This is a genomic window from Acinetobacter sp. CIP 53.82 (assembly GCF_000369465.1).
Lineage (GTDB): Bacteria > Pseudomonadota > Gammaproteobacteria > Pseudomonadales > Moraxellaceae > Acinetobacter > Acinetobacter indicus.
In genome coordinates, this window is record NZ_KB850045.1 from 57,672 (window position 1) to 98,762 (window position 41,091).

Annotated in this window: 47 protein-coding genes (1 of these 47 cut by a window edge); 36 read left to right on the plus strand and 11 right to left on the minus strand. The window is 46.5% G+C overall.

Features of this window, described 5'->3' with window-relative positions:
• The 14 genes from acnD to F905_RS00800 all read left to right on the plus strand — a co-directional run.
• On the plus strand, nucleotides 1-124 hold the 3' portion of the coding sequence (gene acnD / locus F905_RS00740) for a Fe/S-dependent 2-methylisocitrate dehydratase AcnD (protein WP_005175861.1). The gene continues 2,483 nt to the left of window position 1, outside the view; only the last 124 of its 2,607 coding nucleotides appear in the window; the start codon falls outside the window, past its left edge; it ends in the stop codon at nucleotides 122-124.
• A gap of 477 nt (nucleotides 125-601) precedes the next feature.
• Nucleotides 602-943, plus strand: coding sequence for a hypothetical protein (locus tag F905_RS00745; RefSeq protein WP_034597578.1), 342 nt, complete (start codon nucleotides 602-604; stop codon nucleotides 941-943).
• Nucleotides 944-1,298: 355 nt separating this feature from the next.
• Nucleotides 1,299-1,442 carry a zinc ribbon-containing protein gene (locus F905_RS15030; protein WP_075167893.1) on the plus strand — a complete coding sequence of 48 codons (144 nt, stop codon included), beginning with the start codon at nucleotides 1,299-1,301 and terminating at the stop codon, nucleotides 1,440-1,442.
• 284 nt (nucleotides 1,443-1,726) lie between these two features.
• Nucleotides 1,727-1,948 carry a hypothetical protein gene (locus tag F905_RS00750; protein ID WP_005175863.1) on the plus strand — a complete coding sequence of 74 codons (222 nt, stop codon included), beginning with the start codon at nucleotides 1,727-1,729 and terminating at the stop codon, nucleotides 1,946-1,948.
• 99 nt (nucleotides 1,949-2,047) lie between these two features.
• A complete protein-coding gene (locus F905_RS00755) occupies nucleotides 2,048-2,308 on the plus strand; it encodes a hypothetical protein (RefSeq protein ID WP_005175864.1) in 261 nt (86 codons plus the stop codon).
• A gap of 575 nt (nucleotides 2,309-2,883) precedes the next feature.
• Entirely contained in the window at nucleotides 2,884-3,282 is a 399-nt protein-coding gene (locus F905_RS00760; RefSeq protein WP_005175866.1) for a VOC family protein, read from the plus strand.
• Nucleotides 3,283-3,816: 534 nt separating this feature from the next.
• Nucleotides 3,817-4,482 carry a pseudouridine synthase gene (locus F905_RS00765; protein ID WP_005175867.1) on the plus strand — a complete coding sequence of 222 codons (666 nt, stop codon included), beginning with the start codon at nucleotides 3,817-3,819 and terminating at the stop codon, nucleotides 4,480-4,482.
• Nucleotides 4,483-4,647: 165 nt separating this feature from the next.
• Nucleotides 4,648-5,028, plus strand: a complete 381-nt coding sequence (locus F905_RS00770; protein WP_005175869.1) for a ribonuclease E inhibitor RraB — start codon at nucleotides 4,648-4,650, stop codon at nucleotides 5,026-5,028.
• A gap of 133 nt (nucleotides 5,029-5,161) precedes the next feature.
• On the plus strand, nucleotides 5,162-5,608 hold the full coding sequence (locus F905_RS00775) for an SRPBCC family protein (protein ID WP_005175872.1): 447 nt from the start codon (nucleotides 5,162-5,164) through the stop codon (nucleotides 5,606-5,608).
• Nucleotides 5,609-5,612: 4 nt separating this feature from the next.
• On the plus strand, nucleotides 5,613-5,969 hold the full coding sequence (locus F905_RS00780; RefSeq protein WP_005175875.1) for a DUF488 domain-containing protein: 357 nt from the start codon (nucleotides 5,613-5,615) through the stop codon (nucleotides 5,967-5,969).
• 110 nt (nucleotides 5,970-6,079) lie between these two features.
• Complete coding sequence (locus F905_RS00785) at nucleotides 6,080-6,424, plus strand: zinc ribbon domain-containing protein YjdM (protein WP_005175878.1); 345 nt, start codon at nucleotides 6,080-6,082, stop codon at nucleotides 6,422-6,424.
• Between the two features lie 93 nt (nucleotides 6,425-6,517).
• Nucleotides 6,518-6,883, plus strand: a complete 366-nt coding sequence (locus F905_RS00790; RefSeq protein WP_005175881.1) for a 5-carboxymethyl-2-hydroxymuconate Delta-isomerase — start codon at nucleotides 6,518-6,520, stop codon at nucleotides 6,881-6,883.
• A gap of 181 nt (nucleotides 6,884-7,064) precedes the next feature.
• The gene (locus F905_RS00795; RefSeq protein ID WP_005175884.1) at nucleotides 7,065-9,530 is read left to right on the plus strand and encodes an AI-2E family transporter; all 2,466 of its coding nucleotides are present in this window, start codon (nucleotides 7,065-7,067) and stop codon (nucleotides 9,528-9,530) included.
• A gap of 78 nt (nucleotides 9,531-9,608) precedes the next feature.
• A complete protein-coding gene (locus tag F905_RS00800) occupies nucleotides 9,609-10,013 on the plus strand; it encodes an NUDIX hydrolase (RefSeq protein WP_005175886.1) in 405 nt (134 codons plus the stop codon).
• Between the two features lie 82 nt (nucleotides 10,014-10,095).
• Here the strand turns inward: F905_RS00800 and F905_RS00805 are convergent, their stop codons facing one another.
• A complete protein-coding gene (locus tag F905_RS00805) occupies nucleotides 10,096-11,040 on the minus strand; it encodes a tRNA dihydrouridine synthase (protein WP_180749046.1) in 945 nt (314 codons plus the stop codon).
• 219 nt (nucleotides 11,041-11,259) lie between these two features.
• Here F905_RS00805 and F905_RS00810 point away from each other — a divergent pair, with 219 nt between their 5' ends.
• Complete coding sequence (locus F905_RS00810) at nucleotides 11,260-11,688, plus strand: organic hydroperoxide resistance protein (RefSeq protein ID WP_005175891.1); 429 nt, start codon at nucleotides 11,260-11,262, stop codon at nucleotides 11,686-11,688.
• Between the two features lie 6 nt (nucleotides 11,689-11,694).
• Nucleotides 11,695-12,126 (plus strand): MarR family winged helix-turn-helix transcriptional regulator, encoded by a 432-nt coding sequence (locus F905_RS00815; RefSeq protein WP_000042163.1) that lies wholly within the window; start codon nucleotides 11,695-11,697, stop codon nucleotides 12,124-12,126.
• A 206-nt stretch (nucleotides 12,127-12,332) separates the two neighbouring features.
• On the opposite strand, the gene F905_RS00820 is transcribed toward F905_RS00815, so the two are convergent.
• Nucleotides 12,333-12,704: a hypothetical protein gene (locus F905_RS00820; RefSeq protein ID WP_004726814.1), complete on the minus strand. Its 372-nt coding sequence runs from the start codon at nucleotides 12,702-12,704 to the stop codon at nucleotides 12,333-12,335.
• A gap of 263 nt (nucleotides 12,705-12,967) precedes the next feature.
• Nucleotides 12,968-13,777 carry a cytochrome C assembly family protein gene (locus F905_RS00825; protein ID WP_005175899.1) on the minus strand — a complete coding sequence of 270 codons (810 nt, stop codon included), beginning with the start codon at nucleotides 13,775-13,777 and terminating at the stop codon, nucleotides 12,968-12,970.
• Nucleotides 13,778-13,915: 138 nt separating this feature from the next.
• Between F905_RS00825 and ffh the strand changes: the two genes are divergently transcribed.
• Both ffh and F905_RS00835 read left to right on the plus strand, forming a co-directional pair.
• On the plus strand, nucleotides 13,916-15,325 hold the full coding sequence (gene ffh, locus F905_RS00830) for a signal recognition particle protein (protein ID WP_005175901.1): 1,410 nt from the start codon (nucleotides 13,916-13,918) through the stop codon (nucleotides 15,323-15,325).
• 171 nt (nucleotides 15,326-15,496) lie between these two features.
• A complete protein-coding gene (locus F905_RS00835) occupies nucleotides 15,497-16,063 on the plus strand; it encodes an RBBP9/YdeN family alpha/beta hydrolase (RefSeq protein WP_005175903.1) in 567 nt (188 codons plus the stop codon).
• Here the strand turns inward: F905_RS00835 and F905_RS00840 are convergent.
• A complete protein-coding gene (locus F905_RS00840) occupies nucleotides 16,050-16,808 on the minus strand; it encodes a type III pantothenate kinase (protein WP_005175909.1) in 759 nt (252 codons plus the stop codon). The two genes, F905_RS00835 and F905_RS00840, sit on opposite strands and share 14 nt — an antisense overlap.
• A gap of 9 nt (nucleotides 16,809-16,817) precedes the next feature.
• On the minus strand, nucleotides 16,818-17,576 hold the full coding sequence (locus F905_RS00845; RefSeq protein ID WP_005175916.1) for a biotin--[acetyl-CoA-carboxylase] ligase: 759 nt from the start codon (nucleotides 17,574-17,576) through the stop codon (nucleotides 16,818-16,820).
• 29 nt (nucleotides 17,577-17,605) lie between these two features.
• Here F905_RS00845 and F905_RS00850 point away from each other — a divergent pair, with 29 nt between their 5' ends.
• The 11 genes from F905_RS00850 (at nucleotide 17,606) to bioD (ending at nucleotide 31,554) form a co-directional block, all read left to right on the plus strand.
• The gene (locus tag F905_RS00850) at nucleotides 17,606-18,415 is read left to right on the plus strand and encodes a sulfite exporter TauE/SafE family protein (protein ID WP_005175920.1); all 810 of its coding nucleotides are present in this window, start codon (nucleotides 17,606-17,608) and stop codon (nucleotides 18,413-18,415) included.
• A 148-nt stretch (nucleotides 18,416-18,563) separates the two neighbouring features.
• A complete protein-coding gene (locus F905_RS00855) occupies nucleotides 18,564-19,259 on the plus strand; it encodes a GntR family transcriptional regulator (protein WP_005175922.1) in 696 nt (231 codons plus the stop codon).
• A 10-nt stretch (nucleotides 19,260-19,269) separates the two neighbouring features.
• Nucleotides 19,270-22,722, plus strand: a complete 3,453-nt coding sequence (gene smc, locus F905_RS00860) for a chromosome segregation protein SMC (RefSeq protein WP_005175926.1) — start codon at nucleotides 19,270-19,272, stop codon at nucleotides 22,720-22,722.
• 1 nt (nucleotide 22,723) lies between these two features.
• Nucleotides 22,724-23,809, plus strand: a complete 1,086-nt coding sequence (locus F905_RS00865) for a cell division protein ZipA C-terminal FtsZ-binding domain-containing protein (protein WP_005175929.1) — start codon at nucleotides 22,724-22,726, stop codon at nucleotides 23,807-23,809.
• A gap of 93 nt (nucleotides 23,810-23,902) precedes the next feature.
• Entirely contained in the window at nucleotides 23,903-25,942 is a 2,040-nt protein-coding gene (gene ligA / locus F905_RS00870; protein ID WP_005175932.1) for an NAD-dependent DNA ligase LigA, read from the plus strand.
• 346 nt (nucleotides 25,943-26,288) lie between these two features.
• Nucleotides 26,289-26,753 carry a heteropolymeric bacterioferritin subunit Ftn gene (gene ftn, locus F905_RS00875; RefSeq protein WP_005175934.1) on the plus strand — a complete coding sequence of 155 codons (465 nt, stop codon included), beginning with the start codon at nucleotides 26,289-26,291 and terminating at the stop codon, nucleotides 26,751-26,753.
• 123 nt (nucleotides 26,754-26,876) lie between these two features.
• The gene (locus F905_RS00880) at nucleotides 26,877-27,596 is read left to right on the plus strand and encodes an alpha/beta fold hydrolase (RefSeq protein ID WP_005175937.1); all 720 of its coding nucleotides are present in this window, start codon (nucleotides 26,877-26,879) and stop codon (nucleotides 27,594-27,596) included.
• A 97-nt stretch (nucleotides 27,597-27,693) separates the two neighbouring features.
• Nucleotides 27,694-28,977: an adenosylmethionine--8-amino-7-oxononanoate transaminase gene (bioA, locus tag F905_RS00885; protein ID WP_005175943.1), complete on the plus strand. Its 1,284-nt coding sequence runs from the start codon at nucleotides 27,694-27,696 to the stop codon at nucleotides 28,975-28,977.
• Complete coding sequence (locus F905_RS00890; protein WP_005175944.1) at nucleotides 28,974-30,128, plus strand: 8-amino-7-oxononanoate synthase; 1,155 nt, start codon at nucleotides 28,974-28,976, stop codon at nucleotides 30,126-30,128. Before bioA ends, F905_RS00890 begins: the two co-directional genes overlap by 4 nt.
• Nucleotides 30,129-30,142: 14 nt before the next feature.
• Complete coding sequence (bioC, locus tag F905_RS00895; RefSeq protein WP_228127884.1) at nucleotides 30,143-30,913, plus strand: malonyl-ACP O-methyltransferase BioC; 771 nt, start codon at nucleotides 30,143-30,145, stop codon at nucleotides 30,911-30,913.
• Nucleotides 30,913-31,554 carry a dethiobiotin synthase gene (gene bioD, locus F905_RS00900; protein WP_005175948.1) on the plus strand — a complete coding sequence of 214 codons (642 nt, stop codon included), beginning with the start codon at nucleotides 30,913-30,915 and terminating at the stop codon, nucleotides 31,552-31,554. The genes bioC and bioD overlap by 1 nt, the downstream gene beginning before the upstream one ends.
• Nucleotides 31,555-31,603: 49 nt before the next feature.
• Here the strand turns inward: bioD and rluB are convergent, their stop codons facing one another.
• The 6 genes from rluB to F905_RS00930 all read right to left on the minus strand — a co-directional run bounded on the left by rluB (nucleotide 31,604) and on the right by F905_RS00930 (nucleotide 36,009).
• Nucleotides 31,604-32,644 carry a 23S rRNA pseudouridine(2605) synthase RluB gene (gene rluB, locus F905_RS00905; RefSeq protein ID WP_005175954.1) on the minus strand — a complete coding sequence of 347 codons (1,041 nt, stop codon included), beginning with the start codon at nucleotides 32,642-32,644 and terminating at the stop codon, nucleotides 31,604-31,606.
• A 41-nt stretch (nucleotides 32,645-32,685) separates the two neighbouring features.
• Nucleotides 32,686-33,252 carry an SMC-Scp complex subunit ScpB gene (gene scpB / locus F905_RS00910; protein ID WP_370459243.1) on the minus strand — a complete coding sequence of 189 codons (567 nt, stop codon included), beginning with the start codon at nucleotides 33,250-33,252 and terminating at the stop codon, nucleotides 32,686-32,688.
• 20 nt (nucleotides 33,253-33,272) lie between these two features.
• Nucleotides 33,273-34,067, minus strand: coding sequence for a segregation and condensation protein A (locus F905_RS00915; RefSeq protein WP_005175962.1), 795 nt, complete (start codon nucleotides 34,065-34,067; stop codon nucleotides 33,273-33,275).
• A gap of 263 nt (nucleotides 34,068-34,330) precedes the next feature.
• On the minus strand, nucleotides 34,331-34,612 hold the full coding sequence (locus F905_RS00920) for a hypothetical protein (protein WP_005175965.1): 282 nt from the start codon (nucleotides 34,610-34,612) through the stop codon (nucleotides 34,331-34,333).
• 32 nt (nucleotides 34,613-34,644) lie between these two features.
• Entirely contained in the window at nucleotides 34,645-35,262 is a 618-nt protein-coding gene (locus F905_RS00925) for an L-threonylcarbamoyladenylate synthase (protein WP_005175967.1), read from the minus strand.
• Nucleotides 35,263-35,346: 84 nt separating this feature from the next.
• Nucleotides 35,347-36,009, minus strand: a complete 663-nt coding sequence (locus F905_RS00930; protein ID WP_005175973.1) for an elongation factor P hydroxylase — start codon at nucleotides 36,007-36,009, stop codon at nucleotides 35,347-35,349.
• 97 nt (nucleotides 36,010-36,106) lie between these two features.
• On the opposite strand from F905_RS00930, the gene F905_RS00935 reads away from it, so the two are divergent.
• The 7 genes from F905_RS00935 to F905_RS14930 all read left to right on the plus strand — a co-directional run.
• A complete protein-coding gene (locus F905_RS00935; RefSeq protein WP_005175975.1) occupies nucleotides 36,107-36,664 on the plus strand; it encodes a YceD family protein in 558 nt (185 codons plus the stop codon).
• A 76-nt stretch (nucleotides 36,665-36,740) separates the two neighbouring features.
• Nucleotides 36,741-36,926, plus strand: a complete 186-nt coding sequence (rpmF, locus tag F905_RS00940) for a 50S ribosomal protein L32 (RefSeq protein ID WP_005175977.1) — start codon at nucleotides 36,741-36,743, stop codon at nucleotides 36,924-36,926.
• A gap of 192 nt (nucleotides 36,927-37,118) precedes the next feature.
• A complete protein-coding gene (fabD, locus tag F905_RS00945) occupies nucleotides 37,119-38,096 on the plus strand; it encodes an ACP S-malonyltransferase (protein ID WP_005175982.1) in 978 nt (325 codons plus the stop codon).
• Complete coding sequence (gene fabG, locus F905_RS00950; RefSeq protein WP_005175986.1) at nucleotides 38,093-38,827, plus strand: 3-oxoacyl-ACP reductase FabG; 735 nt, start codon at nucleotides 38,093-38,095, stop codon at nucleotides 38,825-38,827. The genes fabD and fabG overlap by 4 nt, the downstream gene beginning before the upstream one ends.
• Before the next feature lie 83 nt (nucleotides 38,828-38,910).
• Nucleotides 38,911-39,147 (plus strand): acyl carrier protein, encoded by a 237-nt coding sequence (gene acpP, locus F905_RS00955; protein ID WP_001279871.1) that lies wholly within the window; start codon nucleotides 38,911-38,913, stop codon nucleotides 39,145-39,147.
• A 197-nt stretch (nucleotides 39,148-39,344) separates the two neighbouring features.
• Entirely contained in the window at nucleotides 39,345-39,821 is a 477-nt protein-coding gene (gene lysM / locus F905_RS00960; RefSeq protein WP_005175989.1) for a peptidoglycan-binding protein LysM, read from the plus strand.
• A 440-nt stretch (nucleotides 39,822-40,261) separates the two neighbouring features.
• Nucleotides 40,262-41,091, plus strand: an 830-nt coding sequence (locus tag F905_RS14930) for a BapA/Bap/LapF family prefix-like domain-containing protein (RefSeq protein WP_005175992.1), incomplete at its 3' end; no start/stop codon positions are given.

Genomic DNA, 41,091 nt, shown 5'->3' on the forward strand with positions numbered 1-41,091 from the left:
GAACCAGATTGTTGAAGTGCCGGTGACCTGTCGTCTAGATACCGAAGAGGAAGTGTCTGTGTATGAAGCGGGCGGTGTATTGCAACGCTTTGCGCAGGATTTCTTGGAAGGGAATGTGGCTTAATTATTAAATGAATCCTCCCCAACCCTCCTTTAAGAAAGGAGGGAGTTTCTCTTTTTTTCTTATGCCATGTATGGCTCAGGGTTAGGGGGAGATTAAAGTTATTGAAATTGTTTAAAAACGCTCTAATGTACATTGGGGCGTTTTTTATTGGTGCTTACAGAGAAGATTCGAAGGAGGTTTTAAGATTGAATTAAAAAGTGGACTTCTGTCATACGTCCAGTGGTCGATATTAAGGCTGATTCCCTATTCATTATTTAAAATATATTAAAGGTTGAATGCGATTTAGAATTTATTAGAAATATATAAAACTAAATTTAAAATAATTAAAAAAATAAATAAATTCAATAAATTAATTGAATTTTTTAATTGAAAAGAGTAGTTTGTTTTCTTTTTTGTAATTTGCAATAGCGTTTTTGTAAAAATGCAATTGATGAGGGGGTTATGGGAAAATTAACTGCTGTAATTTTAGCGAGTGTTATGTTGTTTATGACAGGCTGTGCCACGATGTTTAATGGTTCAACACAGACTGTAAATATTCGTAGTAATGATGAATTAGCCAAGCTATATGTAAATGAAGAGTATATGGGCCAGCGTAGTGCTGTTTATACTTTTAAGAAGAAAGAAAATTATGTAATTAAGGCAGAAAAACCAGGCTGCCAAACCACGAGCATCACACCTCAAAAGACATTTGACCCAACCACCTTATTAGGCATTCTGGTCGACTGGGGCATTATCTCAATTCTTGTTGTTGATGGTGCTGCGACAGGGGCATGGCAGAAATTCAGTCAAACCAATTTTGTTATCGATCCTAATTGCTAAATTGGTTTAAAAAATATCCCATTTTTGAATGGGATATTTTTTTATAGAAGACAGATTTGCAGACTTATAGGTATTACGGGAGATAAATAAGCGTTTATAGAATTAGAAATATATTTTAAAAATTAAATAAGAATAAAAAATCTTTTCCTGATTGCGGGATTTAATACCAAATTAATTAGCATCTACAACTCAAATTGGAAAAATTTCTTATTAAATTTCTATAAAGCCAGCTTAATTTTCTATCAAAATTATCCTTAGCCCAAATGCCATCATCACTCGTCGAAATGGACAATAGACAATCATCACAGATTGGTTATACTGAATAGACCATTTCTAAATCATACGGAGAACAAAGATGGTAACTGCAGGCGACAAGCCAGGAACAGGCTTCTATTTTTGTGTCCAATGCGGACATCGCGTTTACTTAGAAATTGGTACAGACCGTTTACCCCCGTGTACCAAATGCCAAGGCAATCAATTTAACAATAAGAATGCCTAAGCAACAGCACTCAAACAGTTACCCTCTGTTTTGAATGAAAGCCCTATCACATGATAGGGCTTTTTAATGGGATCAATCAAAAATGCTGAATTTTCGCGGTGTTAGAACAGTTGAAGCCCTACAAAAAGAAAGCACAAAATCAAGATAAAATTGAGTAGGTTTAAGGCTGTATCTTAGTGAAAATGAATAATAAAAATTTGGGTGTTTATTACTTAAATCTGTTTAAAAAATAGCCATTAATCCCCATATTGAATAAGACATATAGCATATTTCAGGTGCAGTCTTTGCAACATTATCTTGATCTTAACCATGACTCTGGTGTGGCCAATTATGAAATTGGTCAAGAGTTTATTCGGGTTCAGTTCCGTAAAAATAGCAGGGTCTATACTTATAGCTATGCCAGCGCCGGTGTGCAGCATGTCGAGAATATGAAACAGCTGGCCCAATATGGCGATGGGCTGAATGCCTATATCAACCGTTATACTCGCTGGCTGTATTTAAAATAAATAACTGGCCTGTTTTTTGCTTCATGATGCTTCCTAGGAGCGCCACATCCACTTTCGGGTGGATGCTGGTTTTAAAGAAAAATCATCAGGAGCAAAGCCATGTCAAACTCTCAAGCTGCCGATTCTTATACTCAATTGCCGGTCAAGGCGCATCTGCTGGCGGGTTGGCCGTTACTGCTGGTGCTGTTTGGTGGTGCCATTGGGGTGGTTTATGCCGTGCTGGCTTACATGCTGAATATCAAAATTTATCAATCGACCTTATCTAAACTGAATAAAGTCTTGGCCAATTTGCTCTGTTGCATGTCAGCCTTAAGTGGCTGGTGGTTTAGCGCCCAGCTCATTCAAGGGCAGTTATTTTAAACAGCTCACCTCTCAAGATTAAAGATCTGTGATGTCATGAACCGGGCAGAATAATCTATGCCTGAATATTCCAGAAAAATACAGAATCATGAAAAAGAATCATGATTATGACAGCCTGAAAATAAAAAATTCTATTTAAGCCGTTTGATGTGAGAAAAAATATCAAAAAGATGAAAAAACATCGAAGCTTAGGAAAACAATCCCATCCGCTTTTGACTATTCTATTGCTCAAGGGTGAAAGGGGATCGAAAAGAGTAGATTGCTACCAGTAACGTATCACGTGCGTGTAGTACTTACCCACAAGGTCTCGATTCGGCTTAGGACGCTATAGATCAGAAGTTTATAGGCAAAAAGTTAGAACTTACCAAGTTTTAATAGTTGAAGTATTTCCCGCTCCCTTAAAAATAAAAATTTCAACATCTCTATTCTTCTTTATCTTTTTGTTATTCCTATTTCACTATATTCGTTTAAATCACCTTCATTTTCCTTTCAGTTATCGCAACCTTATTTGCCAGAATCCTACAGGGTACTGAAAGCAGCTATGCTATAAAAAATAAAAACTACCGAGCAGAACAATGAAAATTTATGTCACCAGTCTTATGCTCGATGATCAGGAAAAAGCCTTGCAGTTTTATACTCAGATACTTGGTTTTCGGCTAAAACAGGATGTCCCGGTGGGTGAATATCGCTGGTTGACGCTGGTTTCTCCCGAGCAGCCAGATGGTGTTGAGCTGCTACTAGAACCAGATGTGCATCCCGCAGCGAAAGCCTTTAAAGCCGCGATTAAGGCAGATGGTATTGCTTATACCTCATTTCAGGTCAACGATCTTGAGGCAGAATATCAGCGTTTACTCGCGCTAGGTGTGGTTTTTACTCAAGCACCGATGCTGGCTGGCAATGTGAAAATTGCCGTGCTGGAAGATGGCTGCGGTAATTTAATTCAACTGATGCAGCCGCTGCCTGAGTCATCATAATCACTTAGATAAATTCTCTTAAAATCGCCATTTTCTGCAAAATAAAATGAAGAATTTAACCTAGGGTATAAAAATTTCTTGTGAGTGTGCTTTATTTGGGAAAATTTCCTGAAAATATTTTAAATTGGCTGATCTTCGGAAAACAATTTCGGCAGGCTTTGACTACTATATCTCTCAAGGGTGTGACGGGATCGAAAAGAGTAGCATGCTGTCAGCGGCGCAAAACGCGAGTGCAGTACTCACCCAAAAGGTCTCGATTCGGCTTAGGACGCTATAGATCAGAAGTTTATAGGCTATAAGATCATGACGTACAACGTGATGATAGTTGAAGTAAACAGCAAGTTTTCCCTGACACCCTAAAAAATTCCGTGCATGACCAGAACAACAAACTATAAAAATCAAACTCGAAAAACCAGAGAATAAAAACTATTTCTCTCCAGTAGCTTCCCGATCAAATATGTATCTTCTCAATAGATTGACAGCAGATTGGCCGCTTGATATTTTGCCCGCTTTCGACTCCCAAGCTGTACCGCCATGCCTTTAAACGACAACTTTGTATATTGCCCGCCGCAAGAGCCACTGGTCCTGCTCTATGAAGATGATGATCTGGTGGTGATTGAAAAGCCGGCGGGTTTGCTGTCGGTGCCGGGGCGGTTGCCGGAGCATCAGGACAGTGCTTATTTACGCGTGTTGGCGCGTTATCCACAGGCTAAAATTACCCATCGTTTAGATATGGCCACCTCGGGTATTCTGATGTTTGCCAAACATCGAGATGCAGAAGTAGCAGTGAGTAAAATGTTTCAGGCGCGCACCGTGACCAAGCACTATATTGCACTGGTACAGGGCAAACTCGACGGTGAGGGCAAAGTCGAAGTGCCGTTAATTACCGACTGGGAAAACCGGCCGCGTCAGATGGTGCATTTTGAACTGGGTAAGCCGGCACAGACTTTATATCAGGGACTGGACTATAATGCAGAGACAGATATCAGCCGGGTATTGCTGACTCCAATTACCGGGCGTTCACACCAGCTGCGCGTGCATATGCAGTATATCGGCCATCCAATTACCGGCGATAAGCTGTATCATCCAGAACCTGCACGCAGTCCCCTAAAACGCATGGCCTTGCATGCCAGTTATCTGGCTTTTACTCAGCCTTTAAGCGGTGCCGCGGTTGAAATTCATGGACAGGTGCCGTTTTAAGCAGTTGATCCGATTTGGAGTGCTCTCCCCAAAACAGGGGATTGCCGATCCGGATAGAGATCAGGATGATAGAACAGAAAAAAAATTAAGCGCTCTATCTCGGAACTGCAACAAAATTAGGGTAAGCTGACCAGTAGAACAACAACACAGAACAAGGACAAAACGATGTCACGCGATTATGAACAATTTCCAGATGACGACAACGGCAACGTACTTTGGCAAATGCATGAAGATGGTGATGATCTGGACGAGGCACATGAAATTGAATATTCAATTGCCTTTACCGACCAGGAACAGGCTGAACGTTGTGCCTTATTTCTGTTAAATGAAGAACAAAAAATCTCTTTATTTCAGGATGATGATTCTGGTGTGACCGAATGGATTATTACCATTTATGTTTATATGGAACCGGCCTATGCCGATATTGTCGACTTGGAAGAATGGTTCACCAAAATCGCCAACCAGTTCCAGGGTGAATATGATGGCTGGGGCTGCATGGCCTATGTCTATGATGATGAAGACGAAGAAGAAAGCTATCCAGTTTAACCCCATTTTCTAGTACAAAAAAGCATGCCGGAGCGCATGCTTTTTTGCTTTACGCTCGCTTCAACCAAAGTCATACACAGGCCCAGGGCAGAAGGCGTAGACTGAAAATTATTCGCTGTCAACAGGTGATGTCATGCAACACAGCGTACAGTTACACCGTATATTTCAGGCGCCGTTATCACGGGTGTATCGGGCCTTTGTCGATCCGCATGCTTTAGTCAAATGGATGGCGCCACATGGTTTTATCGTGCAGATTGAACAGTTTGAACCCGTGGTCAACGGTCAATATAAAATTGCCTTTTGTAATTTGAGCACGGGCAAATGCCACGGTTTTCACGGGCAGTATCTGGAAGTGATTCCCGAGCAGCGACTGCGTTATCAGGATGAGTTTGATAGCCCGGATTTTCCGGGACTGATTCAGGTCACGATTGAGTTTAAGGCGGTATCGGTCGGAACCGAAGTCTGGATTCAGCAGGACAATCTGCCCGATGCCATTCCCGTCGATGGCTGTTATTTGGGCTGGCAGGAATGTCTGGATTTACTCAGCCTGCTGGTGACCCCTGACATTCCGGATGAGTAAAACCATGCCCATTGCTACCAAACGTATTTATCAGGCTGTAAGCAAGCAGGACGGTACCCGGATTCTGCTGGACCGGATCTGGCCGCGCGGGATCAAAAAAGCCGATGCCCAGATTGACCTGTGGCCGAAGGATTTAACCCCCTCGACCGAACTGCGTAAATGGTTCCATGAAGATACTGAGCGGCACTGGCCCGAGTTTCAGCAGCGTTATCGGCAAGAGTTGCAGCAGCATTTGGACGCGGTGGAGGAAATCCGGCAACTGGCGCAGAAGGGACCAATTACCCTGTTAACCGCAGCAGAAAACGAACAGCATAATCATCTGCAGGTGTTTAAACAGCTGCTGGAACACCCGGGCAAATAACACAAATATTGTTATTAATCCCTAAACCGGTTAGGGATTTTAACGTGATGAAAAATATAAATGTTATAGTAGACCTTTATATTTTTTATTTTGCTCGTTTCGAGGTTTTTATGTCTTTACCGAATTGCCCAAAATGCCAGTCCGAATATACCTATCAAGATGGTGACTTGCTGATTTGTCCTGAATGCGCACATGAATGGAAAGAAGAGGAGCAGGCAGAAGCCGAGGCCGGCGCCATCATTAAAGATGCCAATGGTAATGTACTGGCCGATGGCGATACCGTGACGGTGATTAAAGACCTGAAAATTAAAGGTTCATCTTCTGTGGTGAAAGTGGGTACCAAAGTGAAAAATATCCGTCTATTGCCAGAAGCATCAGATGGTCATGATATTGACTGTAAAGTAGATGGTATTGGCGCAATTAAACTGAAATCGGAATATGTGAAAAAAGCATAATCGCACTGTTTCTCTTGGGTTTTATCTTGCTTTGAAGCAGGGTAAAACCCTGAATTTTTAAGATCACATCTGCACCATATCGGGAGAAGGCTGATGCCACATATCCATCTTGAATATTCAGATCAGCTGCAGGCGCTTGAAATGAAGCCTTTGCTCAGTCGTATCAACCGGACGCTGGTCGAGAATGGCCTGTTTGCTAATGCCTCTGATATTAAAAGTCGCGCCATCTGCCAGCAGGACTATGTGATTGGACTGGATGAAAGCGCACAGGCCTATGTGCATGCCAAAATCTCGATTTTAAAAGGCCGTAGTACCGCCCTAAAGCAGGAAATTTCCCGGACCGTGCTGGAGGTGTTGCAGGATTATCTGCCGCCACAGAATGAATTGACGTTGCAACTGTGTGTCGAAATTCTGGAAATGGACCCGGATATTTACAGCAAAGCCATCATTCATCCTTAATATTTTTCCCTTGCAATGGCACAGTTGTGTATGTGGCATTTTGCTGCTTTCAATACTTTCCCATCTTCATCTTCTGTGCTGTTTCTTGCTGAAATTAGGCGTTTTTTTTACAGGAATCTATTTGAAATAAAGAGCCGAAGCTCGTAAATAATAAATAAAGAGCAACAGGATGTGCCCAGCCATGCGAAAACAGAACAATAAACCGGGTCTGCTCCAGCCCGAAGTGAAGCCGCCGCGTCCCCATCACTGGAAGCCGGAAAAATCTGCCGCCAGTTGGGTCAAGCGGGATATTGAAACCCAGAATATTGTCCGGGTGATGGCCGGTTTTGTGATTAGCGCGGTGATTATTGCGGCGCTGTATTTTGGTCAGGATGTGCTGATTCCGCTGGCACTGGCTATTTTGCTGGCATTTTTGCTGGAACCGCTGGTGTCACGGCTAAAAAAATGGGGGCTGCCACAGCTGCCGTCGATTGCCATTGTCATGATTTTCACCATTAGTGTGCTGGCTGGACTGGGCAGTTATCTGGGTTTTCAGCTCAAGGATTTAAGTCAGGAATTACCGCAATATCAGGACACCATTCAGCAAAAACTGAATACGGTGAAATCGCTAACCTCTGGCCCTAGTGCCTGGGATGGGGCCAAAACCACTTTCGATACGGTGGAAAGCTCGTTTGAAGGCATCAATCAGGTCGAGCAGGAAAAGGGTGTGCAGAATGTCAAGGTGGTCGGACTGGAGCAAAGTCCTTCCGATGCCGCCATGGAGTGGGGCAGCAAGATTTTAAGCCCGATTGCCACCATTGGTATCGTATTTTTATTTGTGGTGCTGATTTTAATTAGCCGTAAAGATCTGCATGACCGCTTGTTGCGTCTGCTTGGCGGTAATTTGAATATTGGTACCGATGTGCTGGATGAAGCCGGCCAGCGCATTGGTACCTATTTGCGCATGCAATTGCTGGTCAATGTCACCTATGGCATTCCGATGGCAGCCGGACTGTGGTTTATTGGCGTGCCTGCGGCCATCATGTGGGGCATGCTGGCGGTGGTGCTGCGCTTTGTGCCTTATGTCGGCCCGATCATTTCTGCGGTGTTCCCGTTAACGCTGGCCTTTGCGGTGGATCCAGGCTGGAATATGTTCCTCTGGACGCTGGGCCTGATTCTGCTGCTGGAGCTGATCAGTAATAACATCATTGAGCCGTGGTTATATGGCGAAAGTACCGGCCTGACTACCTTGTCGATTATTCTGGCTGCCACCTTCTGGACCTTAATCTGGGGACCAATTGGTCTGATTTTATCAACACCGTTAACGGCCTGTTTGCTGGTGCTGTCGCACTATATTCCGGCGTTGGGCTTTGTCAAAGTGTTAATTGGCAGTGCCCCGGTGCTGTCACCGCCCGAACGTTTTTATCAGCGTTTAGTGGCCGATGAAGTACATGATGCGCTGGATGTGGCTAATGCATATATCCAGCAGGAGCTGCCGAAAAAAACGAATGAAGAAGCGCTGGTCCGGAAAATCAATAATTTCTATGATGAAGTGGCGATTCCTGCGATTTGCCTGTTTTCGCAGGTCCATAATACCGAGGCCAGCGCCGAACACCGTTTGCGCATGCATCAGGGTTTAAAACGGTTTAATCATGAATTTCAGCAGCAATATCCGCTACAGACCGAACTGAACAACCCCAAAGTCATGTGTCTGGGGGCACGTTGGGAGGTGGATGTGCTGGCTTCTGCCATGCTGGCCCATGGCCTGAACCTGAAAAAGATTGCCGCCTGTAGCCATGCCGATGCCTTGATTCAATCGCGCTCGGATGTGTTGAGTGCCGTGCCGGAATCGACCGACATCATCTGTATCACTATTTTCCATCAGCAACCGATGGCGCAAATCCGCCTGTTGAACCACCGGATACGCACACTAAAACCGCAGATCAAACTGGTGTTTGCCTTGCTGGGCAATCAGTCGACGCATTTGCGTGATGAGATTGAGCGCCTGTTTCAGCCGGAAGCGGTGGTAAATAGTGTGAATGAACTGATGCAGAGTATGGATATGCTGCTGATGGCGCAAGGGGAAAATCCGGCGGCAGCACTGCTGCATGAGAATGAGCCTGAACGCTTGCAGGCCTTGCATGAACTGGATTTATTGCAGCCGCAATTGCTGCCAATTTACAGCCAGTATATTGAAGAAGCACGGCAGGCCTTTGATGTGAAATATGCCCAGATTTCGCTGGTCGATGCCGGGCAGGTGCATACTCCGGCCAGTCCGCTGGCAGAAGCGGTGGAGTCGCCGATCTACGCAGCGCAGCGCCGTGAGGAGTCGATTTGTACCCATCTGGTTTATCAGAATGAAGCGCTGGTTATTGAAGATATTCAGCGTGATCCACGCTTCCGGCAGTATCCTCATCTGGCCAGACAGAAAATCCGTTTTTATGCCGGGGTACCCATTCAAAGCAAACAGGGCTTGGCCATAGGCAGCTTATGTATTCTGGACAAGCAGGTGCGGCAGATGTCTGAAGAAGATCTGGATTTGCTGAAAGCACTGGCGCTGGATTTACAGGAGACCTTAAGCAGTGAGCGATTACGCAAACAGAAGCTGGAGGAAATCCAGCGTTTGGGGCAGGCCGATTTAAGTCAGGCCGTGGTGACAGATTCCTAATGATTGCATCCTTGTCCACATACGGCTGTTTGCATCTGGCCGTTAGGTTATCGTTTAAAACTAGGGGAGAGCAGTTCGTTGGCCTTTCATGATTTTTATCGCTTAAGTTCGCATGCGGTAATTTGTAATGCCCAGCAGCAGGTGCTGTTACTTAAAGCTACCTATGCCGATCAGGCCTGGGGCTTACCGGGTGGCGCGCTGGATATGGGGGAAACCATCCACGAGGCCTTAATTCGGGAATGTCAGGAAGAAATTGGCTGTCAGGTGCAGGTGGGGTATTTGTCGGGTGTGTATTTTCATGCAGCGGTGCAATCCCATGCTTTTATTTTTCGCTGTCATGTACCGGAAGATGCACAGATTCAGCTAAGCGATGAACATGCCGAATATCGCTGGTTTGATCTGGCGCAACTGGCGCCGGTTCAGCGGACTCGGGTAGAAGATTGTCTGAATTTTCAGGGCAATGTCATCAGCCGGAGTTTTTAAACTGCGGCTTGCAAGATGATTACACAAAAGTGATCAAACAGTTGTTAGACAAGCCCTGTAAACAGCCGCGACAATGTTTGGTTTAGAGTGCCGTGTGTTGCGAGGCTTGCAGGGTGGCAATAATTTCATCCAGCTTTTTGATGCGTTTAACCTCATCCCATAGCGCTTTGGCTTCTGGATAATGTTTCGACATCATGCCCAGCCATTGTTTATAACGCCCCAGCATACCAATTTCGGTTTTGGCCGGACCGTAAATAAAGCGAATTTGTAAATCAAGCAAATCTGGCCAGCTCAGTAAGGGTGCATCAGAATTCTGGCGGATACATTGAGTGAGGTCGGGGGTGGTGACGGCACCACGACCAATCATTAAATCTTCACAGCCCGATTCTAACTGGCATTGTTTGGCATCGGCATTGGTCCAGATTTCCCCATTGGCAATCACATTAATCTTTAGGGCTTCACGAATCGGGGCCAGCTGATCCCAAAAGGCCGGCGGGGTATAACCATCGGCTTTGGTGCGCGCATGGACCGTGACCCAGGAGGCGCCTGCATCTTCAATGGCATGGGCATTGTCCAGCATGAAGTTGCGATCCATATAGCCTAAGCGCATTTTGGCAGAAACCGGAATATGTGCCGGCACGGCATCGCGCACAGCTTTGACCAGCTCATGTACCACTTCCGGTTCATCTAGCAGGACCGAACCGCCACGATGACGATTTACGGTTTTGGCCGGACAGCCAAAGTTCAGATCAATCGCTGGTGCGCCCATGGCTGCAACTTTGACTGCATTGGCAGCCAGCATGTCCGGGTTGTTGCCTAGAAACTGCACATGTACCGGAGTGCCAGCCACAGTTTTACCGCCGTTCAATAATTCCGGGCAATAGCTGTGATAGATATGATCGGGCAGAATCGAGTCGGTGACCCGAATAAACTCAGTCACACACCAGTCGAAGCTGCCGACAGACGTGAGGACATCACGCATGATCGGATCGGTTAAGCCTTCCATGGGTGCAAGCACAAGTTTCAACGCGTTCACCTGTTAATTTGAAAAACGGTGTTATACGTTTTTTTTACCGAGATGTCTAGGAAAAGGTCTTTGAAGTATTGTGGAGTGAGCTAAGGCTTAGCCTTTATATTTCGCATAATCACCATTATGTTAAATAAAAAACAAAGGGAAATAATTGACCTATATTTAATTGTGTGCAATTATATTTTACACAATATAATATTAAGCAAGGTAATGTACATGAGTACTCTCTATTCAACTCAAGTCAAAGCAGTCGGTGGACGTTCGGGAACGATTCGTAGTGAAGATGGTATCTTAGAACTAAAATTGGCTTTGCCAAAAGAATTAGGTGGTAAAGGTGATGCAACGAATCCTGAACAATTATTTGCAGCTGGCTATGCTGCATGCTTTGGAAATGCAGTGATCCATGTAACTCGTAGCAATAAAGAATATAAAATCCGTGATAACGATGTAGAGGTCCTGAGTACTGTTGGAATGGTTGCTAATGGCAATGGTGGATTTGCCTTGACAGTACACTTAGATGTCACGCTTTCAGGTATTTCACAAGCTGATGCAGAGAAAATCGTGGAACAAACGCATCAAGTATGTCCTTATTCCAATGCTATTCGAGGTAATATACAGGTGTCTACCACTGTCTATACCAAATAAAAAGCTATGTCCAAGAATCAGCTTTGCTTAGATGAGCAACTATGTTTTCCTATTTATGCTGCATCTAATTTAATCGTAAAAGCTTATCGCCCTTTTCTTACACCTCTCGGACTCACTTATCCTCAATATTTAGTGATGTTGGTTTTGTGGGAAAAAGAATGTGTAAGTGTGGGTGATCTTGGACAAATTTTACATCTTGATAGTGGAACATTAACCCCACTATTAAAAAGAATGGAGACATCTGGTCTAATTAATCGATCACGTGATCCTAATGATGAAAGACGAGTTCTTATTTCATTAAAAGATAAAGGGCGAGACTTATCTGCTGAAGCAGAAAAGATTCCTAAAGAGCTTACCAAGAACATTGAGTTTGATAACTTAAATCAATTACGAGATGAATTAAAAGTATTAGTTAATCTATTATCAGAAAGAATTTGAGACCTCTTAATATCTGATAATGGAAGCCTGTTTACTTTCAAGAATCAATTAGTTTTTCTAAAATTAACATAATACACGTTATATGAAGTTGAAAAACTGAGGCTATATCATTAATTTTTATATTTTTTTAAAATTTAAGACCTAGGCCTGTGCCTAGTTTTTTTTATTTCGTATAACAGCCATTATGTTAAATAGGGCTTTTAAAATTATTCTTCAATAGAGTTTCCATCAAGGTCATATAGCTTTACTTCTCTTGCACCAGTATTAAGAAATAACTCCTTAAAAGCTCGTATTTCAATCTTAGTTAAATTACCTTGTATCGGCTCCATTATTTGGACAATCGTAATAGGAGCTGTAAACTTGAAAAAAGATAAACCGTTAGAATGGTGTCTCATTAAAGCTTTTAATGTTGTTGTAGCGCTTTCAAAATCTGCCAAAATCATTCTTGGGTGATCATAAGGTGATTTAGGAATTTCAGTTGCTTTGACTGTGCCATTCTCTGCCATCAAACTTATACGGTTTTTATAAAAATGTATCCATATTGCTTTAGGATATTTTTTTAAATCGTCTCTTATCATTTTAGTTCTTAACTTGGATGTTCATTTAATTATAAATATATATTTTTTTTAATTTCAATTGGATAATTCTTAATTTATTCTAAAATTAACATAATACACCTTATACGAAATACTATTTTTTATCCCATATAAATCATAGTCTTATTGTATGGTGAAAAGCTCAGGTACGGCTACTTGGGCTTTTTTAATAATTTATCATGTTCCACGCTTATTATTTAATCACTGTTCCACGCTTTTAATGTGGCAAACTGAACAAAAGCATCTTACTTGCCCAAAATCATCTGTAACACAAACTTGGAACCAATAAAGCCAAGCGCCAGCAAGAAGAAGCCAATAATGGTAAAGCGAATGGCTTTCTGGCCACGCCAGCCAAATTTATAACGGCCCAACAGCAGCGCGCCATAGATAAACCAGGAAATAATACTAAAGGCAGTCTTATGCGCTAAGTGCTGGGCAAAGAAGTTATCAATGGTTAGGAAACCAAAACCCAATGCCAGCGTCAGCAGGATAAAGCCGGCAATCAGCATATCAAACAGCAGCTCTTCCATGGCTTGAAACGGTGGCAGCAAATTCACCCAAATCCGGCGTTTCTGTTTGTTTTTCAGCTCCCGGTTCTGAAACCAGAGCAAGACCGCATGAATGGTGGCCATCAGCAAGACCGCATAGGCCGATAACGACAGTAGGATATGAATATCCAGACCTAAAGAATTGTTTTCGACAAACAGGTTTAAACCGCTAAAGGAATGCCCCAGAATCAGGCCGGTTGCGGCCACTGGAATCCCAATCAGGTTTAGCGCAATCACCGGCCGGTAAGTACTAAACAGCACACTTAATAACAGCATTAAGCCTGAGGTAAAGGACATCAGGTTAAACACGTTATAGTTAATGCCCATCGGCAGCAGCATGTCGTTATACAGCACAGCGGCGTGCAAACATAAACCCAAGCCCAGCACAATACCAATAAACCAATGGTTTGGAGCACGCTTGGACATTAAATGCTTAAATAAATACCAGAACGAAGTGGTATAAGCGATTAATGCCAGAATCGTGTAAACCAAGGGGAGACTGCTCATGTCAAACCTTTTTCAGGATGATGAATATTCATTTATATAAATTCGATGCGAACTACAGTATCCTATAGCATCTTATGCATAAATTTTCTATTTTAAGAAACATTTTTTTGCTGATGGCTATTTTAAGCGGATTTTGCAATGTTTGATACCTTAACAGAACGACTCACGCAGAGTTTAAGAAATGTTACTGGCTCAGGGCAGCTAACCGAAGACAATATTAAAGATACGTTACGTGAAGTACGTATGGCACTTCTTGAAGCCGATGTGGCGTTACCTGTAACTCGTGAATTCATCGCGAAAGTTAAGGAAGAGGCATTAGGTCAGGAAGTGATGACACAGTTATCACCGGGTCAGGCATTCGTTAAAATCGTTTATGACGAATTAACCAAAATGATGGGCGAGGCCAACGAGAGCCTTGACCTTGCAGCAAAACCACCAGTGGTGGTGCTTCTGGCCGGTTTGCAGGGTGCGGGTAAAACCACCACGGCAGCCAAGCTGGCACGTTTCTTACAGGAACGTCAAAAGAAAAAAGTGGCGATGGTGTCTGCCGACGTTTATCGTCCAGCGGCAATTAAACAGCTGCAAACAGTGGCCGGGGATGTCGGTGCGATTTTCCTGGAATCGAATGCCAATGAACGCCCGATTGATATTGCCAATCGTGCCATTGAGCAGGCAAAAATCCAGTTTGCCGATGTGTTAATTGTCGATACCGCCGGTCGTCTGCATGTCGATGACGACATGATGGACGAAATTAAAGCGCTGCATGCGGCAATTAACCCGACTGAAACCCTGTTCGTGGTTGATGCCATGACCGGTCAGGATGCGGCCAATACTGCCAAAGCCTTTAATGATGCCTTGCCATTAACCGGTGTCATTCTCACCAAAACGGATGGTGATGCGCGTGGTGGTGCGGCGCTGTCGGTGCGTGCCATTACTGGCAAGCCAATCAAATTCCTGGGGATGGGTGAAAAACTCGATGCCCTCGAGCCATTCCATCCGGAACGTGTGGCACAGCGTATTCTGGGCATGGGTGATGTGCTTTCTCTGGTCGAAGAAGTTGAACGCAAAATCGACAAAGAAAAAGCCGAAAAAATGGCGAAAAAACTGCAAAAAGGCGGCAGCTTCAACTTTGAAGACATGCTGATGCAGTTTGAGCAAATGAATAAAATGGGCGGTATGATGGGCTTCCTGGACAAGCTGCCGGGCATGAGTAACTCTGGTATTCAGGATGCGATTGCACAGGCGAACCCAGAGAAGCAGGTGAAAAAGATGGAAGCCATCATCCAGTCGATGACCGTCAAAGAACGCCGTAATCCGGACCTGATGAACCCAAGCCGTAAAAAACGTATTGCGGCCGGTTGTGGTATGGATGTGTCTGAAGTCAATAAACTGATTAAACAGCATGCGCAAATGGCCAAAATGATGAAGAAATTTGCCAATCCATCAGGTATGGCAAAAATGATGAAATCATTGGGCAATCTGCAAAAGCAGTTTGGCGGTGGTGGCGGTATGGGTCCGCTGTTCGGTGGTAAAGAACCGAAAAAATAAGGGATTCAAAACAACAAGGCGCCGGGTGCGCCTTTTTGTTGCTCTCCATTTTTAAGTCATTCAAGCGAACGTGCTGCGGTGATCTTTAAGAAAACCCAACAGACGCTTACCCGAAAGCCGCGCTGTTTCGGGCACACTGATGTGCATCAGGAACGAACAGCGAGCACAACAATGGCACAAATTTATGTGGTACATGGTTATACCGCCAGTCCGGATGAAAACTGGTTTCCCTGGATTCAGGAATATGCCGACCAGCAAAAAGCCAGTCTGAAAGTGTTAAGACTCGATCCATCGCCAACGCCAACTCTGGAAGTGTGGAAGCGGCAAATGGATGAGCAGATCGATGAGATTGACGAAAATACCATTTTCATTGCCCATAGTCTGGGCTGTATTGCCACTTTGCACTTTCTGACCAAGAAACTGAAAACCCAGAAAATTAAACAGGTGGTGCTGGTGGCCGGCTTTAATGGCCGTTTGGGCCGGCTGGACGAGGTCAATCCTTTTATTGATGCCTGTAAAATTGATTTTGACTTGCTAAAACGCCAGATTGCGCATCGGGTGGTGATTTACTCAGCTGGCGATGACCGGGTGCTGCCAAAATTTAGTCTGGAGCAGGCGCGCAGTCTGGATGCCAAAGCCATTGAGGCACAGCATCAAGGCCATTTTATTGACTCTCAAGGCTGTACCGAACTGGTGGAAGTCTGGCAGGCAATTCTGCCTCATATTATTGTGGAATAAGCGGTGTGGACTCATTGGCCGTGGAATAATGCTGGATATAGCGCTGCAAACCTTTCAGCAATAAGTCCTGTTCGACTAAGGGCTGGTAATGCTGCAGGAATTTGGCAAACAGCGGCGCATCCCCCCCAGTCAGCACCAGTTGCCGCGGAGATTGCTGCATGACATATTCAATACTGCTGAGTAGCCCCAGTAAAATGCCATGATGCACGGCATCCAGGGTATTGGTGCCGGGGCTTAGGTCATCAAAGGCTGCTTCCGGAATCCGGATGCCTTTGGTGTGCTGAATTAACGAATCACGCTGCAAATATAGGTTGGGCAGAATATAACCCCCCAGATGCTGATGGCCTTGAGTCAGATCAATGGTCAGCGCGGTGCCGCAGCTAATCACACATAAATCTTTGTCGGCTTCAGCTACGGCCAGTACCTGTAACCAGCGGTCAATCCCCAGCTGCTGAATATCATAGCCACAGCTCAGGCCGGCATATTCAGCCTGTACCCGCGCAAAAATCACCGGAATATTCAGGAATTTTAAAATTTGCTGAATCCGTTTATTGTTTTTCTGGTCCTGTACCGAAGATACCCCGACATGGGTCAGGTTCAGGCTTTTAAAATGCTGGATCAGGCCCAGCAGTAAATCGGCCGGAGATTGCAGATGCAGTTCAGCGGCATGTTCTACAATCTGCTGATGTTCGGTAATCCAGTATTTGAGCCGGGTATTGCCAATATCTAACCATAAATTTTTCATGTGCTGCGCTCACTGTCCCGACATTTGCGGGCGTAAACGGCCCTGATAAAACACTTCAACGCCAGAGGCAGTTTCAATCTGAATTGCGCCATCATCCTGAATGCCTAAAAACAACCCCTGGGCCACACCGCCATGATGTTCAAATTCTACCGGCTGTTGCTGAAAAGCGGCATGATGATTAAAACGTGAAACCAGTTGATAGCTGTTATGGTTAAACCATTCTTGTGCCTGCTGAATGGCCAGATACAGCTCGGCAATCAGCTGAATTCGGGAAATATCATTTAGGCCCAATTCGGCCAGGGAAGTGGCGTGCTGATCAATCTGCTCGGCCGGAATTGGCGCCAGATTAATCCCCACCCCGACAATGACCTGCTGGGTCGACAGGGGCTCAATCAGAATACCGCCCCATTTGCCTTGCGGGCTATATAAATCATTCGGCCACTTCACCTGCAGGTTCAGCTGGCGCAGGCTTGGCATCTGCAAAATATTTAAGGCAATTTCCAGGGCTAAACGGCCATCTACGGGTGTTCGTAAATTTAGCAATGTGCTTAAATAGACGTTTCCTTCTGGGGACACCCATTGCCGTTGGCGTTGTCCTCTGCCTTGTGTTTGTCGGGCGCTGCAGACCAGAACGCTCTGTATTCCTTTTTGAGCAATCTCGCGTACATCATCATTGGTTGATGTAGTCACAGGTTTTAAAATAAGGACTTCAGGAAGCTGTCCGGCTTCGCTGAGCTGTTGTTGTAACTGTCGAGTCTCTACATCCATATGAATCTGAGAATAGTGGAATATAATTTATGGAGTTAATCATATATTTACTGATTGGCGCAATTGCCGGATTTGCTGCAGGTCTGTTCGGGGTGGGCGGTGGCTTAATTATTGTGCCAATTTTGTACATTGTATTTACCCAGCTGAATTATGATCCTAGCGTGATTATGCATATGGCGGTCGGGACTTCACTGGCGACCATTATCGTAACTTCCATCAGTTCGGTCACGGCGCACCATAAAAAAGGTGCGGTGATGTGGAATGTGTTTCGCAATTTGGCACCCGGCCTAATTCTGGGTGCATTTTTTGGTGCCGGGATTGCCGATTTAATGTCGGGGCAGGGCTTGCAGCTGGTAATCGGGTTCTTTGCGGTGTGGGTGGCCTATCGCATGTTCCGTGGTTCAAATACCCCGGTTGATCCTTCACGTCAGTTGCCTTCAACCGGTGCGCAAATGCTGGCCGGTGGCGGAATTGGGATTGCCTCGGCCATTTTCGGGATTGGCGGCGGCAGCTTAACCGTACCGTTCCTGAACCGTTGTGGTGTGGTGATGCAAAAAGCAGTTGCCACTTCTGCAGCCTGTGGCTTGCCGATTGCTATTGCCGGCGCTCTGGGTTTTGTCTGGTTTGGCCAGCAGTCTGAGGTGAGCGTGCCGAATACCTGGGGCTATGTACATTTATATGCCTTTATTGGCATTAGCGTGATGAGCTTTATGACCGCCAAGCTTGGCGCAAAAGTTGCACATATTTTGTCACCGGCCATGCTAAAAAAATGTTTTTCAGGTTTGTTGACCACCGTCGGTCTGTATTTTATTTACCAAGGCTTTAGCGCTTATTTTTAAGCGCTTGATGGTGTGGTTGAAAATTGGCTATAGCGACAGAAAATTGTCGGACAATGTCATGGAAATTTGGTTGCTAAGCCAGTAAAAAAGACAATAAGAAAGACCCGCTGCAACTGCGCGCATGGTATAAAAATAACACAGGAACAGTATGCAACAACAAGAAACAGACAGTCTATCTGAACAGATTGCAAAACATATCGGCGAGCAGATTATTAGTGGCGAGCTGGTAGAGGGCGAGCGCATTCAGGAACTGCGTATTGCCAAAGAGCTGGATGTCAGTCGCGGTTCGGTGCGTGAGGCACTGCTGCTGTTGGAACGCACCCATCTGATTGAAATTTTTCCGCGGCGCGGCGCGATTGTATCGGAAATGTCGGCCCAGCAGGTGCGCGCCCTGTTTGATACCTGCAGTCTGCTGCTGGGGCAGATTGTACAGCGCATTGCGGAAACCTGGCGTCATCATGAAATTGAACAGCTGCAAAAGCTGATGGAGCAGATTGAGGCCGAATACCGGCAGGGTCATACCGAAAAATTTTATGACCTAATTTTCCAAACCCTGGCCCAGCAGCAGGATATGGTGGCCAATCTGTACCTGATGAAATTCTATCAAGAGTTGCTGCCGTCGTTACGGCGCAGCTATTTTTTAACCCTGAATACGTCACGTCGGGAGTTACAGGAATCGTTTGATCTATTTAAACTGGTAATTGATGCAATTTTAATCCGAAAATCACAACAAGCCTCTTTATTTATGGATGATTTTTGTCGACACTTGCGCAATCTGGTGTTGGAATCTCTGACCCGTATGAAACAAATTGAACTGGCCTGGGCACGCCGCTCACGCCGTTGATCGGGACATTATGCGTTTAAGCAGCTTAAAACTTTCCGGCTTTAAATCTTTTGCCGATAGTACCACCTTACATTTTAAAGCCAACCGGACGGCCGTGGTCGGCCCCAATGGCTGTGGCAAGTCTAATGTGATTGATGCCATTCGCTGGGTCATGGGTGAATCCAGCGCGCGTCAGCTGCGTGGCGGCAGCATGCAGGATGTGATTTTTACCGGAACCGCCAAGCGTAAACCGGTGGGCATGGCCAGTGTCGAACTGCGCTTTGACAATACCTATGGCAAGCTGGGTGGCGCTTATAACGCCTATACCGAACTGGCGGTGCGTCGTCAGGTCAACCGCGATGGCAAATCAGAATATTTTTTAAATGGCACCAAATGCCGGCGCCGTGATATTACCGATATTTTCCTTGGCACCGGTCTGGGGCCGCGCTCCTATGCCATTATCGAACAGGGCATGATTAACCGTCTGGTCGATGCCAAACCGGAAGAGATGCGGGTATTTATTGAAGAAGCGGCCGGGGTATCGCGTTATCAGGCCCGTCGCCGTGAAACTATGCTGCATCTGGACCATACCAGCCAGAACTTATCGCGGCTGGAAGATATTGCCAGCGAACTGAAAGGCCAGCTCAAAACCCTAAAACGCCAGTCGGAAACTGCGCTGCAGTACAAGACTTTAGAAAGCCAGATTCGCAGCATCAAAATTGAAATTTTATCGTTCCAGTGCGAGCAGAGCAGCCGTTTGCAGCAGGAATATACTGTGCAGATGACCGAACTGGGCGAACAGTTCAAGCTGACCCGTTCCGAACTAAGCACGCTGGAACATGATTTGGGCAATACCAGTGAGCTGTTCCAGCGTCTGATTCAGCAATCGACACCATTACAGAATGAATGGCAGCAGGCTGAAAAGAAACTGGCTGAGCTGAAAATGACCCTGGAGCAGAAACAGTCGCTGGTCCAGCAAAACAGCAGTACGCTGGCGCAATTGCAGGAACAGAAAGCCCAGACCAAAGAACGTCTGCAGCTGATTGATCTGCAGCTAGAAACAGTACTCAGCCAGCAGGAACAGTATACTGAGCAGCTGCAACAGGCCGAGCAAAGCACGCAAGAGCAGGCACAGGCTGTGCAGCAGCTCAAAGCCCAGCAGCAACAGGTGCAGCAGCAGTTTGAGCAGATTAAGGCGCAGGTGGAAAAACAGCAGCAGCAAAAACTGCAAATGCTGGCCCAGAGCGAACAGTTGCTAAAAAATATCAGCCGGATTGAACAGCAAAAAGACACCTTGCAGCAGCAGAGCAGCTCGCTGCAAAGTCAGGCCCAGCAAGATGAAATCGAACAGCTGAACCAGGACAAAGCTCAGTTAAGCCAGCAGCTGGCCGAACTGGAGCAGCAGATTCAGGCGCAACAGCAGCAGCTGCAACAGGCACACAGCCTGCTGAATCAGCATAAAAATAGCAGTACTGAACTGAAATCGGAAATTCAGGTGCTCCAGGCCGAGCAGAAAAACCTGAATCAGCTACTGATTAAAAACAGCCCCAAACAGCAGTTACAGCACACCGCCTTAATGCAGGTGCTAACCCTGAACGATGCTGCCAAACCGCATGCGGCATTAATTGAGAAGTTTCTGGCCAAATGGCTGAATGCGCAAATGCTTGATGCAGATGACAACTTTCAGGACAGTCTGGCGCGTCAGTTAAAACCTGCTGCCCAGCACGCACCGATTCAGCTGGCAAATTTAAGCTGTCTGGCGGACTGGATTGAATCGCCATCTTCTTCTTTATGGCAACAGGTGGCACTGGCTGATGATTTGGCACAGGCATTGCAATTACAGCCAAAGTTACAGGCCGGGCAGAGCATTCTAACTCTAGATGGCTATCAGGTCGGGCCGGACTGGGTCATTGGTTTACTGTTTGATGAAGCCTCACAATCGGCGCAGGGGGCTTTAAGCCATCGCATCCGTCTGGAAGAAATTGATGGGCTACTGAGCCAGAAACAGGCCGAGTTACAGCAGGCTGAACAGGACTTTAACATCAGCCAACAGCAGTGCCAGCAGCTGCAGCAACAGCTTCATGAACAACAGGTGCTGCTGAAACAGCAGCAGCAGGCATTGCAGGCACTGGATCTGCAGATTGCCAAAATCCAGAGCGCTGCGCAGGCCTTTGCCGTGCAGAAGCAGCAATTACAGCATCAGCTGCAGCAACTGGAGGAGCAGCTGGAAGAAGATGCCATGCAAAAAGATGATCTGGAAATTGATCTGCATGCACTGAGTCTCAAGCTGGAACAGGCGCTGCCAAACTATAAAACCCTGCAATTCCAGCTGGAAGAATTAACGGCACAACTGGAGCAGGCGCAGCAGCTATATCAGCAACAGCAACAGGAACTGGAACTGTTAAGACGCCAGTCGGTGCAGGCCACACAGCAGCTGGAATTGCTGGAAAAAGATGGTGGTTTTTTAAAGACCCAGCATCAGCAGATTGCAGCACAAATGGAGCAGGCGAAAAAGTTTGTCGATCCGGTGCAGCTGGAATTGCCGGCACTGGCCAGCCAGTTTGCCGAGCAGCAGCAGCAGACGGAAAAACTGCAACAGACCTGGAATGAATGGCAGCTGGAACTGAACCAGATTCAGAGCAAACAGCAGCAGCTGACCGAGCAGCGCCATCAACAGCAGCAGCAGGATGAAAAACTGCGTAGCCAGCTGGAAGAAAAACGTCTGGCTTGGCAAGCGGCCAAATCTGACTTGCAGCATTATTCCGAACAGCTGAAAGCCTTAAACAGCGAGCTGATTCCGGGGCTGAAGATTGATGTAACGGCCCATCAGCAGCAGCTAGAAAAAGCCCAGGCGCAGTTTGATAAATTGGGTGCGGTGAATCTGGCGGCTTCAGAAGAATATGAAGAAGTTTCAGCCCGTTATGCCGAACTGAGCCATCAGATTGAAGATCTCGAAAAAACCGTGGCCCAGTTACAGGCGGCCATGAAAAGTATTGATCAGGAAACGCGCAAGCTGTTTATGACCACCTTTGACCAGATTAATACCGAACTGCAGGCGCTGTTTCCCAAAGTGTTTAATGGTGGTGAAGCCAGTTTAAGTCTTGAAGATGACTGGCAATCGGGTGTAAAACTAATGGCAAGACCACCGGGTAAACGCAACAGCTCACTGGCGCTGTTGTCGGGTGGAGAAAAAGCACTGACCGCACTGGCACTGGTCTTTGCCATTTTCCGTTTAAATCCGGCACCGTTTTGTGTGCTGGATGAAGTCGATGCACCGCTGGATGATGCCAATGTCGGACGTTTCTGTAACCTGGTCCAGGAACTGTCCGAACAGGTGCAATTTATATATATCACACATAACAAGCTGGCAATGACGATGGCAACCGATTTATTAGGTGTTACTATGCCTGAACCGGGAACATCAAAATTAGTCAGCGTAAATCTAGAAGATGCTACAGAATACGGTCTAGTCGCGGAGGCATAACATGGAAATCACCACAATCATTGGGATTATTATCGCGCTCATTATTATGGGTTTCGGTTTAAGAATGATCCTGAAAAAACCGGCCGATGCAGCACCTTCGCTGGACTCCGAGCTGCAGGTCAATGCCGATAGCCAGCAGCCGATCATTCCGCGTCATGTCCGTCATCAGTTGCAGACTGAACCGGCCCAGCGCGTAGAACCGACTTTGGGCGATGCTGATCTTGCTGCCGCCGAGCCAAACAGCAAAATTGAGCCACAGGCCATGACTGAAACGCAGCTGACTGAGCCGAGCGAAACAGCGCAGGTGAAAACCGAAGCACAGGCCGCGACATCTGTAGATGCTGAACCTGCAGCCAAGACTGAGGTAGAAGCAAAGGCAGAAAATCTGGCAGAACAGGCCTCAACCGAAACTGCCCAAACTGAATCCGCTGCAGCTGCCGCGACTGCTGTAGCCCATGCTGCTGAATCTGCACCTGAATCGGCATCGACTGAACAGACTCAAGCTGGGGTAGATACCGAAAAAACGGAAACTGTACCAGCTGAATTTAGCCTCAACAGCCAGATTGAGAAAGCCGATATTCGTGAATTTGAAGAAGAAAGCAGTATTCTGGATGCGCATCTGCATGAACAGCAACTGGTGGATGATGAAAGTGCTTTGGCCACTGCAGAATCATTTATTGCCCTGAATATTTTCCCGGAACGCCGGATTTTATCGGGGGAGAAAACCCTTAAAGTGCTGCTTAAATACGGTCTGCGCTTTGGTGAAATGTCCTGCTTCCACCGTTATAACGAAAATGGTTCCAAACTGCTGTTCTCGGTGCTGCAAATTACCGACAATGGTGCCGACGGTTTTGATCTGGAAACCCTGTCGAATGAACAGGTTAAAGGTCTGGCCTTTTTCCTGGCCCTGCCACATAGCGATGTGCAAAATGCCTTTGATACCATGATCAGCATTTCCGGTCTGATTGCCCGTGAAATTGATGGCACTGTATATGACCAGAACCATCTGGAACTAACCCCGCAATTACGCGAACACTGGCGTCATCAGGCGATTGATTATCGCGCAGGTCAGGCTTCGCTGGCATAACTGAATTGAAACCACAGCCTCCGGTTTCTATAATACGGCCAAGCGACAAAATTTTTTAAGGGCGGGATCACCGCCCTTTTTTATGGTGAACGTATGACTCAACATGCAGATGTGGTGGCGCAAATGCGCCAATTGATCCAGATTTTAGCCCAGCATAATCATGCCTATTATGTCTTGGATCAGCCTGTTATTGCAGACAGTGAATATGATCAGCTGTTTCATCAACTTAAAGCCTTAGAACAACAATATCCCGATCTGATTCAGGCCGATACCCCAACCAATAAAGTCGGTGGACAGCCTTTAAGCAAATTTGAAAGCGTCACTCATGCGGTACCAATGCTGTCTCTGGGCAACGTATTTAACCAGGATGAACTGTTTGCCTTTGCCCGCCGCGCCGAAGAGCGTTTACCCAACCAGACCATTCAATATGATGTCGAGCTGAAATTTGATGGGCTGGCGATTTCCTTGTGGTATGCCAATGGCGTGCTGGTGCGCGGCGTGACCCGCGGCGATGGCGAAACCGGTGAAGATATTACTCACAATGTTAAAACCATTCGCAACCTGCCGAAAATCTTATCTTCAGCGGAGTACAGCATTCCGGAGTTTCTGGAAGTGCGCGGTGAAGTGCTGATGCCCAAATCGGGTTTTGAAAAACTCAATGCCGCTAATCTGGCCAAAGGCGAAAAGACCTTTGCCAATCCGCGTAATGCTGCGGCCGGCAGCTTGCGCCAGCTGGATCCGAAAATTGCGGCCTCACGTCCACTGGCGTTTTATGCCTATGGCATTGCCCAGTGCGTGCCGCATCATGGCCTGAACACCATGTCCGAAAGCCTGGACTGGTTACATCAGCTTGGTTTTGCTGTGGGTGAGCGTCATTTTGTTTGTGACAGCATTCAGGCCGTGCAAGAAGTCTATGAGCAGATCAATCAGGAACGCTCGCAGCTGAGTGTTGAAATTGACGGCATGGTAATTAAAGTCAATGACCTGAAACAGCAGCAGCAGCTTGGCTTTTTAAGCCGCGAACCGCGCTGGGCCACTGCTTATAAATTCCCGGCAGTCGCCGCGCTGACAACAGTTGAAAATATTCATTGGCAGGTGGGCCGTACCGGTACTTTGACCCCGGTGGCACGCCTGAATCCGGTGGCAGTGGGTGGGGTGACGGTATCTAATGTCACCTTGCACAATATTGGTGAAATCCATCGTCTAGATGTGCGGATTGGCGATACGGTCAGTGTCTATCGCAGCGGTGATGTGATTCCGAAAGTTGAAAAAGTCTGGCCGGAATTTCGTCCGGCGGAGGCTGAAACCGTACAGCTACCTGCCTGCTGTCCGGTGTGTGATTCGCCGGTGGTGATGCCGGAAGGCGAAGCGTTGGCACGCTGTTCCGGTGGTCTGTACTGTGCAGCGCAGCGGATTGAGGCCATCCGTCACTTTGTTTCGCGTAAGGCCATGGATATTGAAGGTCTGGGTGATCGTTGGGTGGAATCATTACTGCATCTGAATCTGCTCAAAGATGTTTCGGACATTTACCATCTGCATGAACATCGTGAGGCCTTGCTCAATATTGAAAAGATGGGCGAGAAGTCGGTACAAAACCTGCTCGATGCAATTGAACGCAGTAAAAAAACCACGCTGGGCGCCTTTATTTATGCCTTGGGGATTCGAGGTGTCGGCGAAACCACCGCGCGGATGCTGGCCAATACCTTCCAGACGCTGGATGCCTTACGTGTTGCCAATCTGGAGGCGCTCAAGAAAACCCCGGATGTCGGCGATATTACCGCAGAATGGATTCTGGACTTTTTCCAGGCACCGCATAACCTGGAAGTGCTGGACCGTTTACTGGCCGCCGGTATTCACTGGGATGCACCGCTGGCGCCGACCCGTCAGCCTTTAAATGGTGAAAGCTGGGTCATTACCGGCACCTTAAGTAAAATGGGCCGTGATGAAGCCACTCAAATGCTACAGGCGCTCGGCGCCCGGGTAAGTGGCAGTGTCTCCAGTAAAACCAAATGTCTGGTGGCGGGCGAAAAAGCCGGTTCCAAACTGGAGAAGGCGGAAAAACTTGGTATTCCGGTCATGAATGAAGATCAGTTTCTGAGCCTGATGGCTGAATATGGCCAGACCCAGGGCTAACAGAACAGCAGGCAACCGCTCTCTAGATTGAGTGGTTGCTGCCTGAATCTGGTGATAGGTCAAAACAGAGAAAGCACAGCAGTAAAATCGTAAAAACCGCAGAAATAAGAACCGTTTTTGATAGTTACAAAATTCTAAATTTGCCGCTTTGTGTGTTTGGGTTGCAGAAAAATCAGACAAATGTGCGCAAGCAATTCTTTTTTATGTGGAAAAGTTTGAGTCCAGAACTGTAAATGCACATGCTTCTCATTTTAATTATATAAAAATCATATATTTACACAAATTATCTTTTGCAACTTGGCTTGGCTTTCGCCATAATGAGCGTATTCGTAAGGGAGTAATGAAAATGCGTGGCAATCCAGAAGTCGTAGACTATTTAAATATGTTGATCGGTGGCGAACTGGCTGCTCGTGATCAATACCTGATTCACTCGCGTATGTATGAAGATTGGGGCCTGAGCAAGATTTATGAACGCATCGACCATGAGATGCAGGAAGAATCACAACATGCCGATGCCTTGATTCGCCGGGTTCTGTTCCTTGAAGGCACTCCGAATATGCAACGTGATGATATTGACGTCGGTACCGACGTACTATCCTGCTTAAAAGCCGATTTAAAGCTAGAGTATGAGGTACGTGAAAAACTGGCCCAAGGTGTTAAGCTGGCAGAAGACAAGGGCGATTACATCACCCGTGACATGCTGCGTCAGCAAATGTCAGATACCGAAGAAGACCATACTTACTGGCTGGAAAAACAGTTGCGTTTAATTGAACTCATTGGTTTGCAGAACTACATTCAATCGCAAATGTAAGCCCAACCCAACATTGATCCGGCACTGGCCGGGTTTTTTATGGTCGAGATTTGGCGATTTTGATGCAGTGCAGGCGTCGCTATTTTTACTATACTGCGACTAGATGAAAACAAGGACAGCACAATGCAGCAGCGTATACTTTTGATCACCGGATGGGGCGGAGGAACCGGCCTGTTACAGCCTGTACAACATAGCCTAATGCAACACGGCATTCAGGTCGATGTCCTGAACATTTTTAATGCGGCGGATCCGGTACAGTTCCAGCAGCAGCTGGAACGGGCCAAAGGCTATAGCGTGCTGATGGGCTGGTCTCTGGGTGGGCAGCTGGCAACCTTACTGGCCGATGCACTGGCGCAATCCGGACAGGCGCCGCAAGCGCTCATTACTTTGGCTTCGAATCCGTGTTTTGTTGCGCAAGACGCGTGGCCCCACGGGATGGTTCCCGAGACTTTTCAGCAGTTTAAACAGGGCTTTGCCAAAGATGCGGCCGCGACCTTAAAACGTTTTGGTTATCTGGTCTGTCAGGGTAGTGCCCAGAGCCGGCAGGATTTACAGAAATTACAAAGTTTAATCCAGCCGCAATCTCTAACCTTGTTAAAACAGGGATTAGCTTTGCTGGAACAGCTTAATCTGGTGACCATCTTAAAAAATTATCCGGCTCCACAATATCATTTGCTGGCACATGAAGATCAGCTGGTTCCTTGCCAAGTTGCAGAAGATTTACAGAATTTAGCTGCAAAAAATCTTCAGGTGGAAGTGATTTCTGGCTCGCATGGCATCCCGTTGTTTGAAACAGATGTGGTTACACAGAAAATTATTGACTATTTAAAGCAACTCTCCTGACCCTTCAGCGGAAATGATAATTCCCGCAATTTCTTTTTCTGTGTGGCGGGAGTAAGATCGAGCTCATGCATATTTTAAACCAGACAGGGAGTCCGGGATGACCGATTTATTTGACCAGCAACATCTTTGGCATCCTTATACTTCCATGACCCAGCCGCTGCCGACCTTCAAGGTAAAGCGGGCTTATGGTGCGACCATTGAACTTGCAGATGGCCGCTGCCTGATTGATGGCATGTCATCGTGGTGGTGTGCTATTCATGGCTATAATCATCCTGAACTGAATCAGGCCGTGACCGACCAGTTACAGCAGATGTCGCATATCATGTTTGGCGGTCTGACCCATGATCCGGCCATTGAGCTGGGCAAATTACTGCTGCAAATCATTCCGCCGAGTCTGGATAAGATTTTCTATGCCGATTCCGGTTCCGTGGCGGTTGAAGTCGCGTTAAAAATGGCGGTGCAGTACTGGACTGCGCAAGGCAAGCCACAAAAAACCAATTTTATTACTCCACGTTCCGGCTACCATGGCGATACCTGGAATGCGATGTCGGTCTGCGATCCGGTCACTGGCATGCATCAGATTTTTGGTTCAAGTTTGCCGAATCGTCTATTTGTCTCTGCACCACAAACCCGCTTTGATGAAGACTGGAACCCGGACGATATTGCCGAGCTGGAACAGGCTTTGGCCCAGCATCAGCATACACTGGCCGCACTGATTCTAGAGCCGATTGTACAGGGCGCGGGCGGTATGCGCTTTTATCATCCTGAATATTTGCGTCAGGCCAAGCGTTTATGCGAGCAGTATGGTCTGCTGCTGATTTTTGATGAAATTGCCACCGGCTTTGGTCGTACCGGCAAGTTATTTGCTTGGGAACATGCCGGAGTCGAGCCGGATATCATGTGTATTGGCAAAGGACTGACGGGTGGTTATATGACCCTGTCGGCAACTTTAACCAGCAAGCAGGTGGCAGACACCATCAGTCAGGGGGAAGCTGGCGTGTTTATGCATGGCCCGACTTTTATGGCCAATCCGCTGGCTTGTGCGGTGGCACTGAAAAGTACTCAAGTCTTGCTGGCACAGGACTGGCAGGCCAAGATTCAGCAGATTGAACAGCAATTGAAACAGGCTTTAACGCCACTGGCTCAGCTGAGCCATGTACAGGATGTGCGGGTGCTGGGCGCAATTGGGGTGGTTGAACTGACTACGCCAGTCGATATGCAAAGCCTGCAGCAGCAGTTTGTACAGCGAGGCATTTGGGTGAGGCCATTTGGCAAACTGGTTTATGTGATGCCGCCGTATGTGATTTCAGCAGATGAACTGCACTACTTGCTGACCCAGTTGACCGAGGTGGTTCGCCAGATGCAGGAGAATGCCGCATGAGTTTGCTCGACCATTATGCCCAGCAGCTGGAACAGTTAAAACGCACTGCCAATTTGCGCCAGTTTCAGTCCAATCTGCAACATGGCCGCATGATTCAGATTCACGGGCAGCGCATGCTGAATCTGTCCAGTAATGATTATCTGGGGCTGGCCAGCGATGTCAGCTTGCGTGAAGAATTTTTTGATTTAACTCCTGTCACCGAGCGCCGTATGAGCGCCTCATCGTCGCGTTTGCTGACCGGGAACTTCCCGGAATATGAGCAGCTGGAAACGAGTCTGAGTCAGGCCTTTGGCCGTGCCGCCTTGCTGTTTAACAGTGGCTACCATATGAATATCGGGATTTTACCGGCACTGGCCGACAGTAAAACCCTGATTCTGGCTGACAAGCTGGTCCATGCCAGCATGATTGATGGTATCCGTTTATCTTCTGCCAAGGCGGTGCGCTACCGGCATAATGATCTGGCGCATCTGGCCCGGCTGCTGGAACAGTATCATGATGATGCGCAAATTGAACGGATTATAGTCGTGACCGAATCCATTTTTAGTATGGATGGTGATGAAACCGATCTGGCGGCACTGGTGCAGTTAAAGCAGCGTTATCCGAAAGTGATGCTGTATGTTGATGAAGCACATGCTATTGGTGTACGTGGAGAGCAGGGACTGGGCTGTGCGGAGCAGTATGCGGTGCTGGAGCAGGTTGATTTTCTGGTGGGGACCTTTGGTAAGGCCTTGGCCTCGGTCGGTGGATATCTGATTAGCCATCCGCTAATCCGTGACTATTTAATTAACCGCATGCGCCCGCTGATTTTCAGTACCGCACAGCCGCCCTTGAACATGGCCTGGACTGGTTTTATGTTCCAGAAGATGTTGCAGATGCAAGCCCAGCGCCAGCATTTACAGCAGATCAGTCAGGAATTAAAAGCGCAGGTTGAAGCCAAAGGCTATGCTTGTCCATCGACCTCGCAGATTGTGCCGGTAATTCTGGGCGAATCGGAAAAAGCCGTACAAAAGGCACAGCAGCTACAGCAGGCCGGGTTTTATATCATGCCGGTACGTCCACCGACCGTACCGCAAAACAGTTCACGGTTGCGGATTTGCCTGACCGCGCAGATTCAGTCCAGTGAGCTGGCACAATGTGTGGCGCTGTTATGATGGACAAGTCAGCGATGTCCGTAAATAAATCGCAAGTGGCGCGGCGTTTTGCCCAGGCGCATCACAGCTATTTGCAGCATGCGGTGATTCAGCAGCAGATTTGCCAGCAACTGGTTCGGCTGATGCAGTCGCATTTGCCGAGTCGAAAACTGGGACGGGTGTTTGAAATTGGCTGTGGTACGGGGGCTTTAACCCGTGCGCTGGAGCAGCACTTTCAGGTGCAGCAGTTGCTGCTTAATGATCTGTATCCGGAAGTCCAGCAGCAACCGTTTTCTACCTCCCGAACCGAATGGTGGATTGGCGATGCCGAGCAGATCGCTTTTCCAGAACAGCTGGATGTGCTGATCTCGAGTTCGGCCTTGCAATGGATGCAGAATCTGCAGCAGCTGTTTGCCAAAATGGCGCATGCCTTAAAGCCTTCGGGCTATTTGTGTTTTTCCAGTTTTGGTCCAGACAATCTCAAGGAAATTAAAGCCCTGACCGGGCAGGGGCTGGATTATTTCAGCCTGCCGGAACTGCGCCGCTGTCTGGAGTCACAAGGCTTCGAAATTGTGTATTTGTCTGAAACCGTCAAAACCCTGGCGTTTGAACATCCTCGTCAGGTATTGCAGCATTTAAAAGCCACCGGGGTCACGGGTACCGCTTCCGGGCACCGCTGGACCAAACACAGTTTGCAGCAGTTTTATCAGGCCTATCGGCAGTTTTCCCGGCTGAATGTGGCCGGCCAGCAGGAATATCTGCTCAGTTATCATCCGATTTATTGTATTGCACGGAGCACAGGCTAATGGCACAGATCTATTTTGTCAGTGGAATTGATACCGGAATTGGCAAAACCTATACCACCGGTTATCTGGCCAAGGTCTGGAGTGCTGAAGGACAGCGAACCATCACCCAAAAGCTGATTCAGACTGGCAATACTGATATTTCGGAAGATATCCAGCAACATCGGGAGATGATGGGCTGTGGCTGGTTGCCTGAAGATGACAGCAAACTGACCATGCCCGAAATTTTCACTTATCCGGCATCGCCGCATCTGGCCACCAAAATTGATGGACGTGAGATTGATTTCAATAACATCCGCCAGGCGACAGAGCAACTGGCAGCGCGTTTTGATGTGGTACTACTGGAAGGCGCTGGTGGCCTGATGGTGCCGCTCACCACGGAAATGTTAACGATTGATTATATTGCCGAGCAGCAGTATCCGGTGATTCTGGTCAGTTCAGGACGTCTGGGTAGCATTAACCATACCTTATTAAGTCTGGAAGCGTTGATGGCGCGAGGGCTGTCGCTGTATGCGCTGGCCTATAACCTGAAAGATGAATCACAAGATCCGCTGATTTCTAAAGATACCGCTGAGTATTTAAAAACCTATTTGGCTCGGCATTTTCCAGAGGCAAAATGGATTGAGATTCCAGTTTTGGATTAAAACTGTGATAAAAAAAGCCACTCAATTGAGTGGCTTTTTGCTAGGCAGCTTAAAACTTTCTAAAGCTTTTGTTGCCAAATGGTTTGCGTGGCGCATGTTCATCACGCTCTTGACGGCCAAAGCTGTTGCCATTTGGGTTATCACGGCGGGCAAAGTGTGTGCCATTCTGGTTTTCACGACGTTCGCGATTACCAAAGTTATCATCACGCGGGCCGCGGGTTGAAGACGTTGGCGCTGCTTCATTGTCACGGCGCTGCTGACGCAAGAAACCACCGCGACGCGCTGCCATCGGTTTTTCCTGCATACGTTCATTACGGCGTTTAGCCATACCGTACAGACCGGTTCCCTGACGTGGTTTCAGCTCAACCGCTTTGGTCAGGTTGTCGATGTCATTCTTGTCCAGTTCCATCCAGCGGCCAGTACGCAGTTCACGTGGCAGAATCACGGTACCATAACGGGTACGTAGCAGGCGGCTAACTTTTAAGCCCTGAGATTCGAAAATACGACGTACTTCGCGGTTACGACCTTCTTTTACCACCACCTGATACCAGCGGTTGATACCATCACCACCAATTTCAGAGAAGGATTCAAACTTGGCCGGGCCATCATCCAGCACCACGCCACGTAGCATGTTGTTACGGATTTGTGGTGTGACTTCACCCATTACACGGACCGCATATTCACGCTCAATTTCATTGGATGGGTGCATCAGGCGGTTTGCCAGTTCGCCATCATTGGTGAACAGTAACAGACCGGTCGAGTTGATATCTAGACGGCCGACCATCACCCAGCGATCATTAGCGATTGATGGTAAATGATCAAACACGGTCGGGCGTTGTTCCGGATCGTTACGTGAACAGATTTCACCTTCCGGTTTGTAGTAAATCAGCACACGGCGACGGATTTCATCTTCAATCTGGAAGCTGACTTTACGACCATCGATACGAAGCTCATCGCCTGGTTCAATACGCTCACCCACCTGGGCCACTTGGCCATTGACACTTACACGACCAGCGGCAATGACTTCTTCCATATAACGGCGAGAACCCAAACCAACGCGTGCCAGTACCTTTTGCAATTTTTCACTCATGACAGCATAACCTTAGAAATTATCATCAACAGTTCACCTATTCACGATCTCGGTGCCTGGGCATCGAGGTGCATGAAAGCTTCCTTGGCATCCTGCAGGGGAGGCAATTGACCGACAGAGGTCAGGCCAAATGCATTTAAAAATTGTGGCGTTGTGACTAACAACGCGGGTCTTCCAGGGAGTTCCCGAAAACCGGATTCCTTAATCCAGTTCCAGTCAAACAACGTTCTGAGAATCTGACTGTTGTTTGATACTCCGCGAATCTGTTCAATATCTGCTCGGGTCACCGGTTGATGGTAAGCAATCACAGCCAGTGTTTCGAGTAAAGACGGGGATAAACGGGTTGGTCGTTCCGGCCAGGCCTGTGCAATCAGGGTACGATATTTGGCCCGTACCTGAAAACGGAAACCTTGCGCAGTTTCAACCAGTTCAATAGACCGGCCATGTTGCAGCATGGCCAGTTGTTGTAAAAAGACTTTTAATTCTGCCTTACTATAGCGTGCCTGAAATGCTTCTTTCAGACGTGCCAGCGATACCGGTGCATCACTGGCAAAAATAATGGCTTCTAGCTGCATCAGCACTTCATGATGCTGTTCATCACTGGACATGTTAAGGGTTTGCTCTGACATTAGGCCTGTGCTCCCTGAATGGCCAGCGGTGCTTCGACACCACTGGCAACAATTGCCACTTTTTGCTGACGGGTCAGTTCCAGAATCGCCATAAACGTTACCACCATGCCCATACGGCCCTGGTTCGGCTTGAGCAGCTCGGCAAACGCTAGCACTTCACCGCTTTGCAGCTTTGCTTCAATATAGGCAATCCGTTCTTCCAGTAACACCGGTTCCTGCTGAATCTGGTGAATCACCGGTTCAGGGCGATTAAATACACAAAATAGCGCATCACGTAACAGGCTGGCCTCATGACCCTCATTACTATACGCCACTTGGCCCAGGCTGACATGGGTATTAAAGGTATCACGCTCTAACACCGGCATTTGCCCCAGACGTTCAGCCGCCTGTTTAATACGTAAATAATTTTCCAGCCGGTCAATCAGTTCCTGCTTCGGATCTTTTTCCAGCTCGCTGATGGCTTTGGGTTTCGGCAGCAGCAAACGCGATTTTAAATCGGCCAGCAGGGCAGCCATCACCATATAATCTGCGGTCAGCTCAATATTCAGGGATTTCATCGCATCCATATAAGCCAAATACTGAGAGGCAATCGGTGCGATATCAACCTGTAGCAGGTCAAAGCCATTTTTTTGAATCAGGTAAATCAGAAAGTCGAGCGGGCCTTCGAAATGCTCTAACAGAATTTCAAATGCTGCAGGAGGAATATATAAATCCTCAGGAATCGTCTCTTGCCACTCATCCAAAACGCGGATGTGCGGGACTTGGTCCATAGCAGGATGCACAGATTGATTCATTACAGTTTTAGGCCACGCGAATTTTCAAAGGCATGAAAAGAGCTTTACATTCGATCTCACATCGAAAAGAAAGCATGGAGTTAATTGCGCGTAGTTTAATGGAAATTGACCATGAAATAAATTACCCAAATGACTAAAAGCGAAAAAAAGCAAAAGTAGATGGCAATCCTGCAGCGAAAAAGCAGGAAAAATCACGTTCAATTGGAAGATAGGGTCTTAAAGCGCATACAGATGAGGGTTTAGCAAGAAAAGCTTAACTCCGATCAAGCACGTGATAAAGCGGACTGCTCAAGCTGTTCCAGCACTTGCTGACACATTTCACGGCTGCACAGGTTCTGGCGGCCTAATCTTAAGGACAGGATATAGGCCTCTTCAACACTCGACAGCAGATGATATGCCTGTTGTTCGATAGAGAACACGACAGCCGGGTTTGGCATTGCATCCAGCAGCAGAGCCTCAGCTTCCAGAGACCAGGGTTGGGTCGCATAGATTAGCTGGCTTTTGGGAAACTCGCGAAGGTTGAGCAACAGATAAAATAAATCCATACCGTTTCCTCCTGAGGTGGCGCTGAGCGCCGTTATTCAAACGCACTCACATCACCAATACCACGACGGATAATTTCCGGCTGATCACCAGATAAATCGACAATACTGGTGGTGGTTAAAGTCCCCAGGCCACTATCAATAAACACATCAATTCGTTTACCAAGCTGCATTTCAATATCATAAGGATCATCCAGTGGATCATCCTGCCCCGGTAAAATCAGGGTGGAGGTCAAGAGCGGTTCATCCAGCTCTTTCAGTAACATTTGGCAAACCGGATTGCTCGGAATACGCAGGCCAATGGTTTTCTTTTTCGGGTGCATCAGACGGCGCGGCACTTCACTGGTGGCCGGTAAAATAAAAGTGGTTACTGCCGGGGTATTGTTTTTTAGCAGGCGATACATGGCATTATCGACCTTGGCATAAGTGGCAATATCGGACAGGTCACAACATAAAATTGCATATTGATGTTTAGGGCCAAGACCACGAATCTGGGCAATCCGTTCCATGGCTGCTTTATTCCCAATCTGGCAGCCAATCGCATAGGCTGCATCGGTAGGATAGACCACCACATCGCCGGCACGAATCCGTTCTACTGCCTGGCTAATTAAACGGGTCTGAGGATTTTCAGGATGAACTCTTAAATGCAGCATATTCTTTTCTCCTGATCTGATGATGATTCGCTTTTCAGACCATTGTACAAAGCCCTGTGTATCCAGAGCGTTGATTTATGTTATTTAATCAAGCATTTCTCTTGAAAACTCATCGCTATGTAAGCTTTTGCCATGCCGGGTACATAAACAGATACAGTCAATAAAGCGTTTGGCATCGCGTGGCAGTTTGGCTTCACCACGAAAATAACGCTGCACCTGGGCATAAACATTGTCTTTAAAGCAGGCACCATCGCCACCTTCACCGGTCAGGTTATCTAAAGAAACCCGGAATTTGCGTCCAAATGCAGTGGCAAACATCCATTCAATCGCTTGCGGCTTGATTTCGACCTGCTCAAACAGGGCCTGCTGCTCAGCCGTGCGGCCATCCGGAGCATACCAGTAGCCTAAATCGGGCTGTTTACGGCGTTCCTCACCGGCAATGGTCCAGTGACTGATTTCATGCAGGGCACTGTTAAAGAAACCATGCGCAAACTGGATGCGGGCAGGGGTGTCTGCGGTGGCGGGGAAATACTCCGGTTCAAAATCACCACGCACCAGGTTGACATTGTGGTGGGAAAACCAGTGATTAAAGTGTAAGATGAGCCAATCGACGTATTCTGATTCTGTCGATAATTTCAACCAGTCCGAGAGTTGCACTTGGTCAGGTGAAATGTCAGAATCGAGCGTTGAAAGTGTGCTAACGAGTGATGAAACATTCACTTCTGTTTGCGGCTGCAACAGATGCATGACTTAATTTACCCAATTGGTCTGTCTAAATAAGTACAAAATTGTATCTTAATCTTTGACAGAGTACTGATGAATTTGTAGAATTGCCGCCTTAATTATGTCAGCAAATACCTTTCCGGCACAGATTGAGCCGTTTAAATGGGCTGAACAGGGCTTTACATGGTCAGGTACCCTGCCATTGTCTCGCTTTGCTCGTATTGCTCGTGAAGCTGTTGGATCAATTGATGATCAATTGATTAACATAGACTGTAAGCTATCAATGGATGCCTATCATCGCATTGCATGGCTAGATGGTCACGTTGAAACACAAGTTCCAATGGAATGCCAGCGCTGTCTGGATACCGTGGAAATTGACCTTGTTTTAGACTTCCATTTAGCGCTTGTAGATGATGAGTCACTGATAGAGCGCTTGGATGAGGATGCTGATTTCATTGTTCTGGGTGAAAGTGAAGCAACCAGCAAAGGTGATTATGATTCACCGGCGACGGCTGATTTACTCGCACTTATAGAAGATGAACTGTTATTGTTGCTGCCTTTGTCGCCTAAGCATGACGCTTGCGAACACAAGCATCAACCTGCCGTTCAGAACGATGTCGAAGAAAAACGGGATAATCCGTTTGATGTTTTGGCAAGTTTGAAGGGTAAACTTAACTAAAAATTATGTTATAATTTTGCGTTAAGACAACTGAATTTGTTCTGATCCATTTTTTCGATCTTTGTAAGGAGCCATCATGGCCGTTCAGCAAAACCGTAAAAGTCGCTCTCGCCGTGACATGCGCCGTTCACATGACGCTTTAACCGAGAATGCATTAACTGTAGACCAAGCTACTGGTGAAACTCATCGTCGTCACCACGTATCTAAAGATGGTATCTACCGTGGTCGTCAATTATTCGCTAAAGCAGCTGATGCTGAATAATTGTTGACAAGCATTAAGCGTCAAGCTTAGTGGAAAAAATGGGAGCGTAAGCTCCCTTTTTTTGTTGTTTTTCGCAATTACTTCGCCCGAAAAATAGTGTTAAATTTTCGCACCAACGATCAGCTTACATAAAAAAGAACTGTTGAAGGGGCGTACCCTGTTTAAAACAGCTCTACACGAAAGGATTTTTATATGTCTGCTACACGATTCGAGCAAGCGACAAAAACTGCATTTGTGTTTCCAGGACAAGGTTCACAAAAAGTCGGCATGCTAGCAGAACTTGCAGAACAGTTTGCTGGTGTGCGTGAAACTTTTGCGGAAGCATCGGCCGCAATCGGTTTTGATTTATGGCACATTGCGCATAGTGGTGAAGGTTTAGATCAAACAGAATTTACCCAGCCGGTTTTATTGACCGCCAGTATTGCGTTATGGCGTGTCTGGCTGGAGCTGGGTGGTGTAGCACCCAAATATCTGGCAGGCCACTCTCTGGGCGAATACAGCGCGCTGGTGGCGGCGGGTGCGTTATCACTGGGTGATGCCGTGAAGCTGGTGAATTTGCGTGGCAAACTCATGCAGTCAGCTGTGCCACAAGGCCAGGGCGCTATGGCGGCCATTTTGGGTCTGGAAGATGCCAAAGTGATTGAACTGTGTGCGCAAGCTACCGCACAAGGCACCGGTTCAGTTGAAGCAGCCAACTACAATGCCCAAGGTCAGGTGGTAGTTGCTGGCGATAAAGCAGCGGTAGATGCAGTCATCGCACTCGCCAAAGAAAATTCAGCCAAAGCTATTGCGCTTCCGGTGTCAGTGCCATCGCACTGTTCACTGATGAAACCGGCTGCAGAACAGTTCGCACAAGCTTTGGAACAAACTGCCATTGAGCTACCAAGCATTCCTGTAATACAAAATGTGGGCGCAGCTGTAGCAACTGATGTTGCTCAATTGCGTCAGGCTTTGACTGCTCAATTGTATCAGTCTGTGCAATGGACAAACACCATGCAGTACCTGCAAGACCAGGGCATTCAGTACATTGTTGAATGTGGTCCAGGGAATGTATTGGCGAACCTTGCAAAACGCTTACCTCACATAGAAAAAGCATTCCCGATTGACAGCAATAGTCGTCTGGAGGATGCCTTAAATGCCATTTTAGTGGCTGAAGGGAAAATTGCATGACACAAGAACGCAAAGTCGCATTGGTGACAGGTGCAAGCCGAGGGATTGGTGCAGCCATCGCTCAGCAGCTTATTCAAGACGGTTATTTTGTGGTTGGGACAGCAACTTCTGAAGCAGGTGCAGAAAAACTAAGCACAGGCTTTGGTGAACAGGGTGCGGGTAAAGTCCTGGATGTTCGTAATGGCGAGGCAATTGATGCGCTCATTTCGGACATCGAACAAAACTATGGTCCGGTACTGGTCTTGGTGAACAACGCTGGTATTACCAAAGATAATTTGTTACTGCGTATGTCTGAAGATGACTGGGATGATATCCTCAACATCCATCTGAAAGCCGTTTACCGTTTGTCTAAACGTATACTGAAAGGCATGACCAAAGCGCGTTTCGGTCGCATTATTAATATTAGTTCAGTGGTGGCACACTTTGCCAATCCGGGACAGGCCAACTACTCTGCGGCCAAAGCAGGGATTGAGGCATTTAGCCGCAGCCTGGCCAAGGAAATGGGCAGCCGTCAAATTACAGTCAACTCTGTTGCACCCGGTTTTATTGCAACAGAAATGACCGAACAGTTAAGTGAAGAAATTCGCAAAAAAATGAGTGAGCAAGTGGCATTAAACCGTTTAGGTGATCCACAAGATATCGCCAATGCAGTGAGTTTCTTGGCTTCTGACAAAGCAAGTTACATCACTGGTACAGTGTTACATGTAAATGGTGGTTTATACATGAATTAAGCTCATGTATAAACTTTCAAAAACTTATAGATTCAATTAAACTAACGGCATTAAAAACGCCACAAGCAATGAGGAGAATTCCTGTGAGCGATATCGAACAACGCGTTAAACAAGCGGTTGCTGAACAACTTGGTCTTAAAGCTGAAGAGATTAAAAACGAAGCATCTTTCATGGATGACTTAGGTGCAGACTCTCTGGACCTGGTTGAACTTGTAATGTCTTTCGAAAATGATTTCGACATCACAATTCCTGATGAAGATTCAAACGAAATTACAACTGTTCAATCTGCAATTGACTATGTGACTAAAAAACTTGGTTAATTAAAGATTTTTAGCAGATGCTAAGAAAAGCCACCCTTTTGGGTGGTTTTTTTATGGCCGGCCGAAATTACATAAGCTTACTTTTATCTAACCAAGCGCAACGCTCTCCTGTGTATTTTTTCGTTATAAAAAGAAAGCACGCAATTCCAAATGATTGATAAAAATCAATTGCATCAAATAAAAGCTGGAGAATAACAATGGGACTTTTTGATTTTGTAAAAGGTATTGGTAAGAAAAACACTGCCCCGGCAGAGCAACAACCGGCTGCACCAGCGGCCCCAGCAGAACCGTCAGCACAGGAAATGGCCAATAAATTATTAGGACATATTAAATCTTTAGGCTTACCAATTACGGGCCTTTCTGTGAACTACAATGGCAAGACCGATTTAGCCACGATTAAAGGGCAGGTACAAAGCCAGGCTGATCGTGAAAAAATTGTACTGGCGGTGGGAAATATTGATCATGTCGCGCAAGTGGATGATCAGATGACTGTGGCAACGCCAGAACCAGAAAGTAAATTCTATACAGTTAAATCAGGCGATACCCTGTCTAAAATCTCAAAAGAGTTTTATGGTGATGCCAATCAGTACAATAAAATCTTTGAAGCCAACCGTCCTTTGTTAAAAGATGCGGATGATATTTTCCCTGGACAGGTGTTACGTATTCCGGCTTAAAGATCCAGCATTTTTATAAAAAGACGCGTATCGCGTCTTTTTTGTTTTTTAATAATCTTCAAATACTTAAAAAGAATTAATGTAACTTTTTTTATTTATATTTATCTTGCTTGTAATTGTGTGTATTTGCTGTGTAATTTTTAACATTTTCAATACAATAAGTTAATTTATGTGATGTGATTAAAATAAATAAATAAAAGTAATGATAATTTTGCATTTGTTTAGTTTAATTAATAATTATGTCTCATTTTAAAAAAATAATTAAAACAAATGCTTATCACATTCTAAATTTTAGTTTTTAAAACCGAGTATTTTGATAAGAAATATTAATCAGTATGTTCTGAGTATAAACTCGATAAAAATGCCAACTCTTGCTAAGAAGAATAAGAATTTCAAAACCTAACTTTACATAAAGATACGATCATAAAAAGGAAGAGGGTATGCCAAATATAGCGGTTACTTCGAAAGAGACACAGCAGTTATTGCTGTCTGCTGATACGAATACGGTTACTTTATCTGAAAACTCTGTTGTCAAGATTGATACAGCAATTGAGGATGTGGCGAGTATTACTCGAGAGGGAAATGCAGCAATAGTGAACCTGAAAAATGGCGAAAAGGTAGTGATCGAAAGCTATTTTGATGACCCATTAGATAGCCATCATATTGTTTTTGATAATGGAGAGCAGCTGTATTGGGCAGAGTTCGCAAATGCTGCTGGCGAGATCCTTCCTACAATTAAATATCATTTTATCGAAACGATTAGTCCACTGTTATACGCTGATACACTTGCTGCCCTGATGCCTTGGGTCACTGGAGCTGTAGCTGCAGGAGCGACTATTGCTGCGGTAGGTTCAGATTCTGATAGTGCATCATCAAATACACCAGTAGATTCTACAGCTGCAGAACAACTAGTGATTGCAGCAGAAGAGGCTCAACAGGCTGCAGAAGATCTATTAAATCAGGCGCAAGAAGATGGCCTGATTACCTCAGAAGAGCAAGCGCAGCTTCAAGATGCGGCAGATGCAGCAGCAGAAGCCAAAGATACTGCGCAAGATGCAGTCACAGCCTTGCCTGAAAGTGCAGATAAAGAAGAGTTGCAAGATCGTCTCGATGCCATCAATGATCCAATCACAGTACCGCCAGTGAATGATGCAGATGGTAACGGTATCGATGACGCATTCGAAGCAGCGGAAGCCCTGGTGACTGATGCTGAAAATGCACACCAGGCAGCAGAAGATGTAATTGCAGGTGCTCAAGAAGATGGCCTGAT

Excerpts from the sequence above, each read along its gene's own strand:
- F905_RS00745 (WP_034597578.1), top strand. The coding sequence starts at position 602 with ATGTTGTTTATGACAGGCTGTGCCACGATGTTTAATGGTTCAACACAG.
- F905_RS00780 (WP_005175875.1), top strand. The coding sequence starts at position 5,613 with ATGCCCATTGCTACCAAACGTATTTATCAGGCTGTAAGCAAGCAGGAC.
- F905_RS00795 (WP_005175884.1), top strand. The coding sequence starts at position 7,065 with ATGCGAAAACAGAACAATAAACCGGGTCTGCTCCAGCCCGAAGTGAAG.
- fabD (WP_005175982.1), top strand. The coding sequence starts at position 37,119 with ATGTCTGCTACACGATTCGAGCAAGCGACAAAAACTGCATTTGTGTTT.
- smc (WP_005175926.1), top strand. The coding sequence starts at position 19,270 with ATGCGTTTAAGCAGCTTAAAACTTTCCGGCTTTAAATCTTTTGCCGAT.
- F905_RS00835 (WP_005175903.1), top strand. The coding sequence starts at position 15,497 with ATGGCACAAATTTATGTGGTACATGGTTATACCGCCAGTCCGGATGAA.
- F905_RS00790 (WP_005175881.1), top strand. The coding sequence starts at position 6,518 with ATGCCACATATCCATCTTGAATATTCAGATCAGCTGCAGGCGCTTGAA.
- F905_RS00890 (WP_005175944.1), top strand. The coding sequence starts at position 28,974 with ATGAGTTTGCTCGACCATTATGCCCAGCAGCTGGAACAGTTAAAACGC.
- bioA (WP_005175943.1), top strand. The coding sequence starts at position 27,694 with ATGACCGATTTATTTGACCAGCAACATCTTTGGCATCCTTATACTTCC.
- F905_RS00845 (WP_005175916.1), bottom strand. The coding sequence starts at position 17,576 with ATGGATGTAGAGACTCGACAGTTACAACAACAGCTCAGCGAAGCCGGA.
- F905_RS00915 (WP_005175962.1), bottom strand. The coding sequence starts at position 34,067 with ATGAATCAATCTGTGCATCCTGCTATGGACCAAGTCCCGCACATCCGC.
- scpB (WP_370459243.1), bottom strand. The coding sequence starts at position 33,252 with ATGTCCAGTGATGAACAGCATCATGAAGTGCTGATGCAGCTAGAAGCC.
- rluB (WP_005175954.1), bottom strand. The coding sequence starts at position 32,644 with ATGAGTGAAAAATTGCAAAAGGTACTGGCACGCGTTGGTTTGGGTTCT.
- F905_RS00810 (WP_005175891.1), top strand. The coding sequence starts at position 11,260 with ATGAGTACTCTCTATTCAACTCAAGTCAAAGCAGTCGGTGGACGTTCG.
- F905_RS00840 (WP_005175909.1), bottom strand. The coding sequence starts at position 16,808 with ATGAAAAATTTATGGTTAGATATTGGCAATACCCGGCTCAAATACTGG.
- F905_RS00920 (WP_005175965.1), bottom strand. The coding sequence starts at position 34,612 with ATGGATTTATTTTATCTGTTGCTCAACCTTCGCGAGTTTCCCAAAAGC.
- F905_RS00785 (WP_005175878.1), top strand. The coding sequence starts at position 6,080 with ATGTCTTTACCGAATTGCCCAAAATGCCAGTCCGAATATACCTATCAA.
- F905_RS00760 (WP_005175866.1), top strand. The coding sequence starts at position 2,884 with ATGAAAATTTATGTCACCAGTCTTATGCTCGATGATCAGGAAAAAGCC.
- fabG (WP_005175986.1), top strand. The coding sequence starts at position 38,093 with ATGACACAAGAACGCAAAGTCGCATTGGTGACAGGTGCAAGCCGAGGG.
- F905_RS00855 (WP_005175922.1), top strand. The coding sequence starts at position 18,564 with ATGCAACAACAAGAAACAGACAGTCTATCTGAACAGATTGCAAAACAT.
- ligA (WP_005175932.1), top strand. The coding sequence starts at position 23,903 with ATGACTCAACATGCAGATGTGGTGGCGCAAATGCGCCAATTGATCCAG.
- F905_RS00770 (WP_005175869.1), top strand. The coding sequence starts at position 4,648 with ATGTCACGCGATTATGAACAATTTCCAGATGACGACAACGGCAACGTA.
- F905_RS00825 (WP_005175899.1), bottom strand. The coding sequence starts at position 13,777 with ATGAGCAGTCTCCCCTTGGTTTACACGATTCTGGCATTAATCGCTTAT.
- F905_RS00820 (WP_004726814.1), bottom strand. The coding sequence starts at position 12,704 with ATGATAAGAGACGATTTAAAAAAATATCCTAAAGCAATATGGATACAT.
- bioC (WP_228127884.1), top strand. The coding sequence starts at position 30,143 with ATGTCCGTAAATAAATCGCAAGTGGCGCGGCGTTTTGCCCAGGCGCAT.
- F905_RS00880 (WP_005175937.1), top strand. The coding sequence starts at position 26,877 with ATGCAGCAGCGTATACTTTTGATCACCGGATGGGGCGGAGGAACCGGC.
- F905_RS00815 (WP_000042163.1), top strand. The coding sequence starts at position 11,695 with ATGTCCAAGAATCAGCTTTGCTTAGATGAGCAACTATGTTTTCCTATT.
- ffh (WP_005175901.1), top strand. The coding sequence starts at position 13,916 with ATGTTTGATACCTTAACAGAACGACTCACGCAGAGTTTAAGAAATGTT.
- lysM (WP_005175989.1), top strand. The coding sequence starts at position 39,345 with ATGGGACTTTTTGATTTTGTAAAAGGTATTGGTAAGAAAAACACTGCC.
- F905_RS00765 (WP_005175867.1), top strand. The coding sequence starts at position 3,817 with ATGCCTTTAAACGACAACTTTGTATATTGCCCGCCGCAAGAGCCACTG.
- F905_RS00930 (WP_005175973.1), bottom strand. The coding sequence starts at position 36,009 with ATGCATCTGTTGCAGCCGCAAACAGAAGTGAATGTTTCATCACTCGTT.
- F905_RS00850 (WP_005175920.1), top strand. The coding sequence starts at position 17,606 with ATGGAGTTAATCATATATTTACTGATTGGCGCAATTGCCGGATTTGCT.
- F905_RS00755 (WP_005175864.1), top strand. The coding sequence starts at position 2,048 with ATGTCAAACTCTCAAGCTGCCGATTCTTATACTCAATTGCCGGTCAAG.
- F905_RS15030 (WP_075167893.1), top strand. The coding sequence starts at position 1,299 with ATGGTAACTGCAGGCGACAAGCCAGGAACAGGCTTCTATTTTTGTGTC.
- rpmF (WP_005175977.1), top strand. The coding sequence starts at position 36,741 with ATGGCCGTTCAGCAAAACCGTAAAAGTCGCTCTCGCCGTGACATGCGC.
- F905_RS00775 (WP_005175872.1), top strand. The coding sequence starts at position 5,162 with ATGCAACACAGCGTACAGTTACACCGTATATTTCAGGCGCCGTTATCA.
- ftn (WP_005175934.1), top strand. The coding sequence starts at position 26,289 with ATGCGTGGCAATCCAGAAGTCGTAGACTATTTAAATATGTTGATCGGT.
- F905_RS00925 (WP_005175967.1), bottom strand. The coding sequence starts at position 35,262 with ATGCTGCATTTAAGAGTTCATCCTGAAAATCCTCAGACCCGTTTAATT.
- F905_RS00865 (WP_005175929.1), top strand. The coding sequence starts at position 22,724 with ATGGAAATCACCACAATCATTGGGATTATTATCGCGCTCATTATTATG.
- F905_RS00935 (WP_005175975.1), top strand. The coding sequence starts at position 36,107 with ATGTCAGCAAATACCTTTCCGGCACAGATTGAGCCGTTTAAATGGGCT.
- bioD (WP_005175948.1), top strand. The coding sequence starts at position 30,913 with ATGGCACAGATCTATTTTGTCAGTGGAATTGATACCGGAATTGGCAAA.